We start from the raw sequence: 56,772 nt of genomic DNA, 5'->3' as shown, positions 1-56,772 counted from the left end.
GACTGTGCCCGAAAGCGCATGGAGCGCGTAGTCGGGGGCGGTGCGGGTTGCGGCGACCAGCCGAGCCTTGCGGCTTGTCAGTTCATGGTTGAGCGGCATTCCGCTCAAATGCGCGCCGACGACGCAGATCAGGATTTCGCCTGGACGGGAAGCAATCTCGTTTGCCTCGATCACACCGCTTTCGAGCCTCTGGCCAACCCCGGCAAGAAAGGCATCCGATCCCGCTGGGCCGATCAGCGTAAGCGATGAGGGCAGGCCATCGGACCGTGTCCCGACCGGAACCGAGATCCCCGCCATGTCAAGCAGGTTGACGAAATTGGTGTAGGTGCCGAGGTTGGAATTGAGCTGTACCGGATCGGCCTCGACTTCGGCTACGGTGTAGGCCGCGGGCAACGTCGGCACGGCGAAACAGTCGAGCCGCTCGATCACCGGTGCGACCTGCCGCTTCATGTCAGACAGCTTGTAGATCGCATCGAAGGTGTCCACGGCGGAGATTTTCGAGGCGCCGCTGATGATCTTGTGGGTGACCGGATGCAGCGCCGAGGGTTTGCTTTCGATCAACGTGCGTACCGCGTGAAAGCGCTCGGCCACCCAGGGGCCTTCATAGAGCAGCCGGGCCACGGCATGGAACGGTTCGAAATCGATCTCCTCGATCTCGCCGCCGAGTGCGGCTAGGGTCTCAAGATCGGCTTCATAGGCGGCCTGTGCTGCGGCATCGCCGAAGAACTGCCGCTGATCACGTCGCGGAACGCCGACGGTGAATGACTTGCCCGGCGCGGAAACGCCCGCATCGGGAAGTTGACGCGACATGAAATCGGCCGCGTCATAGGCTTGTGCCACCGAGGCGGCACGTGCTGCATCCGCGGTTCTTGCGGCGAAGATCGAGATGGTGTCGAGCGTCCGGCAGGCGGGCATCATGCCGGTTGCCGACAGCATGCCAAGGCTCGGCTTGAGCCCGACAATCCCGTTGAGCCCGGCGGGGATCCTGCCCGAGCCCGCCGTGTCGGTACCGAGCGAGAACGCGGCGATACCGGCGCCGACGGCGACGGCCGAACCGGAACTCGACCCGCCCGGGATCAGGTCTTGACGGATGCTGTTGCGCGGCACGCCGTAGGGCGAGCGCACACCGACCAGGCCGGTGGCAAACTGGTCGAGATTGCTCTTGCCGATGCAGATTGCCCCGGCCGCCTCAAGCCGTGCGACCGCAAAGGCAGACACGGTTGGCACATATCTGGCATCCGGGCAGGCCGCCGTTGTCGGAAGACCGGCCACGTCGATGTTGTCCTTGACGGCGAAGGGCAGGCCGAAGAGCGGTTTGCCCGCTGGCCCCTCGGCCTCCAGCCGCTTCGCATCCGCCAGGCAGTCGGCTTCGTCTCGCAGGGTGATGAACATTGCAGGATCGTCATAGGCGGCGTGCGCACGGAAGGCATGGCTGACCGCATCGCTCGGCGACATCGCTTGCCAGAAGGCGAAATTCTTTGCGGTTTTGTGACTGTACATGCGCTGTCTGCCTTGTGTGCCGTTTCATCGTCGCATCGTGCCGGAAAATGCCCGGACGCGCCAATGCTCAGCAAAGCAAGACCTGCGCCAGATCGGCTGGTGCAGGCTGGAATGTGCCGTCGATGCCACGGCGCATGCGAAAGGCTTTGCCGGGCGATCCACCCCTCAACCATGCTTAGCCACAAGTCCCGGTTTCTGGCTGGTTTCGGACGCCGGCCGCTGGAAGCGCAAGGGGAGCAACACCTGGTCAAGCCAAAGCCGGATGGACCGGAGCCGCTTTCCAACGGTTTCCCAGCAGCCACACGTATCGGCTGTCTGCCTCTTTATTGGGCGAATGCCGCGGCTTTGACCCCAACCACGCAGTCTCTGGGCCTATTCGGTGGGATGCCAACCAATCTCCATCTCCCGATTGGTGCGGGAGACCATATCATCCGGTTTCTAGATCACGTCGGTCTTCAGCAGCTGCTTGACCAGTGGATTGGGGAACCGCCGCACTTGCGTGACGGCGTAAAAGGTCTCCTGCAGTCCGGGCAGCCGGCTGGCCTCCCGCAGCAGGCCGTTCTTGAGTTCATCATTGACGACGATCGGCGGTACGACGGCAAGACCGACATCTTCGCGCGCCATCAGTCGCATCATGGCCATGTCGTCGACCTCCGCGGCGATCCGGGGCCTGACGCCAAGCCGGTCGGCCAGGGCGTCGAAGCTGGTTCTGACACCGCTTTCAAGGCTTGGCAGGATGATCGGGTTGTCTGCGAGCAGCGTCTTCAGGTCGCTCGTCTCGCCAACACGCCCCGGTGTTCCGACAAGACTCACCTGCTGGTCGGCCAGCTTGTGCGATATCCATGGCGTCGCGGAATCGCGCTGTGGCACCTGGTTGACCAGAACCACGTCCAGCCGCAGCGCTTCGAGTTCGCGCAGCAGGTCGGCAAGCCCGCCGGAGCGCAGCACGACCTCGACATCTGGAAGCGTCACCACCGGCCGCAGGAAACCGAGCTGGAAGTTGCGTGACAGCGTGGCGAGAGAGCCGACCCTGATCACCTGCCTGATCTGCCCGGACCGTTCCCTGAGTGTGCCCATGAGTTCGTCACCGGCGGCAAAGATGGTGTCGGCGTGGTCCAGCGCCACCCGCCCGGCTTCGGTCAGGATCAGCTGCTTTCCCCGCCGTTCGAAAAGCGCGTGCCCCACCTGCACTTCGAGCTTCTTGATCTGGATCGACAGCGCCGACTGGGACACGTTCAGCCTTTCGGCGGTCCGTGTCAGGTTGCCCTCATGCGCCACTGCCCAGAAGTAGCGCAGGTGATTGTAATTGAGCTGGCTCATAAATCGTTCTCCAATAAGAAACGATAAAGCACAAACAATGAATTTAATAAATCGAATTCCTGCTGCTATCCGGTGCGCACTTCAACACCGTTTCGGAGGCAGGCATGCAACTCGCATTCACTCTCTTGACCCTGGCCGGGCCATTGGCGCTCGTGGCGGCCTTTGCCGTGAGCAGGCGCGATCCCGGGTTGCGACCGGCAACCACCCATCTCGCCGCGGCGGTAGCCGGCACTGTGTCTCTGGCTGCCGCAATCTCCGGCCTGGCCGGGTTGCTTCTTGCCGGACCCTTCACCTGGGCGGCGGGCTCTGGCGTGCTGCAGATCTTCAGCCTTCGGCTCGATGTGCTGAGCATCACAATGTTGCTGCTGGTGTCGTTCATCGGCTCGGTGGTTCTTCACTACAGCCGCAATTACCTGGACGGGGACCCGCAGCAGGGACGTTTCACCGGATGGCTGTGTCTCACTCTGGCTGCGGTGATGCTTCTGGTTCTCGCCGGCAATCTGGTTCTACTGGTCGCCGCATGGATTTGCACAAGCCTGTTTCTGCACAATCTGCTTCTGCATTTTTCCCAAAGGGCCGGAGCGGTGCGCGCCGGACGCAAGAAGTTCATCGTTGCAAGGCTTGGCGATGCGGCACTGCTCTTCGCGGTGCTGCTGCTCGGCGCAGGTTACGGCACGATCGACATTGCGGAGATCCTGTCGGCTGCGCGTGACGGCCTGATACCTGGCGGAAGTCTCTGGGCGGCCGGGTTGCTGGCGCTCGCGGCCATTCTCAAGTCGGCACAGTTTCCGACCCATGGCTGGCTCACCGAAGTGATGGAAACCCCGACACCGGTGTCCGCGCTGCTGCATGCCGGTGTCATCAATGCAGGCGGTTTCCTGCTGATCCGTTTTGCCGATGTCATGCTGCTCGCGCCGGGCGTCCTTGCTGGTCTTGTCATGGTCGGCGGCTTCACGGCACTGCTCGGCGGTCTCGCCATGCTTGCCCAGCCGGCGGTGAAGACCTCGCTCGCCTGGTCGACCATTGCGCAGATGGGTTTCATGATCATGCAATGCGGGCTGGCGCTGTTTCCGTTGGCCTTGCTGCATATTGTTGCCCACTCGCTCTACAAGGCGCACGCCTTTCTCAACTCGGGCACGGCCGTCGATGCCGTGGCCTCGCTGAAGCGTCCCGGACCGATCGCCATCCCCAGCGGCAAGGCGGTTGTGCGCTCGTTTGCGATCGCGCTGGCGATCTACGCCCTGATCGGCTTCGCCTTCAGCTACGATACCAAGTCACCGCAGGCGATTGCCCTGGGCGCGATCCTTGTTTTCGGCGTCGCCTACCTGCTGGCACAGGGACTTGCCGACGCCGCGCCGCGAGCGCTTACCAGGCGCATGGCGGTCTATGCCCTGGTCACTTCGCTGAGCTATTTCCTGCTGCACACCGTGGCCAGCTGGATGACGTCCGGCACCCTGCCGCCAGCGCCGGATCCGGGTCCGCTTGAATGGGTGCTGATCGTGCTGGCGGTCGCAAGTTTCGGATTTGTGGCCTTTGCTCAGGCGCTGTTTCCGCTCTGGTCCGATCATCCAGCCGCCGCCGGTCTGCGCGTGCACCTTTCCAACGGGCTTTACGCGAACGCCGTCTTCGACCGGCTGATCGGCAACTGGTCGACCCGGCCTCTGCTCTCCGCAAATCAAGGAAATGACCAATGACAAGCATGGACATCCAAAGACCGGACCTTGCCGCTCTGGAAACGGCCGCCGATGCTGCCGCGCGGCAGATCCCGCCGCTCTGGCCACTTGCGTCCTCCGTTGCCGTCAATCCCTATCTCGGCCAGTCCGGCAAGACACTGGCTGAAACCGGCTCTCTCCTCGGACGGGTCGGCGGCGTATCGGTCACCATGCCGCGCGCCTGGTACAAGGAACGCATGGCCTCGGGCCAGATCACCGAGGCGGATCTGTCGGCTGCACTGGCAAGCTGCAGGGACGCCTCCAAGCCGGCCGACATCGCGGCGCTCAAGGCCCTGGCCTCGGAGCCCGTGGTGCAGCCGGAACCGCTTGACACCGTTGCAGATCTCGCTGCCGAAGCCGGTGGTATCGATTGGCCGGCACTGCTCGCAGAGCGCATCGGTATCTGGGCAGCCGGCTATTTTGATGCAGGACAGGCCCTGTGGGCCGCGCCGCGCGGCAATTCGGCCTGGGCCTCTTTCCGCTCGTTCGCGACCCATGACCTGACGCCCGAAATCGCCGGGCTGAAAGGATTTGCCCGGCTCGTGGCCGAGGCGCCCGATACCCCTGAAGCCGCCATTGCGCGGGCGGTGGATAGCCTCGATCTCAACGAGGCGGAACTGCCGGGCTATTTCCACCAGTTGCTGTTTGACCTGGGAGGCTGGGCGCAATTTGCCCGCTACCAGCTGTGGCGCGCCGAACTCAAGGGAACCAGTGACCGCACCATCGTCGATCTGCTGGCCATTCGTCTCCTTTGGGAAGAAGCGCTCTACATCCAGTATCGCTCAGCCATTGCCAGCGCATGGGCCTGTGTCCGCGCCATCCACGCGACGCCGGTTCAAGCGGAGCTGCCCGGTATCGTGGATACAATCCTGCAGGAGGCAGCGGAGCGTGCAGCGCAACGCGATCTTGCGGCGGTGCTGGCTGAAACAGCGCCGAATAAACACGTTGCGCGCCCGTCCCTGCAGGCAGCCTTTTGCATCGATGTCCGCTCGGAAGTCTTCCGGCGGGCGCTGGAATCGGTCGACCCATCGATACGCACGCTGGGCTTTGCCGGCTTCTTTGGCATGACGGTCAGCCACAAGGGCTTCGCCTCCGACGTGGAGGAGCTCCGCCTGCCGGTGCTGCTGAACCCGGGCGCACATTCCTGTTCCTCCCATGCAAGCTCCGGACCCGAGGACCTCGTCTCGCGCTACGCCGCGCGGTCCAAGCGTGCCTGGGGTCGCTTCAAGCTTGCCGCCGTTTCCTCCTTCGCCTTCGTCGAGGCCATGGGACCGGTCTATGCCGGCAGGATCATACGCGATGCCTTCGGGCTCCGGAAAGCAAGCGTGCCGATCGATCCGGCGCCGCGGTTCAATCCCGAACCGGATCTTGAAACCAGGATTGCGATGGCCGAAACAGTGCTGCGCGCGATGTCGCTGACCGAGGGCTTTGCCCGGTTGATCCTGCTTGCCGGACACGGCGCGAGTGTGGTCAACAACCCCTTCGCAAGCGGACTGCACTGCGGTGCCTGCGGTGGTCACTCGGGCGAGGTCAATGCCCGGCTGCTGGCCCGGCTTCTCAACGAACCCGAAGTCCGGAAGGGGCTCGCTCCGCGGGGAATAGCCGTGCCGGAAGACACGTTGTTCATTGCCGGTCTGCATGACACGACGACGGATGTGGTCACGCTTTATGACCGGGATGTGGAGGGCAAGGCCCATCAGCCAGATATCGAACAGGCCCGCAAATGGCTTGCCGCGGCCGGCAAAATGGCCCGGGGAGAACGAGCCCTGCGTCTGCCCCATGCGGCCGATGGGTCTGCGATTGCCAGACGCTCGCGCGATTGGGCGGAAGTGCGTCCCGAATGGGCGCTGGCCGGCTGCAAGGCGTTCATTGCGGCTCCGCGCGGAGACACCTTGGGACGGGATCTCAAGGGACGCGCCTTCCTTCATGATTACGATTGGCAACAGGATAGCAAGAACGGTTTCAGCGTGCTTGAGCTTATCCTGACCGCGCCCGTCGTTGTCGCCAGCTGGATCAGCCTGCAATATTACGGCTCGACGGTTGCGCCGGCCAGTTTCGGGGCCGGCAGCAAGCTCCTGCACAATGTCGTGGGCGGCGTCGGCGTGTTGGAAGGCAATGGCGGAACGCTGCGCGGCGGGCTCCCCGTCCAATCGGTCCATGATGGTGAGGCCCATGTGCATGAACCATTGCGCCTGTCGGTCTGCATAAGGGCCCCGCGCGAGGCGATTGCGGATGTGCTTGCAAAGCATGAGCAGGTGCGCACCCTGTTTGACAATCGCTGGCTGCATCTCTTCGCGATGAGCGAGGAAGGGCGCCTGGCCTGGCGCTACGACGGCGATCTGAAATGGGTGCCGTTCGAGGGCGTTGCGGAAGCTTAGAGCGTTTCCTGCCAATCCGGCCGCGGGCTGTCTTCAACAGAGCGCGGCCGGATTGTTTCTGGCTTGATCGTTTCTAGCCGGATCGTTCCTGGCTTGCCTGCACCGTGGCTTCCGGAGAAACCTCGAACGCCAGAAGCGCGGGAATGGCAAGTTGCTTTGCCCGCTCGACGCGTTCTTCGGTGTAGTAGCCAGCCTCGTGCAGCATGTTGACGGTGCCAATGAAATTGCCGCGGAAGATGAGCGGCAGATTGATCACCGAGCCGAGGCCAAGCGAGGCGATGAAGGCGTGGTCGGGAAAGACGTCCGCGAAGCCGTCGACCGAATTTGCGACAAAGGTTTCGCGCCGGATAATCACCTGATCTGTCCAGCGGTTGGGAACAATCGTCTTCAGACTGGAGAGCGGGTAGTTCTCGGGATCGCTGGTGTAGATCCGGGACGCAAGACCGCTTTCGGGACCGTTCATCTGGAAAACTGAGCAGGAAAACAACCTGTGGCCGATGGATGCCTGGCACAGCTCGTCGAGAGCGGGGAACAGGCTGGTCCATTTGTCGGTGCGGATGACGGCGTCGAAGCGCTGCAAAGCTGTGGTTTCGTCAAGCAAGGGTCATGATCTCCCTGTTGAATTGGGTAAGGCAGTCGTGACCATTGTCGGTGACGACGACATTGTCTTCGATACGAACGCCTATGTCGTTACGGCGGTAGAGGCCCGGCTCAATGGTAAAGACCATCCCGGTCCTTTGCGGGTCGGTGTTCGAGCGCATGACCGCGGGGGCTTCATGCACCTCGCGGCCCAGCCCGTGCCCGGTCTTGTGCAGGATCAGGTCGGCAAAGGGGGAATCCAGCAGCCGATCTGTGGCGGCCGCGTCGACGGCGCCGACGGGCGCGCCTGCACGAACCGCCTGCCGTCCGGCCTCGTTTGCCGACAGCACCGTTTCATAGATGGCTGCATGCGCGTCACTGGCATGCTCGCAAAACACGGTGCGGGTGATATCCGCATGCATGTCGCCGTAACTAGCGCCAAAATCGATCAGCAGCACATTGCCCGCCGAGACCGTTCGTTCTGACGCGTCTCCATGCGGATCAGCCGCTGCGCCGCCGCTCAGCACGATCGGCTCGAAGGCAAACCCTGTGGCGCCATGGGCGAGCATTGCCGCCTTGAGCCGTGCTGATATCTGCTTCTCGGTCTGCCCGCCGATCCCTGCATCATAGGTTTCCCCAAGAGCGGCTTCGCTGATCGCTATTGCGCGGCGCAGTTCGTCGATTTCCCGCGGGTCCTTTACAAGCCGCAAGTCGACAAGCGCCGGCTCGGCATCAACCAGACCCTCATGGCCGAAATGGTGGGCAAGCGAGCGGTACTCAGAGGCTCGCATGCGCAGGCCTTCCACCCCCAGCACGACGCCTTTGCCCAGCCGGTCGGAGAGGACCGCAAAACCGGCCGCCGGACCATTGCTGTCTTCCCAGTAAACCGTGTCGGCTTCCGGCATCGCGGAACGCCATTTCTGCTTTTCAAGTGCAGGCATCAGCGCATGTGAACTGCCATCGGCGCAAAGCACGAAAAGCGTCGGCCGTTCCATCAGGTGCAGATGGACACCCGTCAGATAAGCAAGGTTCGGTCCTGGCACGAAAGCCGCGGCGCCGAGCCCGGCTGAGCGCAGCAGATCTGCTGCCCGGGCGCGGCGTTTCGAGAAATCGCTCATCTCGCTTCCTCCTGAACAATGGACATCTCGTGCCCGAAACGCGGCGCCAGCCCTCCTTGAATCACTTTCGCTTCGAACAGGATCGCATCCCGTACGGCTGCATCACCGGCGTCTGGATCACTTGCAACCATTGCATCAACGATTGCCTGAAGCCGCGCCACAGCCTCTTTCTTTTGTTCCTGTGCCAGGTGCGGAAAGAAATACAGCAGCTTCATGCGAACAGAGGCGTCCTGAGCCTCGAGGAAGTATTTCTGCAGGAACCGGTTGCCTGCCTCCTTGGCGATAGAGCGGTTCAACTCGAGCTGCGCACGGAAAGCGCCTTCCACGTCATCTGCCTCCAGCTTGTCGGCATACTCCCTGACGAGGGTCTCCATTCTGGCTTTCTGCGACGTGCCGCGCATGGTCGCGGCACGGATCAGCCCCCTCGACAGCAGGATGAAGGTATCGAGAAAGGCCGCCTGATTGTGCAGTGACAGCGGCGCCACGATGGATGTCCGGTTTTGCAGGAACTGCACGAATCCCTCGTTCTCGAGCAACAACAACGCCTCGCGGACCGGTGTGCGGGACACGTCGTAGGTCTTTGACAATGCAACCTCGTCGAGTGCCGAACCAGGGTCGATGCGCAACCACTGAATGTCCTCGCGAAGCTTTTCATAGACCATCAACGCGCCGCGTTTTTTGCGCATCGGTGTTTCGTCCTTGGGTTTTCGCTCGGCATTTTTCATCATGATTTTCTTCTTGCATTAAGTTTGCATAAAAATCTTCTTGCATTAAGTTTGCATAATGTGCAACCTCAAAGCATCAGAGGAAGCAAACTTTTCAACGGAGAAAAAGTGATGGGAACTATCAAAAGGACACTGTTGGCTTGTGTAGCCTTGGCCGGAATGAACGGGATGGCTGCGGCAGAGGGTACAATCGCCTATTTTGCCGCGACTTCGCAGAACGGCTTCAATCAGGCCACCTATGAAGGCGTTCAGGAAGTGGCTGCCGCGCGGGGGTATGAGACGGAAATCCTCGACGGTCAGTTTGACGCCGCCCTCCAGTACAGCCAGATCGAGGATGCCCTTGCTGCTGGCAAATATGTTGGCATGATCGTCGCGCCCAACGATTCAGTCGGTGTCGCAGGAGCGTTCGAACAGGTCATTGCCGAGGGCGTTCCCATCGGCACGGTCCTGTTTCCGATCGGACCGAATCTCAATTCGCTCGATCCGCAGGTTGAGGGCATCACTGTCACGGCGGCCTCCCCACCGGTTCCCGGCGCTACGGCACAAGCCGAATCCGTGGTCGACTTCTGCGCTGACAAGGACCCGTGCAATGTGGTCATCATGATCGGCGCCAAGATTTTCCCCTTCGACAATCTTCGGCTTGAAACCTTCCAGTCGGTTCTGGCCAAGCACGGGAATATCAAGGTCGTCGCCGTCGGCGAGGGCTATTACTCGCCCGATCCGAGCCTGAAGGCGATGACCGACATTCTGCAGGCCAATCCGGATGTGGATGCGGTTCTTTCCAATGCGGATCAGCACCTGGCGGGTGTGGAAATCGCGCTTGAAGCGGCAGGCATGAACCCGGCTGATCTCTACCTGTCGGGCGGCGGTGCGGCAGCCATCGCGATCTCGGCAATCCGGGAAGGCCGCTGGGATTCGACGCTGGCTTACTTCCCCAAGACCATGGGCGCCCTGGCCATGGAGCAGATCGCCAATGCGATCGAGGGCAAACCGGTCACTCAGGCCATCAACATGGATGAGGCGGGACCGATCGAAGCCATGATCGATGCCGCTGTTCTTGAGGCCAATCCCGACTTCACCGGCGAGTGGGAACAGTAAGCAAAAGCTGAACGAGGCCGGTGGCGCGCAAGTGATGCGCGCCACCCCCAGTCAAAGGATCAGGAACAGTGAAAACCAGCTATCGCGTGTCTGCCGATATCGGCGGCACATTTACAGACATTGTCTACCAGGATGTGGCCACCGGGCGCTGCGGCGCCACCAAGGTGCTGTCCACGCCGGACAATCCGGCACTTGCCGTGCTCAAGGGTATCGATCAGGTCTTGAGCGACAATGGGGAACTTGCTTTCTTCGTGCATGGCACCACTGTCGGCCTCAACGCCCTGCTTACCCGCAAGGGCTCGAAGGTGGCGCTGGTCACCAACGAAAATTTTCGGGACATCTACACCATCCAGGGCAATGACCGTGGCGAGATCTTTTCGATCCGCTGGAACAAGCCCGAGCCGCTGGTCGCGCTGGAAAGCACCTTTACCGTAGGTGGTCGGATTGCCGCGGATGGATCCGAACTGGAGCCACTGCGCCTTTCCGATCTGGACCAGCTGGTCGATGCCTGCGCGTCCGAGGCCTACGAGGCGATTGCCATTTCGCTGCTCTTCTCCTTCAACAATCCGGCCCATGAAGTGGCCGTCCGCGATTATCTGGCCGAGCGTCTGCCGGATGTGCAGATCGTCATGTCGCACAAGGTCTCGCCGGAATGGCGCGAGTTCGAGCGCACCTCGACCACGGTGACCGACGCCTATCTGGCCCCCGTGGTGCGTCGCTACATCTCGACCCTGCAGGCCGAGATGGGCGATCGCCTGCCCGAGGGTGGTGCGCTGCATGTGATGGAATCGAACGGCGGCGTGATGACGGCGACAGCCGCATCCGAAAACCCGTTGCAAACCCTGCTGTCCGGTCCCGTCGGCGGCGCCATCGGCGGCAAGGCGCTGTCGGCCGCCACTGGACGCGGCAACCTGATCTGCGTTGATATGGGCGGCACCTCTTTCGATGCCTCGCTGGTCATCGACGGACTGCCGTCCACCTCCAACGAAGCCATGCTTGAAGGCCTGCCGATCCAGATGTCGGTCGTCGATATCCATGTCATCGGAGCCGGCGGCGGCTCGATCGCCTGGAAAGAGGCCGGCGCGCTGCGAGTAGGGCCGCAATCGGCCGGCTCCAAACCCGGACCGGTCTGTTACGGACTTGGCGGAACCGAGCCGGTCGTTTCCGACGCCAACCTGGTGCTCGGACGGCTCGACGGCGCCAATTTCTCGGGCGGCGAAATGACGCTCGACCGTGATGCAGCCGCGTCCGCGCTTGCTGCGCTCGGCTCGGACTTCGGCATGAACGCGGAAGAGATGGCCCAGGGCGTCATCGACATCGTCAACGCAAAGATGGCCGACGCCATCCGCACCATCACCATCCAGCGCGGCATCGATCCGCGGGAGTTTTCGCTGGTGGCCTTTGGCGGGGCCGGTCCCGCGCAGGCCGCGGCGCTGGCCGAGGAACTGGAGATCTCGGAAGTCATCATCCCCGTGCATCCCGGTGCGTTCTCCGCCTGGGGCATGCTGCAGACTGATGTCCGACATGACTTCAAGGAGACCCTCTACAGTTTCTGGGACATGATCGAGGCCCAGACAATCGAAACCGCTTTCAGCGGGCTTGAGGAAAGAGGCCGCCGCTTCCTTTCCGATGAGGGCATCACCGGTGATCGCGTGTCATTCGAGCGGGCCATCGACTTCCGTTATTACGGCCAGGAATACGTGCTGACCATACCACTGGCGAATGGCCCGATCGATATGGACAGGATCCGCGCCGATTTCGACGCCGCCTATGAGCGCCAATACGGTCATAACAGCCCGGAAAACCGCGTCGAGATGGCCAATATCCGGCTGGCGGCGCTGGGACGTCTCGAACGCCCCGAAAACGCAGCGCCCGAACGCGAAACGCCGCGTCCGGCACGTGAACGCGAGGTCTGGTTCGCGGGACAGCCCCGCACCACATCGATCATCGACCGCAACAGTATCGGCGACGGCGACAGTGTGAGCGGCCCTGCCATTATCGAAGAGGTTACCTCGACCACACTGCTACCGCCCGGCTGGACGGCACGATTGATCGAAGGCGGCCATATGAGCCTGAGCAAGGAGGACGCGGCATGAGCATCGCAGATCCGATCACCACCGAAGTGGTTCGCAACTTCGTCATCTCCTGCGCCGAGGACATGAATGCCTCGCTCTGGCGCTCCGCCCATTCGGCGATCATCTATGAAGGCAAGGACAGCGCCGTGGCACTGATGGATGAACATGGCAACATGCTCGGCCAGTCCACCGGCGTGCCGCTCTTCATCGGCGCCATCGATGTCTGCGTTCGCCATGTGAAGGACTATTACGAGGATGACATCCACGAAGGTGATATTTTCATCATGAACGACAGCTACATGCAGGGCACCCACCTGCATGACGTTACCGCCATCGGTCCGATCTTCCACAAGGGCGAACTGGTGGGCTTCGGTGCCGCCCGCGCCCACTGGAACGATATCGGCGCGATGGATCCGGGCAGCACCATGTCCTCGACGAACATCTACCAGGAAGGCCTGCGCCTCGGGCCGACACGGATCGTCTCGCGCGGCAAGCGTATCCGCGAATGGTACGACCATCTCAAGCTCAACACCCGGCTCGAGGGTGCCACCATCGGTGACCTTGGTGCGCAGATCGCGGCGATCCGCACCGGCGAGCGGCGGCTGGGCCAGTTGCTCAGCAAGATCGGCGCCGAAACCTATCGCGCCGCCTGCCAGAACATCTTCGAGCAGGCGCGCAAGATGGATCGCGAGGCCATTGCCGCGATCAGGGACGGCACCTGGAGCCGAGAGGGCTATCTCGACAATGACGGCGTCGGCACCGAACCGGTCAAGGTCAAGCTGACCCTGACGGTCAAGGGTGAGGAGCTGATCGTTGATCTGACCGGCACCTCCGGACCTGTCGCCGGGTCGGTCAATTGCGGCGCCAGCCAGACGGAATCGCTTCTGCGGCTGGCCTACAAGACCATGATATCGCCTGACCGTGCGATCACCGGCGGCTCCTTCGAGACCATGAAGGTGATCCTGCCGGACGAGTGCATGTTCAACGCCGGTGAGCCGGCAGCTTGCGAATGGTACTTCACCGGTCTTGGTCTTCTCGCCGATCTGTTCATTTCATGTCTCTCCGAGGCGATGCCGGAACGCTCGACCGCCGCCCATTACGGCGACTCCATGGTGGTGGGATTCTTCTCGGTCGACCCCAAGCGCGGGCAATGGATCTCCATCGAGCCGACAGCAGGCGGATGGGGCGGCCGCGCCGACAGCGATGGCGAGAGTGCGTTGATCAACCTGGTCAACGGCGGCTTCCGCAATATCCCGGCCGAGGTGATGGAGACCAAGTTCCCGGTGCGCCTGGAAGAATTCTCCATCCGGCCCGACAGCGCCGGGCCGGGCAAGCACCGCGGCGGCTGCGGCGTGGTGCGGCGCTACAAGATGCTTGAGGATTGCTATGGCGCGATCTGGTTCGAGCGGTCGAAGACCCCTGCCTGGGGGCTGAACGGTGGCGGCGAGGGCAGGGGACCCGAGGTTTCGCTCAGCTTCCCCGATGGCAAGGTCGAGGATCCGCTCAAGATGCGCGCCCGGCAGTTGCCGGCCGGCACTGTCGTCGAGACCAAGACCGGTGGCGGCGGCGGCAATGGCGATCCGATGCAACGCTCCTACGCCGAGGTCGTGCGCGATGTCTCGCGCGGGTTGGTCAGCCGCGACAAGGCACTTAGCGCCTACGGCGTTGCCATCGCGGAAGACGGCAGCGTGGACCAGACGGCCTCGGTCGCAAGATGAGCGTCGACGCGCTGCTATCGGTCCGCGGCATCGGCGTCCGGTTTGGCGATGTGGAAGTGCTCTCCGGGGTGGATCTCGATATCCGTCCCGGAGAGATCCACGGCCTGATCGGCGAGAATGGAGCCGGCAAGTCGACCCTGGGCAAGGTGCTGGGTGGGTACTACCGCGCCACATCCGGCAAGATCACGGTGGGCGGCCAGTTGCAGAGCTCGTGGGATACGCCCACCGCACTGGCCAATGGCGTCGCGATCATGCACCAGGAATTGCAGCTCGTTCCCGCTCTCACGGTGGCTCAGAACGTATTCCTCGGGCTTGAGGAAAACGTCAACGGTATCCTGCGAGGGACCGAGGCCGCCAGGCTTGAAACACTCATGGAACAGAGCGGGCTCCGGCTAGACCCCAACGCCCGTACTTCGAGCCTGACGATCGCCGAACAACAAAAGATCGAGATCCTGCGGGCTCTGGCGCGCAAGTCCCGGGTCATCGTCATGGACGAACCGACAGCCTCGCTGTCGAAATCCGAGATCGACCAGCTGCATCGCATCATGCGCAGCCTGCGTGATGAAGGCCGCTCGGTGATCTATGTCACCCATTTTCTCAACGACATCCTCGAGGTGACCGACCGGATCACCGTCCTGCGCAACGGCGAAAAGGTTCACACCCGCGACACCGCCGGCGAAAACAGGGAGACGCTGGTCTCCGCCATGCTCGGCGGTGAAAAGATGGATACGCTTTACCCGCCCAAGTCCCGTGACCATGGCGAGGTGGTGCTTTCCGTGCGTGATCTCATCTCCCCCAACGGGACGCAGCTCGACAGGCTGGAGATCCGGGGCGGCGAGATTGTCGGCCTGGCCGGACTGGTCGGTGCCGGGCGTTCCGAAATCGCCCGCGCCATCATTGGCGCGGATCCTTCGACCGGCAGTGTTGAGGTCGCGGGAAAAGTGCTGACCCGGCGCTCCATCGCCGAGGCGACAGAGGCCGGGATCGTTATGGTTCCCGAAGACCGGCGCGGGCAGGGGCTCGTCATGTCTTTGCCGGTCAGGGCCAATATCTCCCTGCCGCATCTGCGTGCGCTGTCGTCGGGCGGGGTGATGGCAAAGGTTCGCGAACGGGCGCTGGCGCTCGGCCTTATCAACCAGCTCGATGTGCGCCCTGCCATCATCGATGGCGATGTGTCGAACTACTCTGGCGGTAATCAGCAAAAAGTCCTTATCGGCAAATGGCTTGCCGGCGATCCTCGGGTGCTCATTCTCGACGAGCCTTCGCGCGGTGTCGATGTCGGCGCGCGCGAAACAATCCATCGCGAGATCGGGCGGCTTGCAAGTCAGGGCGTGGCGATCCTCGTCATCTCGAGCGAAATCGAGGAAGTGCTGGGGCTGGCCACAAGGGTCTTCCTGGTCGACCGCGGCCGCCTCGTCGACGAGATCGATCCGGACCGGGTCAGCGAGGCCGAAGTACTTGCCGCACTCTTCAATCATCAGGGCATGGGGGACGCCGCCGAATGACCCGCGCTAAGACGCTTCATTTTCTTCAGAACTACGCGGTGCTGATCCTCATCGCCCTGTTGGTGGTCGCTCTGACGCTGCTGTCCGACAGCTTCCTGACGGGCCGCAATCTTCTCAATATCCTTAACCAGAACGCCCCCCTGGCGATCATGGCCGCGGCGATGACACTTGTCATCATCGTGGGTGGTTTCGATCTCTCGGTAGGCGCGATTTTTGCCATGGGCTCGGTGACCTCGGCCTGGCTGGCGGTCAATGTGGATCCCTATCTGGGCCTGCTGCTGGCACCCTTCGTCGGGCTTGCGCTGGGCTATGCCAACGGGCTGGCGATCACCGTGCTCAGGGTGCATTCGTTCCTTGCCACGATCGCAACCGCACTGATCTTCAAGGGCATCGCCGTCGCGGTGTCGGACGGACGGCTGATTTCGGCCAGGATCGACGACTTCACCTGGCTTGGCCGCGGCAAGTTTCTTGGCGTCTTCAACTCGGTCTGGGTGATGGTCCTGTTTGCGCTCGTGCTGACCTTTCTTCTCACCCGCACGACCTTCGGCCGCAGGGTGTTTGCAGTCGGAGGCAACGAAGAGGCGGCCATCCTCTCGGGTATCCGCACCAACCGGATCAAGATTGCGGCCTTTGCAATTGCCGGCTTTGCGGCGGGCCTCGCCTCGATCATCACCACATCGCGGGTTGCACTTGGACAGGCAACTGCGGGCGACGGGATGGAGCTTCAGGCCATCGCAGCCGTGATCCTGGGCGGCACCAGCATCTATGGCGGGCAAGGCGCGGTCTGGCGGTCGCTGGCAGGTGTTTTCCTGCTGGCGCTCGTCAATAACGGGTTCAACATCCTGGGTATTGATCCGTTCTTCCGCGATCTGACCATGGGACTGATCATCCTCGCCGCCGTCGGCATCTCGGCTCTTGGACAACGACGATAATCGCAAGATCACAGGACCTCGAACAACTCAAATGAAATCATGGGAGATCGGAATGCCGGAAACAAATCGCGAATGGGTCATCACGCAGTATTCCGGTATCGACGGGCTGCAACTGCGCGAATACACCCCCAAGAACGCCGGGCCGGGCGAAGTCAGGCTCAAGGTCGAGGCTTTTGCGCTGAACTGGGGTGACATGGACCTCATGCAGGGCCGCTATTCCTTCAATTTCAGCGAGCTGCCCGCGCGCGTCGGCTGCGAGGCGGTCGGTATTGTCGACCAGATCGGCGACGGCGTGACAGGCATCGCAATCGGAGAGCGCCACTGCACGCTTCCCTATTTCTACGACATGAACGGCGCCAGCGGTGACACCGTCATCAGGGATCCGCGCTATCTTACGAAGGCACCCGACGGAATGGACGCGGTCGAGGCCGGGTCGATCTGGATGCAGTTCATGACAGCCTATTACCCGATAGCCGAACTGGCCAAGGCTGGCCCGGGCGTCAACATCCTCGTGACCGCGGCGACCAGCACCGCTGGCCGCGCAGCGCTGGAAATAGGCAGCATGCTCGGCGCGACGATGATCGGCACATCACGATATGACCATAACCGGGACTACCTGATGGAGGGTGGTGCCAGCCATGTCTACATCGGCAATGGCGAGGGGCTGGCCGAGACCGTCAGGGAAGCGACCGGCGGTGTTGGAGTTCATGCAGTGTTTGATTCTGTCGGCGCAGGCATGATCGCGCACTACAGCCAGGCACTGGCCAAGGATGCGCAGATTTTCTTCTATGGCACTCTCGATGAGAAACTGCCTGAATTGCCGATGATGTATCTTTACCAGGCGAATGCGACCTTCAAGCCCTATTCGCTCTTCAACTACATCGAAGACGCCGCCTGGAAGAAGAAGGGTCTGGATTTCGTCTACGGCGCACTCGCGTCCGGCAAGATCCGCCCGACTGTCGATCGCGTCTTCCCGATGGAGCAGTTCCGTGAGGCGTGGGAATATCTCCGCGCTCCGCGCCAGAACCACGGCAAGGTCATGATCAGGGTCTGAGCCTCGCGGTCCCGGTGCGATTTGTCGCAAATGCGTCTGATGGCTTTCGTCATCTCGGGACTGATCTGACAAGGTGGTTTTTGCCTGGTGAGAGATCTGAGCGTCGCAAAACGCTGGCCTCCATGCGCGCATCGCATTGTACTGGACGCGGAGTCCGGTTTGAGCTTGTCCTGCTCGCTTGATTGAGCCAGAACGACTGTCGGGCGGAGTTTCAGCACGCGGCAGGCGCGGAGAGCCTGCCGTTGCGAGAAGTCTGGCGGCCCGGCCGTTTGAGCCCGTTTTGAAAGGGAATCGATTGGACCCGCAGGATATGATGATTGTTTCGCATCTGCCGTACGCTGATCGCCGCCGCACGCGGCGGCCTCGCTTCGCAGTCTATGCAGTTCCTGCTGCCGCCGGAGACCTGTATCCAGCCTTTGCCGCCGCCAATAGGATCTTTCTGAAGCCGGGCAAAGACAGGGGACAGCGGGCGTGACTGTTCCTGCCGGATCCGAAGCCACCCTGTTTGTCCAGAATGACACCAGAGGCGATGTGCTGACCTGCCGTGAAGGACTGAGCTTCTGGGGAGGCGTGGATCCCGATACCGGGACGATCATCGATACGCATCATCCCGACCATGGCGCAAGGCTCGCCGGCAGGATCGTGTTGATGCCAACCTCCCGCGGGTCCTGCAGCGGCAGCGGCGTGCTGCTTCAACTGGCGCGCAATGGAAAGGCTCCTGCCGCGCTGGTCTTTCGTGAGGCGGAGGATATCCTCACCCTCGGCGCGATCATTTCAGCGCGCCTCTTTGATCGACCGATCGCTGTCCTGCGACTACCAGCTGAAACCTACGAGGCATTGTCCCGGGCCGCGGAAGTTGAGATCAAAGGCAATACCTTGCTCTTTGCCGAACGTCAGATTGAACTGTCGCAGCCGCAAACCCGGGGACTGCGCCTCAGTGAAACGGACCGGGACCGGCTGGCGGGCAGGGACGGACCCGCGTGCCAGATTGCCATGGAAGTCCTTTGCCTGATGGCGGCAGTCCAGGGAGCACGGGACCTGATCGATGTGTCGCGGGCTCACATCGACGGCTGCATCCTGGCCCATGACGCCAATCTCGATTTCGCCGAGAAGATGGACGCGCTGGGAGCGAAGACGGTCATCTCCACCACCATCAACGCCATTTCGGTGGACCGGGAGAATTGGCAAACCCAGGGTGTGCCGGCTGATTTCGGCGCCAAGGCCAGCCGGCTTGCCGATGCCTACGTCCACATGGGCGCACGTCCGACATTTACCTGTGCGCCCTACCTGCTTGACGATGTGCCGGATGAAGATGAAGCGATCGGCTGGTCGGAATCCAACGCCGTGATCTATGCGAACTCGGTGCTCGGAGCCCGCACCCAGAAACATCCGGATTACCTCGATCTGTTCATCGCGATAACCGGGCGTGCGCCCAACACCGGGGTCTATCTTGCGGAAAACCGCAGGCCGGTCTGCGAGATCCGCGTTGCGCTGCCTGCGTCGTTCGACGATGCGCTGTGGCCGATGCTCGGATGGCTGGCCGGAGCCAAGTCCCCGGCGGGCATCCCGGTTCTGACCGGGCTCGAGCACCTGTCTCCGACGCCCGATGACCTCAAGGCGCTGTGCGCCGCGTTCGGAACGACCTCGGCAGCGCCGATGCTGCATGTCAGGGGGCACACGCCGGAGGGCGGCCTGCCGCTGGCCGTCGATGCCTGCCTTGAGGAGATCAAGCCCGACGATCTGCGGCAGCTCTGGCGGGAGTTCAATGCCGGCGGTGACAGGATTGATCTCGTCGCCATCGGCAGCCCGCATGCGTCGCTCGCCGAAACCCGGCGGTTCGCGGATCTCCTCGACGCTCAACACTGCCATGACGGTACAACGGCAATCGTCACCGTTGGCCGAAGAACACTGGCCGATATGGCGGCTGAAGGCATTCTCGACCGGCTTCAGGGAGCCGGCGTCAAGGTCATTCCGGATCTCTGCTGGTGTTCGATAACAGAGCCTGTCTTTCCCGCAGAGGCATCCGTCGTCATGACCAACTCAGGCAAATATGCCCATTACGGCAAGGGCCTGACCGGACGGAACATGCGCTTTGGGAGCCTGGAAGACTGTGCAAGAGCCGCCGTGACCGGGCGCGCAAGACCGGGCCTTCCTGCCTGGTTGTCATCGGATAGCTGAAGCGAAAGACAACCTGGGTTCTCCACCGGGAGCGTTTCCGGCAAGCGGGTCAAACCTGTCGGCGCCAAGAGCTGCAAGCTTGAACACAATGATGCCGCCGTCAGGTCTCTACGCTCGGATAGTCCTTGTCGCGCCAGTGCTGCAGCTTGGTGGCAAATTCGCGCTGGAACGACAACGGGCCGGATTTCGCCAGGTAAGGCTCGTCGTAGATGCCGATATACATGGTCAGGTTGAGGAAGAAATGCGCTCCCATTTCGAACAGCGCGACATAATCATGATCGATCAGCGCTTGCCGCTCGGCGTCGGTGAGACTGTGCACGGTGGAACGTTCGGCATCGTTGAGCTTGGGTCCGATTGACTGTTCCCATGTGGCGACGAAGGACTTCGGATCCTCGATGTAGCGCTTGAGATAATCCGGATCGCGGTCGACGGTGAACAGGAATTTGTTGACGTAGTACTTGCTCATGCTGCCTGCTCCTTCGGATACCAGGTGAAATAGGCTTCCATGGTATGGAAGAGGTCGAGATTGTCGACGTAATCGGCGCCTTCGGGCCCGGCCACACCCAGCATCAGGATGAAGTTGAGGAAGCCATGGGTGGCGTTGCCGCTCTTGGCCATGGTCTCGTGATTGACATTGGCGAGGATTGAATCGATGTCGCCCGCGCGCAGCCACTCGATGGCCTGGCGGTCGAAGTCGGGATCCGGTCCGGTTTCCATGAACTGGCGCGGCCCGCCCAGTTCGAGCGAGAGATGCCCGGTGCCGATGGCGGCAACGCGCTTGTCCGAAGGAAAGTCGTCGATTGCCTTGCGAATGGCGCGGCCAAGCTCGTAGAAGCGCTTAGGCGAATGCAGCGGCGGAGCGAAGATGTTGGTGTAGATCGGCACCACCGGCAGATCGTTTTGCGGCCGCACCGTGATGATCGGGCAGATGATCGAGTGGTCGATTTTCAATTCGTTGGAAAAGGCGAAATCGAAGTTCTGGTCCATCAGGTGCTGGTGCATGAAGCGGGACATCTCTTCGTCCCCCTCCAGCACATATTTCGGAATGCCGAATTCGCGTTCCTCGTTGTAGAAGGTGGCGTCGTAGCGTGGCGCCTTGCCGATGAGGAACTGGGGACAATTGTCGAGAAAGATCTGGTGGAAATGGTCCGAACCGATCATCACCAGAATGTCCGGCTTGGTGCGGGCCAGGGTCTCGCGATAAGCCTCGATCTTGCGTTTCCACTCAGGCGCCTGCGGCATCTGCTGTTCGGGCGGCATCGTTGTCGCCTTGAGGTAGAAGGGGTGATGGGTGGAGGCCAGAGTGGCAACGAGCTGAGCCAAGGATCTACTCCTGTTTCAATCTTCCCGGTGGGTCCGGAGATACGGTTTTCGACTGGCGATCCCGGTTGGCGCCGGGATCGGAATTTCGACGGCCTCAGGCAAACAGGTTGCGCTCGATCTTCGCAGCCTCGAAGAGATAGTCGCGGCTTGCTTCAAGCTCTCCGCGCAGGCGGTCGATGTCGAAGCCCATCATCTGGCCTTTCCACTTCTTGACCTCGCCTGCGACCATGACAGTGTCGACATTCGTCCGCTCCATGAGCGTGACGACCGCGCCGGGCACGTTGTTGAGCGGCGCAACGTTGATTGCCTCTGCGTCGAGAAGGATGATGTCGGCTTCCTTGCCCGGCGTTAGCGAGCCGATCTTGCGGTCGAGCTTCAGCCCCCTGGCACCGCCCATGGTTGCCTGACGGATCGCCTCCATGCTTGTCATCAGCTCCGGGTATTCCTGCCCCGAGAGAGCCTTCTCGTTGGCAAACATCCGCTGCAACGTCACCAGGCTGCGCATCTGGGTGAAAAAATCGGCGGTCATGGTGCACTCGACGTCGGTGGAGAGCGACATGTCCATGCCCAGATCGATGGCCTGCTGGATCGGTGGGGTGCCATGGCGCATGTGCATCTCGATGGGAACCGAGAGCGAAACATGGGCACCGGCATCCGCAGCATATTTCCAGCCGTCATCCGACATTCCGGTCATGTGAATGAAGATGTTGTCTTCGCCGAACATGCCCGCCGCACCAAGCTCGTCAAAGGTTGGCTGCATGCCGAAGGTTCCGACGACATGAAGGGCAATCGGCAAGCCAAGTTCGCGTCCGATCTTCCAGGCCGCTTCATAGCCCGGAAGATAGATCTCGCCGCCCATGACCATGGTGGTCAGCTGGTCGTCCGAGGAGAAGTACTGGCTCTTGATGCGGGCGGCATCCTGCGGGTACTTGGCACGGTCGCCCCATCCTTCGAAGTAACCGAAGACGCCGCGGCGTCCCGCATCCCTGAGCCCTTCGATCGCGGCGTCGGAATGCTCCGGCGAATGGTGAATCTGGCTGACATCCATCACCGTGGTGACGCCGGCATCAAGCTGTGCGATGCCGCCGAACAGCTCGTTGATGTAGACGTCCTCGGGCCGGTAGACCATGGAAAAGCCCTGAAGGATCGTCTCGTAATAGTTGGACGCATTCGCCGGGCGGCCGTCATTGATGAGAATGCCGTTGGCGAGCTGGCTCCGCAGGGCGGTTTCAAACTGGTGGTGGTGCGTGTCGATGAAACCCGGCATCACGATCTTGCCGGCTGCATCTATCTGCACAGCATCGGGCGCATCGATGTTTGCGCCGACCTCGACAATGGTCTTGCCGTCGATCAGTACATCTCCCACGGCGAAATTGCCCACGGCATCATCGACGGACAGCACCGCGCCGCCCTTGATCAGAACCCTGCGACCCGGCGTGCCAAGGCCTTCGGGCAGCGTTGAGGCCGCAACCGTCTGGGCTTGCGCGGTTCGGGTCGACCCTAGTCCGAGCGTTGCAGCCGCGCCGCCAATGGCGCTCGCGGTGAGAAAATCCCGCCGCGTCGGACAGGGCAGTTGAGGTCTCTTCGGATCACAGAGTCTGCACATTCACTTTCCTCCCAGGTTCGTTCTTGTGTTCAGGATCCGATGATGGAAACGAGCATCGGATATCGCGTCAGGGCATTGGCAATTCTGGACGCAGTGGCGCGCAACTCGGGCAGGCGGTTGGCGACCAGGAAGTCCGCGTCAACCATGCCGGAGTAGCCGGACGTGTTGAGAGCCGCGATTGTTCGGCCATCAAGCGCCCGTATGGGGACGGCCAGAGCGGTGATGCCATAATCGAGCTGATCGACGGTGGTCGAGTAGCCATTCTTGCGCACCTGCTCGATTTCCTCTCGCAACTGCACCGGATCGACCATCGTCTTTGATGTGAGTGGTTCGATGACCAGGCCGTCAAAGTAGCGGTCCAGTTCTGCGTCGCTCAATCCTGCAAGAAGCACTCGTCCCAATGACGTGGCGCAAGCGGGATAGCGTGCTCCCACCACGGCTGCCGCACGTCGCGCGCGCTGCACCGAGTTGTGGGCGATATAGATCACGTCGCGCTGGTCGAGTGTGCCAACCGACGACGCATCGCCGAACTTCGACACCACCTCACGCAGATGCGGTTGAAGAACCTCGTCTATCTGGGCCGAGTAGTAGAAGCCGGAACTCAACGTCATGATCTTGGGGCGCAGGTGGAAGCGCTTGTTTGTCTGTCCGACATAGCCAAGCGCCATCAGCGTGATCAGGCTTCGCCGCGCAGCCGCGGGCGAATAGCCCACCTTCCTCGCGATCTCGCTCAGTGTCATTTCCGGATTGGCGGCATCGAAGCTTTCGAGAATTGCCAGTCCCTTTGCCAGGGCCTCGACGAATTCGGCGGGCTTGGCCGCCTGGCCTCCCGCAACCTTGCCTGTCGACGTCTCGGTCGTTTCTGTCGTGCGATCATCAATCATGGGTGAACGGGACCTTCCTCATTGCTGTGATGCTCCCTTCCTACGTGCTGATCGCCCGTTTTCACAGGCCTCGGCGGATGACTTGACGCAACGATAAATCAGTGCAATGTTTTCGGCAAGAGGAAATATTTTCGGCATGCGAAAAAAGGAACCGAAATGCGCATTGGAAAGCAGGATCAGGCATTCACCGCGATCGCCACATCGGATGCCGACTCGATCACGGTCCGTGGGCACGATCTGTGCGGCGATCTGATCGGAAAGATCGGTTTCACCGATTATTTCTGGCTTCTGGTGCTTGGCGAAAAACCGACAGACGCTCAACGAAAGATGCTTGATGCCTGCCTGGTCGCCATAGCCGAGCATGGCCTGGTGCCAAGTGTCCAGGCGGCGCGCATGACGCTCGCAGCCGGTCCGGAGGCCTGGCAGGGAGCGATGGCGGCTGGTCTTTTGGGAATGGGAAGTGTTGTTGCCGGCAGTTCCGAAACGGCTGGTCAGTACCTGGCCGAAGTGCTTGCCGATGCGGAAGCCAATGGCACCGATGTCGAGACAGCCGCGATCGCCAGCTTGAAGTCACTCAAGCAGGCGCGCAAGAAGGTGCCGGGTCTAGGCCACCCGCAACACAATGCCGGCGACCCGCGCGCCAATCGCCTGCTCGAAATCGCGGACGAACTGGGCATCTCCGGTCGCTACATTTCCACACTGCGGACCCTTGCCGAACATGCGCCGGGCATCATCGAACGGCCCTTGCCGATCAATGTATCCGGAGCCATTCCCGCAGCAATACTGGACGCCGGTTGGCCGCTAGAGGCTCTCAAGGCAGTTCCGTTGCTTGCACGCACGGCCGGTCTCGCGGCTCACCTTTATGAGGAGTCCCTCCGATCGATCGGCTTCATCATGTCTCACAAGGCGGACCTGGCAATCGAGTACGACGGCACATCCGCTCCGCGTCACCCCAAGCAGGCGTAAAGGACGCAGTCATGGTCAAGATCTTGAAGAATATCCGTGTGGTTGAACTCGGCACCTACATTACCGGTCCTGCCGCCGCCATGCATCTGGGTGACCTCGGCGCCGATGTCATCAAGGTCGAGCGCCCCGGAACCGGCGATCCCTTTCGCGCTTTCAAGGGCGGCCTCTACTCTCCGCACTACCAGACCTACAATCGCAACAAGCGATCCATTGCACTTGATACCAAGGCAGACGCGGACTTGCAGACGTTCTATCAGCTGATCGCCACCGCGGATGTGTTCATCCAGAATTTCCGGCCGGGCGTCGCCGAGAAGCTTGGGGTGGGCGAGGACGACCTGCGCAAGATCAATCCGCGATTGATCTATTGTGCCATCTCCGGGTTTGGCCAGTCCGGTCCGTCAAGGGATCGTCCCGCTTTCGATACCGTGGCGCAGGCCGCCAGCGGATATTTGAGACTGCTGACGCCCCCAACCAATCCGCGTGTGATCGGACCGGCGATCGCCGATGCGGTAACCGGCCAGTACGCGGCGACCGCCATACTCGCGGCACTTCTCGAGCGGAGCAGCAGCGGCAAGGGCCGGCGCATCGATATCTCCATGCTGGAGGCGATGGCGCATTTCAACCTCGACAGTTTCACGCACTACTATTCCGAAGGCGAGGTCATGGGGCCGCTTTCGCGTCCAGTGGTTTCGCAGAGCTATACCTTCGAATGCAGTGATGGAAAGTGGATTGCGATCCACATGTCGTCACCCCCCAAGTTCTGGGAGGGGTTTCTGGAGGCTACCGGAAAGCCGGAGCTGGCCGAAGATCCGCGCTTTGCCGAGCGGCTGGACAGGATCCAGCATCAGGACGACCTGATCGAGATCTTCACCCCGATCTTCAAGGCCGACACTCGCGATGCCTGGTGCGCCAAGCTTCTCGCTCTCGAGGTGCCGCATGCGCCGGCCTACGATTCCAACGAGGCACTCGAGGATCCGCAGGCGCTGCATCTGCAGCTGGCGGTCGAGACCAGCCACCCCGAGATGGGCGAATCCAAGACAGTCCGGCCTCCCTACAGCTTTGATGGCGAGGCGGAGCTGCATGTGACGCCTCCGCCGACACTGGATCAGCATGGCGCCGAACTCCGTGCCGAACTGGAGGCCAGAAAGGCAGTCTGAACGCCGCAAACATAGGGGAGGAAAGCATGAGTGAAGAGGAAATGATCACGTCTGTGCCAGCAGCCGGCGTGATGGAAGCAAGCCGGGCGATGCTGCAAAAGCAGCTCTACGCGATCTTCACCACGCCCGTGAACGGCATGGGTCCGGTCTTCGCGCATCTGGAAGAACACCTGAAGTTTCAGGTCGGCCTGGAGCGCGAAGGCGTGATGTTCGCGGCCGGTCCGATGTGGAGCGATGACGAGCAGAGCTGGGAGGGAGAGGGAATGGTCGTGGTGCGGGCAGCCTCGCGGCAGGAGGCAATCGCGATTGCCGAGCGGGACCCGATGCACACGAGCGGTGCCCGCAGTTTTCAGGTCCGTCCATGGCTCATCAATGAAGGAACACTCACGGTCCGGCTCGACTATTCCAGCCAGACTTTCACTTTGGCCTGAACCTCACTTGGGAGAGAAGCAATGAAACAGTTTATGGGAATGATGGCAGCGGGCATGATGCTGCTGCCGGGCGCCGCTTCGGCGCAGGAAGTCATCAACCTGACAGTGGCCTCCAGCCACCCGACGGTGGTTCCGTGGGTGGGCATGATCCAGACCCATTTCATGGCGCGCACGGATGAAATCCTCGCTGAAAAGGGCGATTACAAGATCGAGTGGAACGAGGCCTTTGGAGGCACGCTCTACAAGGCAAACGCGACACTGAGTTCGGTGGAAGAAGGCATCACCGATGTCGGCTGGGTATTTTCGTTCCTCGAGGCAGCAAAGCTGCCATTGAGCCAGGTATCCACCAACACCCCGTTTGCAACCGCCAACCCGCCGGTCCTGCTCGAGGTAATGGAGAAGCTTCTCGAAACCAACGAAGCCTTCCGTAGCGAGTGGGAAGACCACAACCTCAAGGTTCTGGGGCTGACCGCAACCGATCTCTATGACATCTACACCAAGAAGCCGCTCACCGGCATTGCCGACATCAACGGCATGAAGCTTTCCGCACCGGGCGTGCTGGGCAGCTGGCTGCGCGGAACCGGAGCCAACGCGGTCGATGGCGCGCTGACAACCTTCTACACCGACGTGCAGACCGGCGTATCCGATGGCGCGCTGACCCTCGCTCTGGGTGCGATGCCGATCAAGCTCTATGAAGTCGCTCCCTACATCAACCGCTTTGATGTCGGCGCAGCTTTCTCGGGCGCGGTGGCAATCAACAATGACACCTGGGAAACCCTTCCCGAAGAGGTGCAGGCGGCAATGATCGAGGCCGGCAAGCACTACACCAGGTCTCACGGTCAGGACATGGTCGACCGCCATGAATTGATGCTCGACCTGATGGTCAAGAACGGTGCTGAACAGTCGCCGCCGGTCACGATTGTGCCGATGCCGGCCGGTGAGCGCCAGAAATGGGTCGACATGCTTCCCGATCTGGCCGGTGAATGGGCCGCCAGCGTTGATGCGCAGGGAGGCCAGGGGACCGCGTTTCTCGCCGAATACATGAATGCCCTGCGGGACGCCGGTGAAGTGCCTGCCCGTGACTGGGACAAGTAAGCAAGGCTCAGGGCGGGATCATGCCGGCAGATCATGAAAACACGCACGATCCCGTTCGACCGCAGCGTAAAGGCGCTGCGGTCAGCCGGGCCTGGCAATGGCTGGTCGAGGGCTTCGCCGCGCTCGGGACAGTACTGATCGGAGTGCTGATGGTCATCATCTGTGCTGACATCGTCGCCCGCAACCTGTTGGGGGCATCGTTGCCTCTGGTGTCCGAGCTCGGCGCTCTGCTGCTGGTGATGATTGTCAGCCTGCAGCTCGCCACGACGATCCGTGCCGAACGTCTTGCGCGCACCGATCTGTTCTTCGTCGGTTTGAAGGCGTCGCGCCCGAGAATCGCGGCACTGCTGTCGGCCTTCTTCAATCTGGTCGGAGCCATCATCATCGGCCTGATCGCCTACGCGTCGATCCGCATTCTTGGCAAGGACTGGGCGTCCGGTGACTACATCGGAATCATTGGCATCGCGACTTTGCCGACATGGCCGTTTCGCGCCCTGATTCTTGCCGGCATGACGATTGCCGCCCTCGAATTCATCGTTCGGATGATCTCCGACCTCCGAATAGCCGCGACACAAGAGGCAAGGTCATGAGCCCAATTGAAATCGGCGCACTGGCAACGCTTGGCCTGTTGGTTCTCATCTATCTTGGCATGCCCATCGGTATTGGCATGCTCACGGTTTCCTTTCTCGGGGTTGCCGCAATCCGGGGCGATGTCGTCTCGCTGCGGATGATGGGACAGGTCGCAAACGATTCCTTGCGAGAGTATCTCTTCGCCGTGGTTCCCCTGTTTGTCCTCATGGGCTTGCTTGTGACCGTGTCGAAGGTGGGCAAGGACACGTTTGATGTCTTCCAGCAGTTACTCGGACGGGTGACCGCCGGCCTGGGAATCGCGACTGTCTTTGCCAACGCGGTGTTTGCGGCCATCACCGGGATATCGATTGCTTCCGCCACAGTCTTCAGCCGCGTTGCGGTGCCGGAGATGAAACGTCACGGCTACACCCGCAAATTTGCCACGGGTGTCGTCGCTGGGTCCTCGGTGCTGGGCATGCTGATCCCGCCCTCGCTGCTGATGATCGTCTATGCGGTGCTGGCCGAGGAATCGGTCGGCCGCATGTTCCTCGCAGGGGTCGGTCCGGGTATTCTGCTGGCCGTCGCCTTTTCCATCACCATCGTCTTGCTTGCCCGGTTTCGCCGCGATTTTGTCTTCACCGGGCCCGAAACAGGCTCGTCTGATGAGGTGATGAGCGGGCTCGGCATAGCACGCAAGTCGCTGCCCATTCTGTCATTGATGCTGGTGGTGCTCGGCGGTCTGTATGGCGGCTTTCTCAACCCAACGGAAGCCGGTGCAGCCGGTGCGCTTGGCGCTCTCGTCATCGCTTTGATGCGGCGCTCTCTGGATCCTAAGTCATTCTGGCGGCTGTTGCTGGAGGCAGGGCAGATCACGGTCTCGGTCCTGTTCCTGATCATGGCGGCAACCTTTTTCAGCCGCATGCTGGCGCTCTCGGGCGTACCGAATGCGCTGGCCGAAGTTCTGCTGGAAGGCTCGATAGGGCCCTATGGCTTTCTGCTGATCTACCTGCTGCTGATCATTGCGCTTGGGTGCCTGATCGATTCCATCTCGATCATGCTGATCCTTCTGCCAATTGCGCTGCCCATCGCCGAAGCCGCGGGCTTCGATCTGGTTTGGTTCGGTGTCCTGACGGTGGTTGCGGTGGAGGTTGGATTGCTCACCCCGCCCTTCGGGCTCTCGGTCTACATCATCAAGTCGGCAATGGACGATCCCGATCTCAAGGTCGGCGAGATCTTCCGCGGGACGCTGCCCTTTGTCGGCGCCATGCTGGTATCGATCGCTCTCATCGTCGTCTTTCCGCAAATCGCCACATGGCTGGCGCGTCTTTGATCAGGTGATTTCATGACACAGCTTCTTTTCATCCCCGGCAGCCTGCGGGAGGCATCTTCCTCTCGCGCCACGGTGCGGGCGCTGGTCAAGCGTCTTGATCAGGATGTCATATGCCGTGTCGCGGATCCCGGCCGGCTTCCTCATTACAATGCGGATCTCGGCCAGGATCCCGCGGTTGAAGGCTTCGTTGCGGAGGTGGCGGCGGCCGACGGCGTCGTTTTTGTCACGCCCGAGTACAACTACAGCGTTCCCGGTGTGCTCAAGAACGCCATCGACTGGGCATCGCGGCCTGCCTACAATTCCGTTTTCAACGACAAGCCCTGCTTCATCATCAGCGTTTCCGGCGGAGCGCTCGGCGGCGTCCGGGCTCAGGCGCATCTGAAGTACATTCTCAACGGCATGCTGGCCAGACCGTTTGCCTGCCAGGAGATCGTCATCCCGCAGGCCAATGCCAAGATTACCGACGGGCATCTCACCGACGAAGCCATCCTTGATTTTGCCGAACTGAATATGCGCGCCTTTGTCTCAAGCTTCTGAGATCAAGGCCATCGGCGAGTCCATTCGGCTGCAATGATCCCGGCACCCGCGATGAAAACAGGGGCAGCCTATCTCGACATCCAGCCGCCATCGGCCGGGAGGATCGTGCCGTGCACAAACCTCGCCAGGTCGCTGCACAAGAAGGCAACCGGTTCGGCGATTTCTTCAGCCGTTCCCCAACGGCCAACAGGAATGCGCTCCATGAGAGAGCGGGTACGATCAGGATCAGCCTGAAGAGCTGCAGTGTTGTCGGTGGCGATGTAGCCCGGCGCAATGCCGTTTACATTGATGCCCCTGGCCGCCCATTCGTTTGAAAAAGCGCGAACCAGTTGAGCGATGGCACCCTTGCTGGCGGCATAGCCAGGGACGTTGATGCCGCCCTGAAAACTCAGAACCGAGGCAACAAACACGATTTTTCCGGTCCCCTGTTTGAGCATGGAGCGACCCAGCGCCTGTGTCAGGATGAAGGGAGCATCGGTATTGACAGCCTGCACATGATCCCAGTCTTCAAGGGAGTGCTCCGCCGCCGGCGCGCGCCTGATGGTGCCGGCATTGTTGACCAGAATGGAGATGTCGCCACGGTTTTCCATTGTTTCGGCAAAGGCGATTGTGGCGTCCCGGTCGGAGAAATCGCACTGGCAAGCCGTAAAGCTTCGACCAGCGGCATGAACCGCCTTCTCCGCATCGCTGCCCTGTGCTTCCAGGGATGCGCTGGTGCCGATGATGTCTGCGCCCGCTTCGGCCAACGTCTTGCAGATCGCCAGGCCAATGCCGCGTTTGCATCCGGTCACGAGGGCGGTCTGGCCGGAAAGATCTATTGTCAGGCCCATCGGATCACACCATCATTCTGCGAGGGTCGGCCATCAGCCGCGCATAATGCGCCATGAAGCGGGCGGCATCGGCACCGTTGATCACACGGTGATCGTAGGACAGATCCAAAGGTGTCATCGGCACCGGAGTCCAGCTCTCGTTTTCCCACACTGGAACTGTTTCGGTTCGGGTGATGCCCAGGATCGCGACCTCGGGCGGATTGACGATCGGGGTGAACGCAGTGCCTCCGATGCCGCCGAGGTTGGAGATCGACATCGAGGCCCCGCCCATCTCGTCAGGCTTGATCTTGCGCTGGGCCGCCCGCCCGGCGAGATCGGAGATCTCGCTGGCGATTTGCCACAGCCCCTTGCGGTCGACATCCCGGATCACCGGCACCATCAGTCCGTGCGGCGTGTCGACTGCAATGCCGATATGGCAGAACTGCTTGAGCACAAGGGTTTCGCCGTCGGCTGTCAGTGATGCATTGAAGCGAGGGAATTCCGAAAGGCATGCGGCCAGGGCTTTCACATGAAAGGCCAGTGCGGTGAGGCGCACGCCACGGTCCGCAGCCTCCGGCTTCAGCTTGGCGCGAAAGGCTTCCACGGCGCGCATGTCAGCACGATCATGATGGGTAACTTGCGGAATGACGCGGCTCGCAGCAGACAGATTGTCAGCAGCGATCCGTGCGAAACGTGACAACGGCTCGTGTGTCACCGGTCCGTAGGCCGAGTGATCCACATCCCAATAGCTGTTGTCCCTGGAGGCTGCGACAGAGGCAGCGGCGCCGGAAGAGCTCTGCTTGGTATCGCCACTCACATGGCGCTCGACATCCTCGCGCGCGATATTGGTGCGGTCGGCAGTCCGGGCTACATCGGCAAGATCGACGCCCAGTCGCCCGGCCAGGGCAACGACCGAGGGGCTGGCTATGATATCGGCCCGACCCATCTTACCATTCCGCCGAAATATACTGGGTTTCCATGAATTCCAGCATGCCCTCATGCCCGCCCTCGCGGCCGAGACCCGATTGCTTGACGCCGCCGAACGGGGCAGCGGGATCGGAAACCAGGCCGCGATTGAGGCCGACCATGCCATATTCCAGGCGTTCGCAAACCTGCATGGCGCGTTTCATGTTCTCCGAAAACACATAGGCAACCAGACCGTATTCCGTGTTGTTGGCGCGGCGGATCACGTCGTCTTCCTCCGTGAAGGACTGGATGGCTGCAACAGGTCCGAAGATTTCGTCGTTCACGCAGTCGGCCGTTTCCGGCACGTTGGAGAGCACCGTCGGCGGGTAGAAATAGCCCTTGCCGTTGGGCAATGTGCCACCGAGTTCCAACCTGGCGCCCTTTGCCACGGCATCCTCGACGAAAGCCGCCACCTTGTCGCGGGTATCAGCATTGACCAGCGGGCCGACGTCGATCCCGTCTTCCAGCCCGTCGCCCATCTTCAGGGCAGCCATGGCGGCACTAAACTTGCTGGTGAACTCCTTGCCGACCTTCTCGTGAACATAGAAGCGGTTGGCGGCGGTGCAGGCCTCGCCGAGATTGCGCATCTTGGCGAGCATCGCGCCGGTCACAGCCTTGTCGATGTCGGCATCCTCGAACACGATCAGCGGCGCATTCCCGCCCAGTTCCATCGCCGGCTTGAGCACCTGGTCGGCTGCCGAATGGAGCAGCTTGCGGCCAACTTCGGTGGAGCCGGTAAACGAAATGACGCGCACCCGCGGATCGTGCAGCATGTGGTCGACAAGCCTGCCCGATTTCTTCGAGGGCAGCACGTTGACCAGCCCCTTCGGCACGCCCGCTTCTTCCAGCAACGGCATCAGCGCCAGCATGGTCAGCGGCGTTTCCGAAGCGGGCTTGATGATCACCGGGCATCCTGCGGCCAGAGCCGGCGCGATCTTGCGGGTGCCCATTGCCGCCGGATAGTTCCACGGCGTGACCAGCACGGCGATGCCGGCTGGTTTGTGCTGAACCACGATGCGCGCGCCTGACGAGGGTGCATGGGTGATCATGCCGTCGGCGCGAACGGCTTCCTCGGCGAACCAGCGGAAGAACTCGGCCGCATAGGCTGCCTCACCCATCGCATCGGCCCGGGCCTTTCCGTTTTCAAGCGTTATCAGGTGCGCAAATTCGTCCAGCCGCGCGGTCATCAGCTCCCACGCATTGCGCAGGATCTCCGAGCGTTCGCGCGGCTTCTTGGCAGCCCATAATCCAAAGGCGGCTTGCGCTGCGTCGAGTGCCGCATCTGCGTCAGCGAGATCGGCGGAGGCAACCGACGCGATTGTTTCTTCTGTTGCGGGATTGATGACATCAAAGCGCTCGCCGCTTGCAGCGTCGCGCCATTGGCCATCGATGTAGAGATTGGTGTGTTGCATCCGGTTTGCTCCAGTCAAAGCAGGTGTCTCAGAGGGTCGCCGAGGCGGTCCACGAAGCCGGTGACGAATTCAATCGCCTGGTCCTCGTCAAGTTGGCCGGCCAGGTAGTCGAGCGAAACGGCGTAGTCTTCCCGTTCGCGGCACACGGTCAGCACCGGCGCACCGGCTGCCGAACCGGTGGCCGCGGTAATCGGCGATCCGGAAAGATCGCGCAGCACGATGGACGGAACCTGATCTCCCGCGTCGCTCAGCGGTTTGGAGAGCCCTACGCGGTCGGCATCGGCGAAACGTCCATCCATCTTGCGAACCGTCCGGGATTCCACGATGAGCGGCATGTCTCCAAGACCGGTCGCTTCACGCAACGCTGCCGCGGCAAAACGCAACCAGATCAGGCGCGGTTCGAGGCGAACATCGCCGTCTTCAGCGAGCCAGGCGATGAACTCGTCGCTGCCGCTCGCTGCAATTCGCGCTCCAATGTGCATTGGCAACGATCCCGCAGACGCGGGTGAGGGGATGGCCCCCGCCTTTTTGTCAGACGGCGCTAAGGTCTCCAGAATCCCAAGATCTGAGACATGATAGGGCTGCGGCACGCCGTTCTCGACCAGCAGATTGAGGTCGAGGCCCTTCTCAATTGCAAGGCGGCGTGCCTTTGGGGACGCCAGCACGCGCCCGCTTGAAGCAGGCGTGTTTCGGGCTTCGGTCTTCTTCGGTGCGGCCTGTGGTGCCTTGACTACCGCCTTGCCAGGCGTCTCGTCGTCAACAGGGATGTTCTTGTGGCTGCGCGCGACCGCGTTTTCTGGTTTCTCAGCGCTGATGATTGCGATCACCGATCCGACCGGTACCGCCTGCTGGGCATCGGCCAGGATTGCGGCGACGAAGCCGTCATGTCCGGCTTCCACTTCCATGACCGATTTGTCGGTTTCCACTTCTAGTAGGATATCACTTGCGGCAACAGCGTCTCCCGGCTGCTTGCGCCAGGCAACGATCAGGCCGGTGTCCTGCGCCATGCCGAGCGCTGGCATGATGATTTCCTCGCCCGAAGGCAGGGTGTCTGCCCTGGAATCCGCATGCGAGGTTGGCTCTTGATCCGATTGCGAAGTGTTTGATGGCGCGGCAGGAATTTTAGTCTTCGCCGCCTCCGCTGTTTCCGCAATCACGGCGACAACCTGGCCGACTGGCACGTGATCGCCGGCTTCCGCGCTGACGGCGGCAAGAAATCCGTCGGCCACGGCTTCCACTTCCATCACAGCCTTGTCGGTTTCGACCTCCATCAGCCCTTCGCCGGCTTTCACCACATCGCCGGGTTTTTTCAGCCAGGAGACAATCAGGCCGGTGTCCTGCGCCATCCCCAGTGCCGGCATGATGACATCATGCGGCATGGATCATCTCCCCGGCGATCATCTCCCCGGCCACAAGCTTGCGGGCATTTGCCGCCACGCCCTCCGGGGTCGGCACGGTCAGGTCTTCCAGTGCCGGGCTGAACGGAACGGGCACATCCATGGCGCCCATGCGCAGTACTGGCGCGTCGAGATGGTAGAAGGCCTTCTCGTTGAGCCGGGAGGCGATCTCCGAGGTGACCCCGTAGCTCTGGTGCCCCTCGTCGATGACGATGGCGCGCGAAGTCTTCTTCACCGATTTGATCAGTGCGGCCTCGTCGAGCGGAACGATCGTCCGCGGATCGATGACTTCTGCGCTGATGCCTTCACCCGCGAGAATCTCGGCTGCTTTTTCGGCCACCTGCACCATCGACGAGGTGGCGATCAGGGTGATGTCGGTGCCTTCGCGCTTCACATTGGCGACGCCGAACGGGATCAGATACTCCTCATCAGGAACGCCCGCCTTCTCCTGGTACATCAGCTTGTCTTCGAAGATGACGACAGGATTGTTGTCGCGGATTGCCGTCTTCATCAGCCCTTTGGCCTCATAGGCCGATGACGGCAGAGCGACCTTCAGGCCGGGAATGTGTGCGACCAGCGCATGCAGCGACTGCGAATGCTGGGCGGCCGACCGGCGAGTGGCGCCGAGATTTGTCCGCAACACCAGCGGAACGCTGAGCTTGCCGCCGGACATGTAATGGGTCTTGGCCGCCTGGTTGCAGAGCTGGTCCATGATCAGGAAAATGAAGTCTCCGAACATCAGGTCGACCACCGGACGGGAACCGGTCATGGCAGCCCCGACGGCAATGCCCATGAAGCCGGGTTCGGCAATCGGCGTATCGACAACGCGCGCTGTTCCGAATTCCTCGACCAGGCCCGACAGGACCTTGAAGGGGGTGCCGGCCTCGGCCACGTCCTCGCCGATGATGAACACGGTCTCGTCGCGGCGCATTTCCTCGGCAAGGGCCTCGTTGACGGCCTGGGAAAGGGTGATTTCACGCATGGATTTTCTCCTCAGGCCGCATAGACGTGCATGTCGACTTCCGATGCATCAGGGTATTTTGCCTTGAGCGCATATTCGACGGCGGCAGTGGCATCGGCCTTGATCTCGGCCTGCATGGCTTCGAGCTCTTCCTCGGTGGCGATGCCTTCACTGGTCAAATGGCGGGCGAACTGGGTGATCGGGTCCTTGTTTTCCCGCCAGTCCTTTTCCTCGTCCTTCGAGCGGTAGTATTCGCGGTTGATGTCGCCGACATGGTGACCGTGATAGCGGTAGGTCATCAACTCGATGAAGAACGGGCCTTCGCCCTTGCGGCAGCGCTCAACCAGCTGCTGCGTCAGCGAATTGACCGCAAGAACATCCTGGCCATCGACGGTGTGCGCCTCGATGCCGAAGGCCTCGGCCCGGCCGGTGATGGAACCGGCTGCGATCTCGGCAGTCTTGGTGTATTCGGAATAACCGTTGTTCTCGCAAGCGTAGATGATCGGCAGGTTCCAAAGTGCGGCCATGTTCATCACCTCGTACATCAGGCCCTGGGCGGTGGCGCCGTCGCCAAAGAAGCAGACGGTAACGTCATCCTTGCCCAGCAGTTTGGCGGTAAAGGCAGCCCCGGTCGCAATCCCCATCGAGCCGCCGACGATGGCATTGGCCCCCAGATTGCCGTTGGACTGGTCGGCAATGTGCATCGACCCACCCTTGCCCCGGCAATAGCCTTCTTCCTTGCCCAGCAATTCGCAGAACATCTCCTTGAAATCGGCGCCCTTGGCCACGCAGTGCCCGTGACCGCGGTGCGTCGAGGTGATCTTGTCAGTCACCTTGAGGGCTTCGCAGATTCCCACGGCAACGGCTTCTTCACCGGAATACATGTGCGTCAGTCCCGGCATCTTCGCCGACAGGTAAAGCTGGTTGGCATTGTCCTCGAAGGTCCGGATTCGAACCATCTGGCGGTACATGCGCAGAAAATCCTCGGCATTGTCCTTGGCCGAAGCCTGGGCGGCGTTTTTAGTCTTGCTGGTGCTCATTTGTCAGTTCCCAATCTCCTGCTCGGGCCCGGCCGCAACCTGTGCGAACCGGGCCTTCCAGGGAGGAGCTCAATATCGGTTGGCGATCGGCAGTTCCTCGGCGGGGAACAGCGAGATGACCTCGCAGCCCGTGTCGGTCACCACCACTTCCTCCTCGATCCGCGCAGCTGAGTAGCCGTCGCTTGCCGGACAGTAGGTTTCGAGCGCGAACACCATACCGGTCTGGATCTCCATCGGATGATCCAGAGAGACCGCACGGCTGATGATCGGGCGTTCGTGAAGCGCAAGGCCCAGCCCGTGGCCGAACTGCAGGCCAAAGGCGGCCTCCTCGCTGGGGAAGCCGAATTCCTCGGCCTTCGGCCAGACCTCGGCCACCTTGTCGGTGCTGACGCCGGGCTTGATCATCGAAATCGATGCATCGATCCACTCCCGCGCCTTGACGTAGGCATCATTCTGCGACGGCGTTGCCCGGCCGATGTTGAAGGTCCGGTAGTAGCAGGTACGGTATCCCTGGTAGGACTGCAGAATATCGAAGAACGCCTGATCACCTGGGCGGAAATAGCGGTCGGTGAAGTTGTGCGGATGCGGATTGCAGCGCTCGCCGGAGATGGCGTTGATCGCCTCCACGTCATCTGATCCCATCTCGTAGAGCATCTTGTTTGACAGCGCGACGATGTCGTTTTCCCTAATGCCGGGTTTGAGCTGCTCGTAGATCATGTGGTAGACGCCATCGACCATCGAGGCCGCCTGGGTAAGCAGCTGGATTTCGTCCCAGTTCTTGATCTCGCGCGCTGCCAGCATGATCTGCTGGCCGTCGATGACGTTGAGACCTTCCTCCTGCAACGCGTGGAACATGGCTGTTTCCGCGTAGTCGACACCGACAGGCATGTCGGCCATTCCGGCGTCCTTGATCAGCCCGGCAATTTCCTTCGCATATTTGCGCATCAGGCCGAAATCCGGCGGGATCGTGCCGCGCATGCCGACAACGCCGGCCCGGCAATGGTCCGGCTCGAGCCAGTCCGAGAACTTCTTGTGGTGCATGGCCGCCGATCCGAAGTCCCAGACGTAAGGCGAGTCGTCGCCTGTCAGCAGGCAGAAACGGCACATCTTGTCACGTTCCCACTCGCCGATCTTGGTCGCTGAAACGTAGCGGATGTTGTTGACGTCAAACAGCAGCAGCGTCCCGGCAGGGGAGTTCTGCAATGCCTGCCGGGTCCGGCTCAGGCGATAGCGCCGCAGCCGGTCATGATCGATCCTGCGTTCGAAATCGACAGATGTGTGGCCCCACGCGGGCAGCCGGTTTTCCCATTTCCACTGGGGTTCGAGATCCTGGGCTGTCAGGATGTTCGGTGTCAGTGCACGCGACATGACTTTCTCCTCCGGACCCGCCTTCACGCGCCCGTTTCATTCGTTGAAACTTGGGTTTACGCCGTTACTGGATGCACCAGCCGCCATCGATGTGGATCATCTGGCCGGTCATGTAGTCGCTGTCCCGGCTGGCGAGGAACGAGGCTGTTCCGACAATGTCGTCGGGATAGGAGACCCGCTTGATCTGCAGCTGGTCGCGAGCAATATCCTCGTAGGCCTGGCCGGCCTTCTCCTTGAAGCCGATTTCGACAAGATCCTTGTCGAGCTGCTCCCAAAGCGGCGTCACCACAACGCCCGGCGCATAGCCGTTGACGGTGATGTTATGCTCCGCGAGCGCCACGGCACCGCAATGGGTGAGCGCCAGGCAGCCATATTTCGAGGTGCAGTAGACGGTGACGTCAACCAGCGGCTTTCTCGACGCAATGGAGCCGACATTGATGATCTTGTAGGGCTCGTCCATGGGCCCCTGTTCGATCATCTGGCGGGCTGTTTCCTGCATCCCGAGCCACATCGCCTTCGTGTTGACATTCATGATCATGTCCCAGTTGTCTTCATCGATATCCATGAAGAAGCGGGGCTTGTTCAGACCGGCATTGAAGACGCCTACATTGATCGAGCCGAAGGCCTCCACCGTTGCGGCCACGGCCGCCGCGTTGTCCTCGCGCTTGGTGACATCCATCCTCACGGCAATCGCCTTGCCGTTTCCGGCAGCATTGATGCGGTCGGCGACTTTCTGGGCTTCGTCGAGATCCAGATCACCCAGGCAGACATTGGCGCCCTGCTGGGCGAAGCTCTCTGCATTCGCCGCGCCCATGCCGCGCGCTGCGCCAGTGATGAGAATGTTCTTTCCTTTGAGCCGATTGGGATCCATTTCACTCCTCCATTTTTCAAGTCTTGCGTTGCTCCCGCAGGGCTCGCTCCGCCCGTTTCTGGGCGTTTTGCAATGCGGTTTTCGGCGGAATGATTCCGCGAAGCATGTCGTGCAGTTCCTCGCCGCAGATCTGGAAGATCTCGCCGATTTCCGGGATTGGCGGCCGTGGCCAGAACTGGAGCTCATCGCGCCAGGACATCTGGTCGACGGCCTCGAAGATTGGCGATGCGCGGCGCACTTCCGGGTCTGCGCCAACCGAGTAACGCGGATTGGTCCGGCTGCCGTTTTCGACGTAGAGCTTCTGGGCGCCCGCAGAGGTGAAAACGATCAGCGCTTCTGCGGCGGCTTCTATTCTCTCAGGGGCAATGTTGCGCGGAATGCCCATCACATACCCGCCCACGGGCGCGACCGGTGTGGCCTCCGGTCCGGCCGGATGCGGCAGGAAACCGGTCTGGCCGTGTGCCGGCGATGCGGGGTCGAGCTCGAAATAGGGGGCAAGCAAGGTGTAGCCATAGGCCATGGCGACTTCGCCCGCCGCATAGGGACGGATCCGCTCGTACCAGGACATTGAAAGGATGTAGGGGGGCGAATACTTCAGCAGCTCCATGAGGTATTCCGCAGCCGCCATCCCTGCTTCCGAATCGATCATCGGACGGTAGACGTCTTGCTTGAGCCCGTCGGTGTTGAAGCCTCCGGCCTCCGGCGGAATGTCGATCACCGGTTGGCCGAAGTCTGCCATGGTCATCAGGAATGTGTGGCCAAGTGCGGTGCCGCGCGCCGCGTTCCAGGCTATTCCGTAAAACCCTCTGGCGGGATCATGCAGCGCCTTTGCCGCCTTGATGACGTCCGCCGTGGTTGCGGGTACCTCCATGCCGGCTTCGGCGAAGATGTCCTTGCGATAGAACAGCAGTTCCGGCGTGGTCTGCGCAGGTACGCCATAGGGGCGTCCGCCCCAATGCGCTGCCTTCCAGCCGGCCGTGTGGAAATCGGCCGGATCCAGGCGTGCAATGTCCATTGCCTCGTCCAGCGGCATGAGCACGTTCTTTTCGGCAAACTCGCCGATCCAGGGCAGGTCAACGGCAATGATGTCGTAGCGGCTTGTCTTGCGTTCGGCGTTCTTCAGCGCTTCCTGGTGCAGCCGGTCGATGGAGAAGGCGCGTTGGTGAATCTCAGTGCCCACGACCTGCTCGAACCGCCGTTTGAGATTGTCCATCACCATGAAGGTGGGGTCTCCGTGCACCAGCACGCGAACGCCGCCTGCAAGCCGCAACGGTTCTGCCAGCACCTGAAGGGGCGGGATCGACTGGGCTGCCATGTAGGAGCCGCCAAAGTAGTATTCCTGGCCAGCAGAACCATCGGCTGATCGCATCAGGCGGGTTTCGGCAAGACGCTGCAAGCGCCCGGACAATTGCATCCAGGATTCAAGCAGCTTCTCGCTTGGGTGCATGGAGAATGTCTTGCCGCTGCGGGTGCGCGGCCGCTGATCGATCAGACCGTTTTCGATCATTTCGCCAATGCGCCGGGTTGCCGTTGCATAGGGAACACCGGAAGCGCCGATCAGCGATGTCGGCGTGACCGTCTTGGCTTCGAGATGGCTGCGGATGAGATGGAGCGTCATGCGAACATAAGGATCGGGCGCGAAAACGCTCAGGGCATCGGACAGCTCGTGTTCGAAATCCTCGAGGAAAGCCACCACGTCAAGCAATTCGGTCTTCTCGAATTGCGGATCAGGCGGTCTTCGCGCTTCATCTCCTCCCCTGTTGATTGAAAGCATGGTTCCGGCTCCCGCCCTGCCGATCGCGCTGTTCGATTCGGCCGGAACGCGCCTGGCTTCGAACTGCTGCTTACCCTTTGTCATGGCTGCCTCCCGAAAGATGTTCAAATTGGTGATTTGAGGATACGCGCAAGAAAACCATTTTGGATATCAAAATATCCATATTGGACATATTTCAGACTCAATCGCGGGGCGCTTGTCGGCACCTTACGGCTGTGTTTTGCATGATCGCGGATAGAGGCCGCTTCCTGTTGCAGTGCTCACTGAGCAGAGGAAAAGCGAAACCAACGATAGTGTGAGCAGGAAATTTCGGGAGGAAACCAAATGAAAATTCGTACCATGATAACCCTGTCGACCGCGATGGCGGGTCTTGCCTTCGCAAGCTCGGCAAGTGCTGCCGAATACAGGATTGGCATTACCCAGAACAACGTTGGCGTCGACAGCTACCAGACGACCTACGATCAGTCCTTCAAGGAGGCCGTCGAGGCAAACGAAAGTGTCGAAGCGGTCGTGCTTGACGCTGGTGGCGATGTTGCCCGCCAGATCGCCCAGATCGAGGATCTGATCCAGCAGCAGGTCCAGGCGATCATCATCTGGCCGACAAATGGCGAGGCGGTCATCCCGGCAGTTCGCAAGGCCAAGAATGCGGGAATCCCGGTCATCGTGACCAATTCCAACATCGCCGAAGCCGGCTTTGACTTCGTCAAGTCGTTCTCGGGACCGGATAACATCACGCAGGGCTCCCGTTCGGCGGAGATCATGTGCGACAAGTTCAAGGAAATGGGTATCGAAACGACAGCCCAGGTGGTGCAGATTTCCGGTCAGCCCGGCTACACCACCGCCATCGAACGCCAGAAGGGCTTCGATGACCGGCTTCCTGAAGTCTGCCCGGATGTGACTGTTCTTGAAACCCAGCCGGGCGACTGGAACCGCGAAAAATCCCAGAAGGTGATGGAAGCCTTCCTCGTCAAGTATGACAAGATCGACGGCGTCTATGCCGGAGACGACAACATGGGTGTCGGCGCCCTCAATGCCGCCAAGGCCGCCGGTCGCGAGGGCATCATCTTTGTCGGTGCGACCAACTTCGCTGTCGGATACGAAGCGATGGAAAAGGGCGAGTACTGGGGATCCATCTACCAGTCCCCTGTCGACGATGCCAAGGCGGCGCTGAAAACCGCAATTGATGTGCTTGATGGAAAGGAAGTTCCGTTCCTCAACTACTTCGACACGCCGAAGATCACCCAGGACAACATGTCCAATTTCACCAAGCCGGTTTTCTGAGGCTCGTGAAATTTCTTCTCCGGACGCGGCGGGCGCCGCGTCCGGATCTTTCCTGTTGAGTTTGCCATGTGATCGGGGAGGTGAGCATGGGCCGGTTGTCTGGACGCTCCTGCATTGTCACCGGAGCCGCGCGCGGAATTGGCAGAGCCATTGGCGAGGCGCTCTTGTGCGAGGGAGCCGATGTCTGTTTTGCCGATATCGATGGTGACAAGGTCGCTGAAGTCGCGGCATCGAACCTTGCCTCCGCCGAGGCCGCCGGCGGCAAGGTAACGCACGCGTCGGTCGATGTGACTGATCGCATGCAGGTTCGTGCGCTGATCGCGCATGCCGTATCCGTCTTCGGAAAGATCGATGTCAAGTTCAACAATGCCGGCGTCAACCGGCCGATGAATTTTCTCGACGTGACGGAAGAGAACTGGAACTTCATCATGGGTGTGAACGGTCTTGGCTGCCTGATCGGCATGCAGGAGACCGCGCGCCAGATGATTGCCCAGGGCACCGGCGGCAAGATCATAAACACCGCGTCGATTGCTTCCCGCCAGGGGTTTGACAATGTCGCGCCGTATTGCGCCAGCAAATTCGCGGTTGTATCCCTGACCCAGTCGGGCGCGCGCGATCTGGCCAAGCACAACATTACCGTGACCGGCTTTGCGCCGGGTGTGGTCGCCACTGAAATGTGGGAGCAGGTCGACCAGGATCTGATGGAGATTGGCGCTGCCGAGCGTCCGGGACAGGCAATGGAGGATTTTGCCGCCGGGATACTCAAGGGCCGTGTCGCCGTGCCGCGCGACATTACCGGAACAACGACGTTCCTGGCTTCGGCTGACAGCGACTACATGACCGGCCAGGTCGTCATGATCGACGGCGGTATGGTGCTGGTCTGAGCAAGGTTTCGCAAAGGCAGCAGCGTGTTTGTCGCGCTGCGGGCACTTTCGAATGGGAGGCAGGAAACGATGGCTGGTGGTTTCAGTAGGTCGAATATTGGCGGGCTCCTCGCCAAGCAGGGCATCTTGATTGCCTTTGTCATTTTCATGATCGGCTTTACGATCGCCAATGAACGTTTCCTGGCTCCCGAAAATGTCATGGGGGTCGTTCGCTCGTCAGCAATTCTTGGTGTGATGGCGCTCGGCGTCACCTTCGTTGTGATCAGCGGCAATCTCGATCTGTCCGTCGGATCAATGATGTCGTTTTCGACGATTGTGGTGCTTGATCTTCATGACAAGATCGGGCCGGCGCTTGCCATACCCGCAATGTTTGCGATGACGCTTTGCCTGGGCGCCTTCATCGGGTTTCTTGTTGGCTATCTCAAGCTCAATTCGCTGATCGTGACGCTCGGCATGCTGTCGGCCATACACGGGCTCACGCTGACCTATTCCGGCGGCAAGAACATGGACATAGCCGACAAGGACGGCACCTGGTTCGCAGTCTTTGGGCAGAGCAGTGCATTGGGCATCCCGGTGCCGATTCTGATCTTCGCGCTTTTGGCGGCGGTGCTCGGCATGGTGCTTGGAAAGACGCCGTTCGGGCGAAAGGTCTACGCCGTCGGCGGCAACGGAGTGGCCGCGACATTCTCCGGGATTCGCAGGGCGAGGGTGGTGTTCACCTGTTACCTGCTTTCCGCCTTCTGCGTGGCCACGGCCGGGCTTATCCAGGCCAGCCGGAGCCTGGGAAGCCAGAACACCGTGGGGCAGGGGCTGGAACTCGAGGTTCTCGCAGCTGTCATCCTCGGAGGCGCATCGCTGCTCGGTGGCTCCGGTACGATCTTCAAGACAATCGTCGGCGTGTTGATCCTGGGCTTCATCCAGAACGGTCTGCTGCTCGTTGGCCTGCAGTTCTACGCGCAATTTGTGGTGACCTGGGTGATCATTATTCTGGCGGTCTGGCTCGACATCGCGGCCAAGCGCGGCCGCTTGTTGTCCCCCATCGCGTGAGGGCGGTTTGATGAACAATGAAAGCCGGACGAGACTGATCAAGAAAGGCGCCATCTGGGGCTTCATCCTGTTCGAACTCGTGTTCTTTTCGGTCGCCGGGAGTTATCTCTCGCTGTCGGAAAGCGCCTTCATGGATCTCGACAACATGTTGCTGTTGCTCAAGCAGTCGGCCCCCATCGGGATTATCGCGCTGGGCATGACGATCATCATGATCAACGGCAACATCGACTTGAGCGTCGGAGCAACCTATGCGCTGGCGGCAATCGTGATGCTCGACAGCATGACCTGGCCGGTCTTCTCCGCTTTTGGCGACTGGGTGATCCCGGTCTCGTGGATCCTGGCGCTTCTGACCGGTGTGGTGCTTGGCGCGGTCAATGGCCTCATAGTCTGGAAGACCGGAGTCGATGCGTTCATTGTCACGCTGGGGGCGATGCTGGGCTACCGTGGGCTGGTCTTCATGTACAATGGCGAAGAGCCGACGTCCCACCTCAACTGGACGCTTGTCGATTTCGCCGAGGCGCAGTTTCTGGGCCTGCACACGGCAACCTGGTTCCTGCTCGCAGTTGTCGGCGGATTGTGGTTCCTGATGAACCGCACGGTTCATGGCCGCAATGCCTATGCCATTGGCGACAATCGCGAGGCAGCGGTCAACGCGGGCATTCGCGTCGGACCCCACATGATGATCAACTTCATGCTGATCGGCTTCCTGGCGGCACTCTCTGCCGTGGTTTTCTATTCCGAAAGCGGCTCGGTCAATCCCAATGATGGCGAGCTGTTCGAACTCTGGGCCATCACCGCCGTGGTGCTCGGCGGGACCAAGCTGACCGGCGGGGCCGGCTCGATCGTCTCGACGCTGGGCGGTGTGATTGCCATTCAGTTGCTGCGCAAGGGGCTGGGCTACATTGGCGCAGGCACAGAGACCGTCAATCTGGTCATCGGCCTGATCCTGATCGCGGTGCTGTTCCTCGATCGCCAGCTCAACATCAAGGCCAAGGGGGAGTTGAAGGTATGAGCGAGCAAGCTTCCGTATCGGTTCCCGCGCTTCGCCTTGAAGCCATCGTCAAGACCTTTCCCGGTGTCCGCGCACTCGACGGCGTCTCCTTCGATGTGATGCCCGGTGAGGTGCACGCCCTGATGGGAGAAAACGGCGCGGGTAAGTCAACACTGATGAAGGTCCTTGGCGGCATTCATCAGCCAGACAGCGGCCGCATCATTGTCAGTGAAACGCCCGTGAAGATGAGCTCGCCGCTCGAGGCCAAGCACAAGGGCATTGTCTTCATTCATCAGGAGCTCAGTCTGGCCAAGGAGCTCACGGTTGCGGAAAACATCTACCTGGGCGAATTGCCGCGCAAGCGCTTCGGCCTGGTGGACTGGCAAGCTCTTTTCGACAAGACCAACACGATCCTGCAGCGTCTCAAGGTGGGCTTCGACGCCCGGACCCGGGTCGGGGACCTGTCGATCGCCAACCAGCAGATGGTCGAAATTGCACGGGCGCTGACCCATGAAGCCAAGGCTGTGATCTTCGATGAGCCGACAGCCTCGCTTACCGATGCCGAGAAAACCGTCCTCTTCGAGGTGATCGACGATCTCAAATCCCATGGCGTCGGCATCATCTACATCTCGCACCGGATGGAAGAGATCTTCAAGATCACAGATCGGATTTCCGTTCTGCGTGATGGTCAGTACCGCGGCACGCTGGAAACCGCGGAGACCACCGAGGAAGACATCACCCAGTTGATGATCGGGCGCAAGCTTGATCTGACGCGGCACGCAAGCGACCATGAACTTGGCGAAGTGGCGCTCGAGGTGAAGGGTCTTTCCTGCGGTTCGCTCTACAAGGATATCAGTTTCAAGGTTCGCGCCGGGGAGGTGGTCGGCTTTTACGGTCTGGTCGGTGCCGGGCGCACCGAAATCGCCGAAACACTGTTTGGCCTGCGAACGCCGACCGGGGGCAGCATTGTCCTGGAAGGCCAGGAGGTGGAGATTTCCTCACCGGTGGACGCCATCAATCTCGGCATCTCTCTGGTGCCCGAAAACCGCAAGGAACAGGGTCTCGTGCTGGGCATGAATTGCCGGGACAACATGACACTGCCCCAAGTCAGTGACCTGACCGCCGGGCCTTTCGTTTCGGACGGCGCGGAGATTGCGATTTTCGACCACTATTATGACAAGCTGGAGATCAAGACCCCAAGCTGGAAGCAGCAGGCGGGCAATCTGTCTGGGGGCAACCAGCAGAAGATCGTGATCGGCAAATGGCTGTCCATGCACCCGAAGGTGCTTATCGTGGACGAGCCGACGCGCGGCATTGATGTCGGCTCCAAGTCCGAGATCCACAAACTGATCCGGGACCTTGCTTCACAGGGTTACGCTGTTGTTGTGATCTCGTCGGAAATGCCTGAAGTGCTGCAGGTTTCCGATCGCATCGTCGCCATGTACAGCGGCCGGATCATGCGTGAATTCACCTCCGAGGAAGTCACCGAGGACAGCCTGATCCAGGCCATCTCCGGTTTGGGGGACAATTCTGGCCAGGCCGCTTGAAATGCTTGAGAAGTGTGCTGGTTCAGACCCCATGCCGCACGGCTTTCTGCCTCTGAAATGTCGATGGGTCCGTCGAGGCCGGGAACCCTGACATAGCGCCGTAAAAGGTTGCTTGTCCCGGCAAGCCTTACAGGACAGGCTCCGAGAGCCCTGTGCAAAAGACCTGCATGAGCGGCCTGGTCTCAACCAGGTTCTCAGGCAGCAGCAACACACAAACAGTGTGATCGGAAACTCCGGGATGGCCTGCCTACATCCACTTCGGCACATCTATTCTGCGAAAATTGATCAGCCCGTCGAGCAGACTCCTGGGATCGGAAGCCAGCACGATCGAGTTCCGGTGCGCGGCCGGCAGGAAGGCCTGTGAAATCATGTGGTCGATGAAACCCATGAATGGCTCGTAGTAGCCGTCGACACTGAACAGCCCGGCGGGTTTTTCAAACTCGCCGAGCTGGTTCAGGGTCCAGACTTCCATGAACTCCTCGAGGGTTCCGATACCTCCCGGCAGGGCGATGAAGGCGTCGGCAAGCTCCATCATGCGGTGCTTGCGTTCCTTCATCGTCGGCAGGATTTCATGCCGGGACAGTTGTTCATGCAGGTGGCCCTTGTCGCGCAGCCGCTCGGTGATTACGCCGTGAACCATCCCGCCCTCCGCGATGGCCGCGTCTGCCAGGGCCCCCATCAGTCCCTTGTGGGTGCCGCCATATACGATCCCGATACCGGATTTTGCCAAATGGCGCCCGAGCGCATCTGCGGCCCGCAGGTAGACATCTCCCTGTCCGGTGTTCGAGCCGCAGTAAACCGCGATCGTCTTGATGGCGCGGCCAGTCATTGATCAGGCGATTTCAAACGAGATGTCATGCGCGCCCTTCCAGAGAACCGCATTGCCGAGCGTCATCAGGTTTTCCAGTCCCGAGGTCAGCGTGATGAAATGGTTGCCCGCCAGTTGTCCCATTTTCGATGAAAAATCTACGCCGCCATAGGCCAGCAGGATCTCGGTTTCGCTGATGCCGCCGGGATAGAGGATGATGTGTCCGGGCGCGGGGTGGCTGGTGTGGTTCTCGTAGCCGACGCCGAAATTCGTGTCGCCCAGTGGAATCCAGACCCCTTCGCCGGACCAGCGTACATGCACGATCTTGCCCTTGTAGGGTAGCAGCGCCTTGAAGGCGGCAGTCGTTGCGGGAGCGGCCTCTTCCTCGAGATGGCCGCCGAAGACGAAATCTCCGGCCCGGACAATAAGCTTGGTCATGCATCTGTTCCTTTCAGTGATGTGTAAATGATGGCCACCGGTCCGCCGCCATCGGGGCCCTGGTGTTCCGCGCCGCCGGAGACGAAAAGCTCGGTATGGCCGATGAGTCCTGCCAATAGCCCGCCGACAAAGCCGCGCGCGTGTCGGGTGGAGGAAATGTCGCTGTCCTCGAGCATCGTGTGCCTCTTGCCGCGGATCTGGCCAGAGCCCGAGGCTTCCGCCTTGGCAAGAACCGCGATCAGACTGGCTTGAGCCTGCTGCAGGCCAGTGCCCGGTGCGGCCTGTGCTAAAAGACGGGCGACTGCCGGGGCATCGATCGCATCCTGCATGACGTTGTGACCGATCCTCAAGGGACCGGACCACTGCCGTGACAGACCAAGCACGACGACCTCGCAGGCCATCAGCTCGATCCCGGCCGAGCAGGAGGCCCGGCTCGACCAAAGCGACATGTCGCTCCCGATCTGTGCATCGGTGAGGGTGTCGATTTCGCCAAGCGCCAGCGCCACGCCAAGTGCTGAGGCGCCGCGGGACAGCCCCATCGACTTAAGCATGTTGTCCGTCGCAACGTCGCCGCCGATGGAATTGGCCCGCTTGGATGTCAGCAGCGGACACTTGATCTGAACAAAATGGACATCATCGGGCCCTGAAATATCAGCCGCTGTCATCGCTTCCAGCACAGCGGTGCGCACCAGTTCCGCCTGCTCGCTGCGACCGATTTCGCGCGGATCGAGCGGGCGGGTGATCACGCCGGCCATCGCCAGTGCCGGGGCCTCTGTTTCGGTCTGTACTGAACCAGTCCCTCCGGTCCGGCTCAGAACGATCCAGTGCGGTGACAGTCCGCCCTCGGTGCCGCCGGACATCACCAGCGGTATCCGCGCGATCTCCGCCTCGCCGAGATATGTGGCCAGCATGGCGCGCAGGGATTGCGTGGCATAGCCGCGGGTGAAATCGTTGACGCAGCCATTGCCCTCGGTCTTGCCAAGGATCGCAATGATCTGCGCCGGGTCGAGGCTGCCGTCTGTGATCAGCGACACGATCCCGGACACGTCGTCAGGCCCGCTCATGGGCAGGCGAAAGACCTGAGCTTCACCCGGCATCAGCAGCAGCCCCGGTAGAAGCTGCCGATTGCCGCCTCGATCTTGGGCCAGGCGGCAACAAGGGGCGCCTTTTCCGGCAGGCCGTCTCGATAGGCGGCGCGCAAACTGGTTTCGAGCGCGGGAAGGTCGACCCCGAGCACGGTGCCATTGGACAAAACCTTGCGGCCTCTTGAGTAAGCCTCCACGATATGCGCCTGACCGGCACGAGCGAAGAGGTAATCCGTGGGGTTCACCGGCATCAACGCGTCCCGGTCAAGAGCCGCGAGATCGAGAAGCAGGATGTCGGCCGGCAGTTCGGCGGCAAGGACGCCGCCGGGGCCGAGACCCAGGCCCGCACGACCCGCAGCGCATGCCGCATGCAACGCGGTTTGACGGGTCAATCCGCCGTCGCTGAATCCCGCAGCATGATTGAGCAAATGAAACAGCCGCATCTCTCTGAGCGCATCGTCGTCCTCGTCAAGCGCGCAGCCGTCGAGGCCCATGGCTACCGACACCCCCGCAGACAGCATATCGGGCACCGGGGCTATGCCGGAGTACAGATGCAGGTTTGACGAAGCATTGACCGCGATCCGCGCACCCGCACCAGCGATCAAAGCCAGTTCCTCCGGCCGCGCCCAGACGCAATGGGCCAGCGTCAGCCGCGGCGACAGCAGGCCGATCTGATCGAGAAAGGATACGATTCCGTAGGGGTAGGCGCCATCCGCCCAGACCCTTTGCGGCTTTGTTTCCAGAAGGTGCATATGGATCCGCCGCCCGGTCTGTTTGGAGGCCCTGGCGATCGCCTGCAGCAGTTCCCCGGAGCACCATTGCACGCCGGTCGGGCCATATTGAACATCGATATGGCCGGGCATGTCCGAAACCGCATCGGCAACGGCATCGACGAGCGCCATCTGCTCGCTGACCGGGGGCAGCGGCCGGAGCCAGGTTTGCCTGACGAGATCGCGCTCGGACAGGTCCAGCCGGTTAAGGATCTCGGCATCATCACCATAGATCAGCGGATTGCGGTCGCGCATGGCAATGGCAAAGCCGATCGAAACGCCGACATCATGCGCGGCCCGGGCGATTTCACGGGCTTCTTCGGTCAGCGGTGTCAGCCCGATCGCGCGCGTCAGGTGCACCATGATCGAGGTCACGCCACCGCGCAGCGAGCGGGCAAAAGATGCGGCCGCGGCCGTGTAGGGATCGACGGATGGCATGACGGCAAGCTGGGGCAGCCATGTTTCCAGAGGTTTGTTGCCGCAGCCGAATGACGTGGTCGATAGCGGTCGAGCGTGATTGTGCGCATCCGCAAGCGCGGGTATGGCCAGCAGGCGCGGCGCTTGCGTTGTCATGGCGGCAGGGCGGATCGCTTTGATCAGCCCGCCTGAAACGAGGATTTCGCAGGGACCGGTGAGCGAATAATCCGCGCCGGCGAGTGCAGCCTCGACTGTGATGATAGTGGTATCCATGATGATCCCGGGGTCACCCCGGGGCCTTGCCCCGGGGAGTTGGGTTGAGAACGGTTATTGCGTGGCCGGCAGAAATCCATCGTTGAAAACGGCACTCGCTTCGGGCGCATTGGGCAGGTCGTAAAGTTTCTGGATGACGGCAATCGACCGCGTCAGTCTTTCCGGGTCGACTGTGCCGATGCCGTTGGCCTTGGTTTCATCGGAATAGATCAGATTGTTCAAGGCAAACTCCATCCGCTTCATTTCAAGTGCGCCATTGGAAAGCGGCTCGGTCTTGACGATGATGTCGATGCCTTCTGCGGGATTTGCGATCACGTCAGCCATGGCCTTGGCGATGGCCGAAACCAGTCCCTTCACCGCGTCTGGATGGTCGTTCAGGAGTTTTGGCGAGACCATCACGCCATTGGAATAGATATCCAGCCCGGCTTCGCCATAGGGGAACCATTTGAAGTCCTCGTCCGGGTCCATGTTCTGGCCCAGAATATTGAGGTAGCTGGTCACGTTGAAGACGAGGCTCGCATCCACCTGGTCCTGGATCAGCATCTGTTCCTGCAGGTTGGGCGCGACATTGATGATCTCGACCTTTGCCGCATCGAAACCGGCGGCTTCCGCCAATGCGGGAAACAGCTTGGTCGAGGCGGAACCGGCGGGGCCACCGACCTTGAGACCTTCAAGACCGGAAAGGCTTTCGACTTTTCCGCCCGCCTTGGTCAGAACCGCAAACGGTGGCTGGTTGTAGATCTGGTAAACCATCACCGGGGCTTCATCCGGATTGGTCGCGGCATTCTGGATGATCGCATTCATGTCGCCGAAGCCGGCGTCATAGGCACCCGACATGATGCGCGTGACGGTCGCGGCCGAGCCTTCGCCCTGGTCGATGGTGACGTCCAGACCCTCGGCGGCAAAGTAGCCCTTCTCCTTGGCCAGGTAGAACCAGCTGTGCACACCCTGGATCTTCCAGTCGAGCGTGAACTTGATCGGGATATCGGCGGCACCGGCGGATGCCGTCATCGAAATTACGGCAAAAGCCGCAGTCAGCAATCTTTTCATTTTCAGATCTCCGGTTGGTTGGCGGTGGTTTTCTCGGTCTACTGTTTGCGAAGCGCCCATCCGACCATCCGCCGTTCGACCACCGAGAAGATCGCGTAAAGCGTGATCCCCATGACCGCGAGGATCATCAGGCCTGCGAAGACGAGCGGCACGTTGAAGGAGGAAGAGGCGATAAGCATCATGTTGCCGACGCCCTTGTTGGAGGCGACGGTCTCGGCAATGACCGAGCCTACGAAGGACAGGGTGATCGCCACTTTCAGGGAGGCAAAGAAGTAGGGCATCGACCGGGGCAGGCCGACGTTCCAGAGCATCTCCCAGCGCTTTGCCTTGAGTGAGCGCATGACGTCTTCGAGTTCCGGCTCAACCGTGGCAATGCCGGTGGAGACGTTGACGACGATCGGGAAGATGCAGATGATCATCGCCGTCAGGATTGCAGGCACCGTGCCTGCGCCAAACCACAACACCAGGATCGGGACAACCGCCACCTTGGGGATCGAGGAGATCCCCACCAGCAATGGATAGGCGGTGTCATAGGCCAGTTTCGAAGAGCCGATCAGAACGCCGAGGGAAAGCCCGATCATCACTCCGAACGAGAAGCCCACAAGCGTGGTGTAGAGGGTCTGCCAGGCGTGCGGCATGATTGCGGGCGCGTACTCGAAAAAGGCCGCGAGGATCCGTGTCGGACGAGGAAGCACAAGTTCCGAAATCCCAGCCAAGAGGCAGAAGAGTTCCCAGAAAACGAACACTCCGATGATCAGGATGGTCGGCGCAAATTTACGCATCGTCGGCTTCATGTCGCGTCTACCTTCTTGACGTTCGGGGCATGGACGATGAGGCCTCGCAAGTCCTGAACCAGCGTGACAAAATCAGGATCAAAGGTCAGGTCTATCGGGCGCGGGCGGGCGAAACTCACTTGCCGGTCATCGATGATGCGGCCCGGTCGCGGGCTCATGACGCAGATACGGTTTGCCAGGTAGGCGGCCTCGCGCAGATCGTGGGTGACTAGCATCACCGTTGATTTCCGGTCGATCCAGAGGTCCTGCAGCGTCTGCCAAAGCTCTTCGCGGGTGAACTGATCCAGCGCGCCGAATGGTTCATCGAGCAGCAGGATATCGGGATCGTGAATCAGCGCACGGCACAGGTTTGCCCTTTGCATCATGCCACCCGAAAGCTGCCACGGGCTCTTGTCGGCAAAGTCCTCGAGACCAACCTGCGCAAGCAGCGCGTCTGCCCGGTCCCGGTATTCGCCGTTCTTCTTGCTGCGAAAACCGGACTTGAACGGCGGTACGATCTTGAGCGGAAGCATCACATTGTCGCGAACCGACATCCAAGGCAGCAGCGATGCGCTCTGAAACGCCATGCCCACCCGCACCGGCTTGGCACCCAATTCGCGTCCGCCAAAAAAGATGTTGCCCGTTGTCGGCCGCAACAGCTCGCTGACAAGTTTCAGGATGGTCGATTTCCCACAGCCGGAGGGCCCGACAAAGGCCAGGAAATCGCCTCGCTCGACAGTCAGGCTGGTTGGCTGCAAGGCTTCGGTCTGCTCCGGCCCCTGGCCAAACGTCACGCCGACATTCTCGAGTTCGACAAACCGGGCCATACTCATGTCACGGCACCCGCGCTGAGCAGATGAGCGAGGCTCATCTCGATGTTTTTTGGTTTTGCTTCGGGCATGGACTGGATGTCGGTAACCTGTCTGCCGTGTCCGGCCATGTCCGGCACCAGCATCCTGTCGCGCTGGACAAAACAGCCGCGCACCAGTGTGTGCACCGGCGCCCCGATCGTCTTGCGTCCCTCGAACGGCGTGATCTTGCCGCGGCTGTGAAGCCGCGCGGCCTGCACGATTTCCTCGCGCGCCATGTCGAGAACTGCGATATCGGCATGCGCGCCGACCGCCAAGCGTCCCTTCATCGGATAAAGCCCGAATGCGCGGGCCGGATTGGCTGACGAGATCCGCACATAATGCTCGAGCGTCATCCGACCGGCGACAACTTCGGTGAGCATCAGCGGCATCTGGGTCTCCACGCCGGGAAAGCCGCAATCGGCCTGCCAGATAATGTCTTTCCGCTTTTCCTCAGGCGTATGCGGCGCGTGGTCGGTCGCGATCATGTCGACCACGCCCGACTGCAAGGCGTCCCAGATGGCTTTGGAATCTTTCTCTTCCCGCACCGGTGGGTTGACCCGGATGATGCTGCCCAGCCGGTCGTAATCGCGGCTGTCGAGGAAGAGATAACAGGGGCAGGTCTCTCCGGTCACATCGACGCCGCGCGCCTTGGCCTCGGCGAGGGGACGCAGTTCTCCGGCCGACGAGATATGCAGCACGTGGATGCGTGCCCCGGTCCACTCGGCAAGGATGGCTGCGCGGGCGACCGCCTCGATCGCCACGACTTCAGGCCGGGCAGCTATGTGGTGGAGCGGCGCGCTCAGCCCCGCGGCTTCGAGTTTGGCCTGCCGCCAGGCCATGATCGACGCGGTTTCCGCATGCAGCGAGATCCGTAGGCCGGATGCTGCAATCAGCTCGAACCCTTCAAGCATTGCACCGGTGGAGGGCGAAGGCAGGTTGCCGAACGTGTTGCCCATGAAGCATTTGAACGCGTTGGCCCCGGCCTCGATCAAGCCGGGGATCTCGTCGATATTGTCCTCTGCCAGAAGTCCGTAGAGGCCAAAATCGACGCAGGCCTTGCGGGCGCATTCCTGCTTTTGTCGCAGTTCGGTGACCGAGCGCGTCGGCGGGTTGGTGTTGGGCATCTCGAAGACCGTGGTCACTCCGCCCATAGCCGCAGCCTGCGTGCCTGTGCCCCAGTCTTCCTTGTGGGTGTACCCCGGCTCGCGAAAATGCACATGCATGTCGATGCCGCCCGGGATCAGATGATGGCCGCTCACATCGACCACCTCCAGGGCATCACCCAAGGTTCCGGGGGCGCCAATGGCGGAGATCAGCTCTCCGGTGATCGCGATGTCGGCTGTTTCGCGTCCGTTTTCATGAACGACGGTGCCGCCTTTGAGAATGAGATCCGTCATGGAAGTCCCTAGAGTGCTGCCCAGCCACCGTCGACCGGCAGGTCGACCCCGGTGATCTGGCGCGATTGTTCAGAGGCAAGGAACAGTGTCGCAGCCGCGATGTCCTCGTCGGTGCTGATACGCGCCAGCGCGTAATCGCTGGCGTGCAGTTCTGCGGCCTCGTCCTCGGAGATGCCGTGTTGGGCCGCGACCTGGGGGACGACCTTGGTGCGAAAGCGCGGACCTTCGACCATGCCCGGCGCAACCAGGTTGACATTGATGTTGTCGGGTCCAAGCTCCAGCGCGAAACTCTTTGTGATGCCGCGCAGCCCCCATTTCGAGCTGGAGTAAGCCATCCGCATGGCGCGCCCGCGCAGGCCGAAGGTTCCCCCCACATTGACGATCTTGCCGCTGCGCTGGCGTTGCATCGTCGGGGCCACCGCCCGGATGAGGTTGAACGGGCCGCGCATGTTGAGGTGGATGATCTCGTCGAATTCGCGGGCTGAAGTCTCCACGCCGCTCTTCCCGATCGGGCCCGTGCCTCCGGCTACATTGACCAGGATGTCGATCCGGCCATCATATCTTTCCAGGACGTTTGCAATCGCGGCTTCGACCGCATCCGGATCGGTCACGTCACAGGAGAAGATCTCTGCCTGAACCCCCATCGCCCTGGCCTCGCCGGCAACAGGCTCGATCGCACCGGTATCACGGCCGAGCAGGGCGAGGTTCGCGCCTTCACGCGCGAACCCCAGGGAGATCGCGGCACCCATGCCCTTGGCCGGGCCGGTGACCACCACGATCTTGTCTTTGAGTTGAAGGTCCATTCGCGGATCTCAGAGCAGCTTGTAGATGCGTTCGTCGGCCGACGGCAAAAACGCGTCGGTAAAGATCTCCGACGCGGCCGGGGTACGCTCCAGGCCGTCTGCCTTGACCACCAGATCGATCGATTCCTTGAAACGGTCCGGACTCACGGCGCCCAGGCCGGTTTCTGCCAGCTCCGGATGGTTCATCTCGTCCTGGAGGGTCGCGATTAGCCGTTCTTTCTCGACCGCCTTGTTGATCAGCGGTTCGCGCCTGGCGACGGATTCGACGGCCGCGTCCAGATCGGCAAGGGTGTCCTGCACACCCTTGTTGATCGCCCAGACCATGCCCTTCACCAGCTCCGGGTTTTCAGCAACCAGCTTTTTCGACAGGATGATCCCGTTCGAATAGAGGTCCATGCCGTAATCGCCGAAATTGATGAAGCGGATGTCCTCGTCGGGGTTCATGCCCGAAAGCTTGGCCGAGAACCTGATCGTGTTGACGTATCCGAACACGCCCTCGACCTGTTCGGATTTCAGCATCTGCTCTCGAAGATTGGACTGGAAGTTGAGGATCTCGATGCCCCCGGTATCCAGTCCGGCGACATTGGCGAAGGCCGGGAAAAGCTTTAGCGCGCCGTCATTGGCGGCACCGCCGAGCTTGCGTCCCTGAAGATCAGCTGCGGTCTTGATGTCGGATTTCGAAAGCACCGCCACCGTGAACGGCGGCTTGTTGTACATCTGGTAGACACAGATCGGCGTCTCTTCGGTGGTGTTTCCGGCCAGGCGGATCAACGCGTTGACGTCGCCGAAGCCCACGTCGTAGGCGCCGCCTGCGACCTGGCCCACAGCAGCACCGGAGCCCTTGCCCTGGTCGATTGTCAGGTCGATCCCGACCTCGTCGAAATAGCCGTTGTCCTGGGCCAGGAAAAACCAGGATTGCGGTCCCTGGTAGGTCCAGTTGAGAATCATGTTCAGCTTGGTCTTGCTCTGGCCGAGGGCGGGCGAAGCCAGGCCCGTTGCAAGCCCTGCTGCGGCGAGTTGTGTGAAACGGCGTCGTGTAATGGTCATGCTGTCTCTCCAATGTCGGTCTTGGTTGCGATTGCGTTGAGAAGCGCTTGGGTCCTGGTGGTAAAGCCGTAGAGCAGCCGGATCAGGTAGAGGATGGCGTCGCTGACATGGCCGGGCGATACAGTCGTCGTGGCGTCTTCGACCAGCACCGCGTCGTAGCCCTGGAAACATCCGTCCATCAGGGTGGCAAAGACGCAGCGGTCGAGGTTCACGCCGGTGTAGAAGACCGTCGTGATGCCGAGACGGCGCAGGATCTGATCCAGCTCGTTGTCCTGGAAGCCTGACAGCCGATGCTTGAACACGGTGATGTCGGTATCGGCCTGATCGATTGCCGGAACGCTGGCCGACCCCCAGCTTCCTTCAACCAGCACATCGCCGGATCCGATCGTGTCCCCGTAGCCCGGGATCTGCCCGCACGACGATCCCTTGTCGACAACATTGGCTGGCAGGTTGGCCACATCGGCGCGTATGCCCCAGTTGAGATGGATCACCGGCGCGCCTGCACCGCGGAAGGCTGAAGACAGTGCGTTGATCCGCGGAATGATGCCGCCAAGCGGTGCGACCTCCGCGTTGCGAACCGCTGCAAACCAGCCTTCGGCCTCAAGAAAGTCGTTCTGCATGTCGACGATGATCAGGGCGGAGCGCGCCAGGTCGATCTCTATCGGCTCAGGCTCGGCGGCAAACCTGACCGGCTGTGGTTCGACAGCCGGGCGCACGAGGCTGATCCCGGACGCATCCCGCGCCCAACGATCACTGCGTCTCTGTCTGTCATTAAAACTGCGCACGCCACTCTCCTGTTCGGGCAGAGTGTTGACGCGTAGCTGCGTAGCTGTCTTGTGCTAAATTTTCTCAGCCGCGTTGCTCAAAACGCAACGCGTGTTACAGTAAGATGCCATGAAACACCTCGTCACCTTTCGCATG

Annotated in this window: 51 protein-coding genes (2 of these 51 only partly in view); 22 read left to right on the top strand and 29 right to left on the bottom strand. The window is 61.2% G+C overall.

What is annotated here, in order from left to right:
* On the bottom strand, window positions 1–1,500 hold the 5' portion of the coding sequence (atzF, locus tag SPHINGO391_RS17135; RefSeq protein ID WP_152009973.1) for an allophanate hydrolase. The gene continues 252 nt to the left of window position 1, outside the view; 1,500 of the gene's 1,752 nt are visible here — the first part of the coding sequence; it begins with the start codon at window positions 1,498–1,500; its stop codon lies beyond the left edge, outside the window.
* A gap of 438 nt (window positions 1,501–1,938) precedes the next feature.
* Window positions 1,939–2,820 (bottom strand): LysR family transcriptional regulator, encoded by an 882-nt coding sequence (locus tag SPHINGO391_RS17130; protein ID WP_152009972.1) that lies wholly within the window; start codon window positions 2,818–2,820, stop codon window positions 1,939–1,941.
* Window positions 2,821–2,924: 104 nt separating this feature from the next.
* Between SPHINGO391_RS17130 and SPHINGO391_RS17125 the strand changes: the two genes are divergently transcribed.
* On the top strand, window positions 2,925–4,514 hold the full coding sequence (locus SPHINGO391_RS17125) for a proton-conducting transporter membrane subunit (RefSeq protein WP_152009971.1): 1,590 nt from the start codon (window positions 2,925–2,927) through the stop codon (window positions 4,512–4,514).
* Entirely contained in the window at window positions 4,511–6,910 is a 2,400-nt protein-coding gene (locus tag SPHINGO391_RS17120) for a DUF2309 domain-containing protein (protein ID WP_152009970.1), read from the top strand. The genes SPHINGO391_RS17125 and SPHINGO391_RS17120 overlap by 4 nt, the downstream gene beginning before the upstream one ends.
* 73 nt (window positions 6,911–6,983) lie before the next feature.
* Here the strand turns inward: SPHINGO391_RS17120 and SPHINGO391_RS17115 are convergent, their stop codons facing one another.
* The 3 genes from SPHINGO391_RS17115 to SPHINGO391_RS17105 are packed head-to-tail and all read right to left on the bottom strand — an operon-like array spanning window position 6,984 to window position 9,335.
* Window positions 6,984–7,511 (bottom strand): GAF domain-containing protein, encoded by a 528-nt coding sequence (locus SPHINGO391_RS17115; protein WP_152009969.1) that lies wholly within the window; start codon window positions 7,509–7,511, stop codon window positions 6,984–6,986.
* Window positions 7,504–8,607: a Xaa-Pro peptidase family protein gene (locus tag SPHINGO391_RS17110; protein ID WP_152009968.1), complete on the bottom strand. Its 1,104-nt coding sequence runs from the start codon at window positions 8,605–8,607 to the stop codon at window positions 7,504–7,506. The genes SPHINGO391_RS17115 and SPHINGO391_RS17110 overlap by 8 nt, the downstream gene beginning before the upstream one ends.
* Window positions 8,604–9,335, bottom strand: coding sequence for a GntR family transcriptional regulator (locus tag SPHINGO391_RS17105; RefSeq protein ID WP_152009967.1), 732 nt, complete (start codon window positions 9,333–9,335; stop codon window positions 8,604–8,606). The genes SPHINGO391_RS17110 and SPHINGO391_RS17105 overlap by 4 nt, the downstream gene beginning before the upstream one ends.
* 165 nt (window positions 9,336–9,500) lie before the next feature.
* Between SPHINGO391_RS17105 and SPHINGO391_RS17100 the strand changes: the two genes are divergently transcribed.
* From SPHINGO391_RS17100 to SPHINGO391_RS17070, 7 genes are all read left to right on the top strand, one after another.
* On the top strand, window positions 9,501–10,430 hold the full coding sequence (locus tag SPHINGO391_RS17100) for a sugar ABC transporter substrate-binding protein (protein ID WP_193217330.1): 930 nt from the start codon (window positions 9,501–9,503) through the stop codon (window positions 10,428–10,430).
* A gap of 68 nt (window positions 10,431–10,498) precedes the next feature.
* Complete coding sequence (locus SPHINGO391_RS17095) at window positions 10,499–12,526, top strand: hydantoinase/oxoprolinase family protein (RefSeq protein WP_152009965.1); 2,028 nt, start codon at window positions 10,499–10,501, stop codon at window positions 12,524–12,526.
* Entirely contained in the window at window positions 12,523–14,223 is a 1,701-nt protein-coding gene (locus SPHINGO391_RS17090; RefSeq protein ID WP_152009964.1) for a hydantoinase B/oxoprolinase family protein, read from the top strand. The genes SPHINGO391_RS17095 and SPHINGO391_RS17090 overlap by 4 nt, the downstream gene beginning before the upstream one ends.
* The gene (locus SPHINGO391_RS17085; protein WP_152009963.1) at window positions 14,220–15,728 is read left to right on the top strand and encodes a sugar ABC transporter ATP-binding protein; all 1,509 of its coding nucleotides are present in this window, start codon (window positions 14,220–14,222) and stop codon (window positions 15,726–15,728) included. The genes SPHINGO391_RS17090 and SPHINGO391_RS17085 overlap by 4 nt, the downstream gene beginning before the upstream one ends.
* Window positions 15,725–16,660 carry an ABC transporter permease gene (locus SPHINGO391_RS17080; RefSeq protein WP_152009962.1) on the top strand — a complete coding sequence of 312 codons (936 nt, stop codon included), beginning with the start codon at window positions 15,725–15,727 and terminating at the stop codon, window positions 16,658–16,660. The genes SPHINGO391_RS17085 and SPHINGO391_RS17080 overlap by 4 nt, the downstream gene beginning before the upstream one ends.
* A 52-nt stretch (window positions 16,661–16,712) precedes the next feature.
* Window positions 16,713–17,714 (top strand): zinc-binding dehydrogenase, encoded by a 1,002-nt coding sequence (locus SPHINGO391_RS17075; protein WP_193217329.1) that lies wholly within the window; start codon window positions 16,713–16,715, stop codon window positions 17,712–17,714.
* Window positions 17,715–18,185: 471 nt separating this feature from the next.
* Window positions 18,186–19,892 (top strand): aconitase family protein, encoded by a 1,707-nt coding sequence (locus tag SPHINGO391_RS17070; protein WP_152009960.1) that lies wholly within the window; start codon window positions 18,186–18,188, stop codon window positions 19,890–19,892.
* Window positions 19,893–19,992: 100 nt separating this feature from the next.
* Here the strand turns inward: SPHINGO391_RS17070 and SPHINGO391_RS17065 are convergent, their stop codons facing one another.
* The 4 genes from SPHINGO391_RS17065 to SPHINGO391_RS17050 all read right to left on the bottom strand — a co-directional run bounded on the left by SPHINGO391_RS17065 (window position 19,993) and on the right by SPHINGO391_RS17050 (window position 23,705).
* Window positions 19,993–20,358, bottom strand: coding sequence for a hypothetical protein (locus SPHINGO391_RS17065; RefSeq protein ID WP_152009959.1), 366 nt, complete (start codon window positions 20,356–20,358; stop codon window positions 19,993–19,995).
* Window positions 20,355–21,215: an extradiol ring-cleavage dioxygenase gene (locus SPHINGO391_RS17060; protein ID WP_152009958.1), complete on the bottom strand. Its 861-nt coding sequence runs from the start codon at window positions 21,213–21,215 to the stop codon at window positions 20,355–20,357. The genes SPHINGO391_RS17065 and SPHINGO391_RS17060 overlap by 4 nt, the downstream gene beginning before the upstream one ends.
* Before the next feature lie 94 nt (window positions 21,216–21,309).
* Window positions 21,310–22,821: an amidohydrolase family protein gene (locus tag SPHINGO391_RS17055; protein ID WP_152009957.1), complete on the bottom strand. Its 1,512-nt coding sequence runs from the start codon at window positions 22,819–22,821 to the stop codon at window positions 21,310–21,312.
* Between the two features lie 29 nt (window positions 22,822–22,850).
* Complete coding sequence (locus tag SPHINGO391_RS17050) at window positions 22,851–23,705, bottom strand: IclR family transcriptional regulator C-terminal domain-containing protein (RefSeq protein ID WP_152009956.1); 855 nt, start codon at window positions 23,703–23,705, stop codon at window positions 22,851–22,853.
* 156 nt (window positions 23,706–23,861) lie between these two features.
* Here SPHINGO391_RS17050 and SPHINGO391_RS17045 point away from each other — a divergent pair, with 156 nt between their 5' ends.
* Genes SPHINGO391_RS17045 through SPHINGO391_RS17015 form a run of 7 tightly spaced genes read left to right on the top strand, consistent with a single transcriptional unit; the run spans window position 23,862 to window position 29,791 of the window.
* Window positions 23,862–24,671, top strand: coding sequence for a citryl-CoA lyase (locus SPHINGO391_RS17045; RefSeq protein ID WP_152009955.1), 810 nt, complete (start codon window positions 23,862–23,864; stop codon window positions 24,669–24,671).
* An 11-nt stretch (window positions 24,672–24,682) separates the two neighbouring features.
* Window positions 24,683–25,828 (top strand): CaiB/BaiF CoA-transferase family protein, encoded by a 1,146-nt coding sequence (locus tag SPHINGO391_RS17040; RefSeq protein ID WP_152009954.1) that lies wholly within the window; start codon window positions 24,683–24,685, stop codon window positions 25,826–25,828.
* A 26-nt stretch (window positions 25,829–25,854) separates the two neighbouring features.
* The gene (locus SPHINGO391_RS17035) at window positions 25,855–26,259 is read left to right on the top strand and encodes a YciI family protein (protein WP_152009953.1); all 405 of its coding nucleotides are present in this window, start codon (window positions 25,855–25,857) and stop codon (window positions 26,257–26,259) included.
* Between the two features lie 21 nt (window positions 26,260–26,280).
* Window positions 26,281–27,354 carry a C4-dicarboxylate TRAP transporter substrate-binding protein gene (locus tag SPHINGO391_RS17030; RefSeq protein WP_152009952.1) on the top strand — a complete coding sequence of 358 codons (1,074 nt, stop codon included), beginning with the start codon at window positions 26,281–26,283 and terminating at the stop codon, window positions 27,352–27,354.
* Between the two features lie 20 nt (window positions 27,355–27,374).
* Window positions 27,375–27,944, top strand: a complete 570-nt coding sequence (locus tag SPHINGO391_RS17025; protein WP_152009951.1) for a TRAP transporter small permease — start codon at window positions 27,375–27,377, stop codon at window positions 27,942–27,944.
* Window positions 27,941–29,254, top strand: a complete 1,314-nt coding sequence (locus SPHINGO391_RS17020; protein ID WP_152009950.1) for a TRAP transporter large permease — start codon at window positions 27,941–27,943, stop codon at window positions 29,252–29,254. The genes SPHINGO391_RS17025 and SPHINGO391_RS17020 overlap by 4 nt, the downstream gene beginning before the upstream one ends.
* Window positions 29,255–29,266: 12 nt before the next feature.
* Window positions 29,267–29,791, top strand: coding sequence for an NADPH-dependent FMN reductase (locus SPHINGO391_RS17015; protein WP_152009949.1), 525 nt, complete (start codon window positions 29,267–29,269; stop codon window positions 29,789–29,791).
* Window positions 29,792–29,859: 68 nt separating this feature from the next.
* On the opposite strand, the gene SPHINGO391_RS17010 is transcribed toward SPHINGO391_RS17015, so the two are convergent.
* The 9 genes from SPHINGO391_RS17010 to SPHINGO391_RS16970 form a co-directional block, all read right to left on the bottom strand.
* Window positions 29,860–30,621 carry an SDR family oxidoreductase gene (locus SPHINGO391_RS17010; protein ID WP_152009948.1) on the bottom strand — a complete coding sequence of 254 codons (762 nt, stop codon included), beginning with the start codon at window positions 30,619–30,621 and terminating at the stop codon, window positions 29,860–29,862.
* 4 nt (window positions 30,622–30,625) lie between these two features.
* Window positions 30,626–31,546, bottom strand: coding sequence for a 2-oxo acid dehydrogenase subunit E2 (locus SPHINGO391_RS17005; RefSeq protein ID WP_152009947.1), 921 nt, complete (start codon window positions 31,544–31,546; stop codon window positions 30,626–30,628).
* 1 nt (window position 31,547) lies between these two features.
* On the bottom strand, window positions 31,548–32,978 hold the full coding sequence (locus tag SPHINGO391_RS17000) for an NAD-dependent succinate-semialdehyde dehydrogenase (RefSeq protein WP_152009946.1): 1,431 nt from the start codon (window positions 32,976–32,978) through the stop codon (window positions 31,548–31,550).
* A 14-nt stretch (window positions 32,979–32,992) separates the two neighbouring features.
* Window positions 32,993–34,357, bottom strand: coding sequence for a biotin/lipoyl-containing protein (locus SPHINGO391_RS16995; protein ID WP_152009945.1), 1,365 nt, complete (start codon window positions 34,355–34,357; stop codon window positions 32,993–32,995).
* On the bottom strand, window positions 34,347–35,357 hold the full coding sequence (locus SPHINGO391_RS16990; protein ID WP_152009944.1) for an alpha-ketoacid dehydrogenase subunit beta: 1,011 nt from the start codon (window positions 35,355–35,357) through the stop codon (window positions 34,347–34,349). Before SPHINGO391_RS16990 ends, SPHINGO391_RS16995 begins: the two co-directional genes overlap by 11 nt.
* Window positions 35,358–35,368: 11 nt before the next feature.
* A complete protein-coding gene (locus SPHINGO391_RS16985; protein ID WP_152009943.1) occupies window positions 35,369–36,376 on the bottom strand; it encodes a thiamine pyrophosphate-dependent dehydrogenase E1 component subunit alpha in 1,008 nt (335 codons plus the stop codon).
* Between the two features lie 69 nt (window positions 36,377–36,445).
* The gene (locus tag SPHINGO391_RS16980; protein ID WP_152009942.1) at window positions 36,446–37,744 is read right to left on the bottom strand and encodes a Xaa-Pro peptidase family protein; all 1,299 of its coding nucleotides are present in this window, start codon (window positions 37,742–37,744) and stop codon (window positions 36,446–36,448) included.
* 64 nt (window positions 37,745–37,808) lie between these two features.
* On the bottom strand, window positions 37,809–38,615 hold the full coding sequence (locus tag SPHINGO391_RS16975) for an SDR family oxidoreductase (RefSeq protein ID WP_152009941.1): 807 nt from the start codon (window positions 38,613–38,615) through the stop codon (window positions 37,809–37,811).
* Between the two features lie 16 nt (window positions 38,616–38,631).
* Window positions 38,632–40,473: an extracellular solute-binding protein gene (locus SPHINGO391_RS16970; protein ID WP_244615226.1), complete on the bottom strand. Its 1,842-nt coding sequence runs from the start codon at window positions 40,471–40,473 to the stop codon at window positions 38,632–38,634.
* Between the two features lie 240 nt (window positions 40,474–40,713).
* Between SPHINGO391_RS16970 and SPHINGO391_RS16965 the strand changes: the two genes are divergently transcribed.
* From SPHINGO391_RS16965 to SPHINGO391_RS16945, 5 genes are all read left to right on the top strand, one after another.
* Window positions 40,714–41,670 (top strand): sugar ABC transporter substrate-binding protein, encoded by a 957-nt coding sequence (locus SPHINGO391_RS16965; protein WP_152009939.1) that lies wholly within the window; start codon window positions 40,714–40,716, stop codon window positions 41,668–41,670.
* An 86-nt stretch (window positions 41,671–41,756) separates the two neighbouring features.
* Window positions 41,757–42,554, top strand: coding sequence for an SDR family NAD(P)-dependent oxidoreductase (locus tag SPHINGO391_RS16960; RefSeq protein ID WP_152009938.1), 798 nt, complete (start codon window positions 41,757–41,759; stop codon window positions 42,552–42,554).
* A gap of 69 nt (window positions 42,555–42,623) precedes the next feature.
* Window positions 42,624–43,601 carry an ABC transporter permease gene (locus SPHINGO391_RS16955; protein ID WP_152009937.1) on the top strand — a complete coding sequence of 326 codons (978 nt, stop codon included), beginning with the start codon at window positions 42,624–42,626 and terminating at the stop codon, window positions 43,599–43,601.
* Window positions 43,602–43,611: 10 nt separating this feature from the next.
* A complete protein-coding gene (locus SPHINGO391_RS16950; RefSeq protein WP_152009936.1) occupies window positions 43,612–44,613 on the top strand; it encodes an ABC transporter permease in 1,002 nt (333 codons plus the stop codon).
* Entirely contained in the window at window positions 44,610–46,139 is a 1,530-nt protein-coding gene (locus SPHINGO391_RS16945; protein WP_152009935.1) for a sugar ABC transporter ATP-binding protein, read from the top strand. Before SPHINGO391_RS16950 ends, SPHINGO391_RS16945 begins: the two co-directional genes overlap by 4 nt.
* A gap of 247 nt (window positions 46,140–46,386) precedes the next feature.
* Here the strand turns inward: SPHINGO391_RS16945 and SPHINGO391_RS16940 are convergent, their stop codons facing one another.
* From SPHINGO391_RS16940 to SPHINGO391_RS16890, 11 genes are read right to left on the bottom strand one after another with little or no spacing between them, the layout of a single operon-like run.
* The gene (locus SPHINGO391_RS16940) at window positions 46,387–46,968 is read right to left on the bottom strand and encodes a TIGR00730 family Rossman fold protein (protein ID WP_152009934.1); all 582 of its coding nucleotides are present in this window, start codon (window positions 46,966–46,968) and stop codon (window positions 46,387–46,389) included.
* Between the two features lie 3 nt (window positions 46,969–46,971).
* Entirely contained in the window at window positions 46,972–47,385 is a 414-nt protein-coding gene (locus SPHINGO391_RS16935) for a DUF3830 family protein (protein ID WP_152009933.1), read from the bottom strand.
* Window positions 47,382–48,482, bottom strand: a complete 1,101-nt coding sequence (locus SPHINGO391_RS16930) for a ring-opening amidohydrolase (protein ID WP_152009932.1) — start codon at window positions 48,480–48,482, stop codon at window positions 47,382–47,384. The genes SPHINGO391_RS16935 and SPHINGO391_RS16930 overlap by 4 nt, the downstream gene beginning before the upstream one ends.
* Window positions 48,482–49,930 (bottom strand): amidohydrolase family protein, encoded by a 1,449-nt coding sequence (locus SPHINGO391_RS16925; protein WP_152009931.1) that lies wholly within the window; start codon window positions 49,928–49,930, stop codon window positions 48,482–48,484. The genes SPHINGO391_RS16930 and SPHINGO391_RS16925 overlap by 1 nt, the downstream gene beginning before the upstream one ends.
* A gap of 54 nt (window positions 49,931–49,984) precedes the next feature.
* Entirely contained in the window at window positions 49,985–50,980 is a 996-nt protein-coding gene (locus SPHINGO391_RS16920; protein ID WP_152009930.1) for an ABC transporter substrate-binding protein, read from the bottom strand.
* A 38-nt stretch (window positions 50,981–51,018) separates the two neighbouring features.
* Window positions 51,019–51,762: an ABC transporter permease gene (locus tag SPHINGO391_RS16915; RefSeq protein WP_152009929.1), complete on the bottom strand. Its 744-nt coding sequence runs from the start codon at window positions 51,760–51,762 to the stop codon at window positions 51,019–51,021.
* Between the two features lie 8 nt (window positions 51,763–51,770).
* Window positions 51,771–52,586, bottom strand: a complete 816-nt coding sequence (locus SPHINGO391_RS16910; RefSeq protein WP_152009928.1) for an ABC transporter ATP-binding protein — start codon at window positions 52,584–52,586, stop codon at window positions 51,771–51,773.
* Window positions 52,583–54,001, bottom strand: a complete 1,419-nt coding sequence (gene allB / locus SPHINGO391_RS16905) for an allantoinase AllB (RefSeq protein WP_152009927.1) — start codon at window positions 53,999–54,001, stop codon at window positions 52,583–52,585. Before allB ends, SPHINGO391_RS16910 begins: the two co-directional genes overlap by 4 nt.
* A gap of 8 nt (window positions 54,002–54,009) precedes the next feature.
* Complete coding sequence (locus SPHINGO391_RS16900) at window positions 54,010–54,804, bottom strand: SDR family oxidoreductase (RefSeq protein ID WP_152009926.1); 795 nt, start codon at window positions 54,802–54,804, stop codon at window positions 54,010–54,012.
* Window positions 54,805–54,813: 9 nt separating this feature from the next.
* Window positions 54,814–55,851, bottom strand: coding sequence for an ABC transporter substrate-binding protein (locus SPHINGO391_RS16895; RefSeq protein WP_152009925.1), 1,038 nt, complete (start codon window positions 55,849–55,851; stop codon window positions 54,814–54,816).
* Window positions 55,848–56,636 (bottom strand): isochorismatase family cysteine hydrolase, encoded by a 789-nt coding sequence (locus SPHINGO391_RS16890; protein WP_152009924.1) that lies wholly within the window; start codon window positions 56,634–56,636, stop codon window positions 55,848–55,850. Before SPHINGO391_RS16890 ends, SPHINGO391_RS16895 begins: the two co-directional genes overlap by 4 nt.
* Before the next feature lie 109 nt (window positions 56,637–56,745).
* On the opposite strand from SPHINGO391_RS16890, the gene SPHINGO391_RS16885 reads away from it, so the two are divergent.
* Window positions 56,746–56,772, top strand: the start of a protein-coding gene (locus SPHINGO391_RS16885; RefSeq protein WP_152009923.1) for a LysR family transcriptional regulator. 900 nt of this gene lie beyond the right edge of the window; the window shows 27 of its 927 coding nt (coding positions 1–27); it begins with the start codon at window positions 56,746–56,748; its stop codon lies beyond the right edge, outside the window.

It is taken from the genome of Hoeflea sp. EC-HK425 (assembly GCF_902498795.1).
Lineage (GTDB): Bacteria > Pseudomonadota > Alphaproteobacteria > Rhizobiales > Rhizobiaceae > Hoeflea > Hoeflea alexandrii.
The sequence above is the reverse complement of the archived record's forward strand: the minus strand, read 5'-3'. Positions and strand labels throughout refer to the sequence as shown.

Bases quoted from the DNA above. Each gene is read 5' to 3' on its own strand.
- SPHINGO391_RS17130 (WP_152009972.1), bottom strand. From the start codon at position 2,820: ATGAGCCAGCTCAATTACAATCACCTGCGCTACTTCTGGGCAGTGGCG.
- SPHINGO391_RS17125 (WP_152009971.1), top strand. From the start codon at position 2,925: ATGCAACTCGCATTCACTCTCTTGACCCTGGCCGGGCCATTGGCGCTC.
- SPHINGO391_RS17120 (WP_152009970.1), top strand. From the start codon at position 4,511: ATGACAAGCATGGACATCCAAAGACCGGACCTTGCCGCTCTGGAAACG.
- SPHINGO391_RS17110 (WP_152009968.1), bottom strand. From the start codon at position 8,607: ATGAGCGATTTCTCGAAACGCCGCGCCCGGGCAGCAGATCTGCTGCGC.
- SPHINGO391_RS17105 (WP_152009967.1), bottom strand. From the start codon at position 9,335: ATGATGAAAAATGCCGAGCGAAAACCCAAGGACGAAACACCGATGCGC.
- SPHINGO391_RS17100 (WP_193217330.1), top strand. From the start codon at position 9,501: ATGGCTGCGGCAGAGGGTACAATCGCCTATTTTGCCGCGACTTCGCAG.
- SPHINGO391_RS17090 (WP_152009964.1), top strand. From the start codon at position 12,523: ATGAGCATCGCAGATCCGATCACCACCGAAGTGGTTCGCAACTTCGTC.
- SPHINGO391_RS17085 (WP_152009963.1), top strand. From the start codon at position 14,220: ATGAGCGTCGACGCGCTGCTATCGGTCCGCGGCATCGGCGTCCGGTTT.
- SPHINGO391_RS17080 (WP_152009962.1), top strand. From the start codon at position 15,725: ATGACCCGCGCTAAGACGCTTCATTTTCTTCAGAACTACGCGGTGCTG.
- SPHINGO391_RS17075 (WP_193217329.1), top strand. From the start codon at position 16,713: ATGCCGGAAACAAATCGCGAATGGGTCATCACGCAGTATTCCGGTATC.
- SPHINGO391_RS17065 (WP_152009959.1), bottom strand. From the start codon at position 20,358: ATGAGCAAGTACTACGTCAACAAATTCCTGTTCACCGTCGACCGCGAT.
- SPHINGO391_RS17055 (WP_152009957.1), bottom strand. From the start codon at position 22,821: ATGTGCAGACTCTGTGATCCGAAGAGACCTCAACTGCCCTGTCCGACG.
- SPHINGO391_RS17050 (WP_152009956.1), bottom strand. From the start codon at position 23,705: ATGATTGATGATCGCACGACAGAAACGACCGAGACGTCGACAGGCAAG.
- SPHINGO391_RS17045 (WP_152009955.1), top strand. From the start codon at position 23,862: ATGCGCATTGGAAAGCAGGATCAGGCATTCACCGCGATCGCCACATCG.
- SPHINGO391_RS17040 (WP_152009954.1), top strand. From the start codon at position 24,683: ATGGTCAAGATCTTGAAGAATATCCGTGTGGTTGAACTCGGCACCTAC.
- SPHINGO391_RS17035 (WP_152009953.1), top strand. From the start codon at position 25,855: ATGAGTGAAGAGGAAATGATCACGTCTGTGCCAGCAGCCGGCGTGATG.
- SPHINGO391_RS17030 (WP_152009952.1), top strand. From the start codon at position 26,281: ATGAAACAGTTTATGGGAATGATGGCAGCGGGCATGATGCTGCTGCCG.
- SPHINGO391_RS17025 (WP_152009951.1), top strand. From the start codon at position 27,375: ATGCCGGCAGATCATGAAAACACGCACGATCCCGTTCGACCGCAGCGT.
- SPHINGO391_RS17020 (WP_152009950.1), top strand. From the start codon at position 27,941: ATGAGCCCAATTGAAATCGGCGCACTGGCAACGCTTGGCCTGTTGGTT.
- SPHINGO391_RS17015 (WP_152009949.1), top strand. From the start codon at position 29,267: ATGACACAGCTTCTTTTCATCCCCGGCAGCCTGCGGGAGGCATCTTCC.
- SPHINGO391_RS17010 (WP_152009948.1), bottom strand. From the start codon at position 30,621: ATGGGCCTGACAATAGATCTTTCCGGCCAGACCGCCCTCGTGACCGGA.
- SPHINGO391_RS17005 (WP_152009947.1), bottom strand. From the start codon at position 31,546: ATGGGTCGGGCCGATATCATAGCCAGCCCCTCGGTCGTTGCCCTGGCC.
- SPHINGO391_RS17000 (WP_152009946.1), bottom strand. From the start codon at position 32,978: ATGCAACACACCAATCTCTACATCGATGGCCAATGGCGCGACGCTGCA.
- SPHINGO391_RS16995 (WP_152009945.1), bottom strand. From the start codon at position 34,357: ATGCCGCATGATGTCATCATGCCGGCACTGGGGATGGCGCAGGACACC.
- SPHINGO391_RS16990 (WP_152009944.1), bottom strand. From the start codon at position 35,357: ATGCGTGAAATCACCCTTTCCCAGGCCGTCAACGAGGCCCTTGCCGAG.
- SPHINGO391_RS16985 (WP_152009943.1), bottom strand. From the start codon at position 36,376: ATGAGCACCAGCAAGACTAAAAACGCCGCCCAGGCTTCGGCCAAGGAC.
- SPHINGO391_RS16980 (WP_152009942.1), bottom strand. From the start codon at position 37,744: ATGTCGCGTGCACTGACACCGAACATCCTGACAGCCCAGGATCTCGAA.
- SPHINGO391_RS16975 (WP_152009941.1), bottom strand. From the start codon at position 38,615: ATGGATCCCAATCGGCTCAAAGGAAAGAACATTCTCATCACTGGCGCA.
- SPHINGO391_RS16970 (WP_244615226.1), bottom strand. From the start codon at position 40,473: ATGACAAAGGGTAAGCAGCAGTTCGAAGCCAGGCGCGTTCCGGCCGAA.
- SPHINGO391_RS16965 (WP_152009939.1), top strand. From the start codon at position 40,714: ATGAAAATTCGTACCATGATAACCCTGTCGACCGCGATGGCGGGTCTT.
- SPHINGO391_RS16960 (WP_152009938.1), top strand. From the start codon at position 41,757: ATGGGCCGGTTGTCTGGACGCTCCTGCATTGTCACCGGAGCCGCGCGC.
- SPHINGO391_RS16955 (WP_152009937.1), top strand. From the start codon at position 42,624: ATGGCTGGTGGTTTCAGTAGGTCGAATATTGGCGGGCTCCTCGCCAAG.
- SPHINGO391_RS16950 (WP_152009936.1), top strand. From the start codon at position 43,612: ATGAACAATGAAAGCCGGACGAGACTGATCAAGAAAGGCGCCATCTGG.
- SPHINGO391_RS16945 (WP_152009935.1), top strand. From the start codon at position 44,610: ATGAGCGAGCAAGCTTCCGTATCGGTTCCCGCGCTTCGCCTTGAAGCC.
- SPHINGO391_RS16940 (WP_152009934.1), bottom strand. From the start codon at position 46,968: ATGACTGGCCGCGCCATCAAGACGATCGCGGTTTACTGCGGCTCGAAC.
- SPHINGO391_RS16935 (WP_152009933.1), bottom strand. From the start codon at position 47,385: ATGACCAAGCTTATTGTCCGGGCCGGAGATTTCGTCTTCGGCGGCCAT.
- SPHINGO391_RS16930 (WP_152009932.1), bottom strand. From the start codon at position 48,482: ATGCCGGGTGAAGCTCAGGTCTTTCGCCTGCCCATGAGCGGGCCTGAC.
- SPHINGO391_RS16925 (WP_152009931.1), bottom strand. From the start codon at position 49,930: ATGGATACCACTATCATCACAGTCGAGGCTGCACTCGCCGGCGCGGAT.
- SPHINGO391_RS16920 (WP_152009930.1), bottom strand. From the start codon at position 50,980: ATGAAAAGATTGCTGACTGCGGCTTTTGCCGTAATTTCGATGACGGCA.
- SPHINGO391_RS16915 (WP_152009929.1), bottom strand. From the start codon at position 51,762: ATGCGTAAATTTGCGCCGACCATCCTGATCATCGGAGTGTTCGTTTTC.
- SPHINGO391_RS16910 (WP_152009928.1), bottom strand. From the start codon at position 52,586: ATGAGTATGGCCCGGTTTGTCGAACTCGAGAATGTCGGCGTGACGTTT.
- allB (WP_152009927.1), bottom strand. From the start codon at position 54,001: ATGACGGATCTCATTCTCAAAGGCGGCACCGTCGTTCATGAAAACGGA.
- SPHINGO391_RS16900 (WP_152009926.1), bottom strand. From the start codon at position 54,804: ATGGACCTTCAACTCAAAGACAAGATCGTGGTGGTCACCGGCCCGGCC.
- SPHINGO391_RS16895 (WP_152009925.1), bottom strand. From the start codon at position 55,851: ATGACCATTACACGACGCCGTTTCACACAACTCGCCGCAGCAGGGCTT.